General features: G+C 69.9%; 56 protein-coding genes, 1 tRNA gene and 1 pseudogene (2 of these 58 running past the window's edge). 39 read left to right on the top strand and 19 right to left on the bottom strand.

Features of this window, described 5'->3' with window-relative positions:
- The 6 genes from HDA39_RS43340 to HDA39_RS21875 form a co-directional block, all read left to right on the top strand.
- Positions 1-493, top strand: partial view of a transglycosylase family protein gene (locus tag HDA39_RS43340; protein WP_184797872.1) — the final stretch only. The gene continues 623 nt to the left of window position 1, outside the view; only the last 493 of its 1,116 coding nucleotides appear in the window; the start codon falls outside the window, past its left edge; its stop codon occupies positions 491-493.
- Between the two features lie 34 nt (positions 494-527).
- Complete coding sequence (gene rsmA, locus HDA39_RS21895) at positions 528-1,415, top strand: 16S rRNA (adenine(1518)-N(6)/adenine(1519)-N(6))-dimethyltransferase RsmA (RefSeq protein WP_184797870.1); 888 nt, start codon at positions 528-530, stop codon at positions 1,413-1,415.
- Between the two features lie 269 nt (positions 1,416-1,684).
- On the top strand, positions 1,685-2,620 hold the full coding sequence (locus tag HDA39_RS21890; protein ID WP_184797868.1) for a 4-(cytidine 5'-diphospho)-2-C-methyl-D-erythritol kinase: 936 nt from the start codon (positions 1,685-1,687) through the stop codon (positions 2,618-2,620).
- A gap of 33 nt (positions 2,621-2,653) precedes the next feature.
- Positions 2,654-2,803, top strand: a complete 150-nt coding sequence (locus tag HDA39_RS21885; protein WP_184797866.1) for a hypothetical protein — start codon at positions 2,654-2,656, stop codon at positions 2,801-2,803.
- Positions 2,804-2,838: 35 nt separating this feature from the next.
- Complete coding sequence (locus HDA39_RS21880) at positions 2,839-3,477, top strand: nucleotidyltransferase family protein (RefSeq protein WP_184797864.1); 639 nt, start codon at positions 2,839-2,841, stop codon at positions 3,475-3,477.
- 169 nt (positions 3,478-3,646) lie between these two features.
- The gene (locus HDA39_RS21875) at positions 3,647-5,077 is read left to right on the top strand and encodes an alkaline phosphatase PhoX (protein WP_184797862.1); all 1,431 of its coding nucleotides are present in this window, start codon (positions 3,647-3,649) and stop codon (positions 5,075-5,077) included.
- Here HDA39_RS21875 and HDA39_RS21870 read toward each other — a convergent pair.
- The 3 genes from HDA39_RS21870 to HDA39_RS21860 form a co-directional block, all read right to left on the bottom strand.
- Positions 5,065-5,445 (bottom strand): avidin-fold protein, encoded by a 381-nt coding sequence (locus HDA39_RS21870; RefSeq protein ID WP_184797860.1) that lies wholly within the window; start codon positions 5,443-5,445, stop codon positions 5,065-5,067. The genes HDA39_RS21875 and HDA39_RS21870 overlap by 13 nt on opposite strands.
- A complete protein-coding gene (locus tag HDA39_RS21865; protein ID WP_184797858.1) occupies positions 5,442-6,815 on the bottom strand; it encodes a class I tRNA ligase family protein in 1,374 nt (457 codons plus the stop codon). The genes HDA39_RS21870 and HDA39_RS21865 overlap by 4 nt, the downstream gene beginning before the upstream one ends.
- Positions 6,816-6,984: 169 nt before the next feature.
- Positions 6,985-8,307 carry a hypothetical protein gene (locus HDA39_RS21860; RefSeq protein ID WP_184797856.1) on the bottom strand — a complete coding sequence of 441 codons (1,323 nt, stop codon included), beginning with the start codon at positions 8,305-8,307 and terminating at the stop codon, positions 6,985-6,987.
- Positions 8,308-8,567: 260 nt separating this feature from the next.
- On the opposite strand from HDA39_RS21860, the gene HDA39_RS21855 reads away from it, so the two are divergent.
- Both HDA39_RS21855 and HDA39_RS21850 read left to right on the top strand, forming a co-directional pair.
- Positions 8,568-10,538, top strand: coding sequence for a translation factor GTPase family protein (locus HDA39_RS21855; RefSeq protein ID WP_337925844.1), 1,971 nt, complete (start codon positions 8,568-8,570; stop codon positions 10,536-10,538).
- A gap of 130 nt (positions 10,539-10,668) precedes the next feature.
- Positions 10,669-12,489: an ABC-F family ATP-binding cassette domain-containing protein gene (locus HDA39_RS21850; RefSeq protein ID WP_184797854.1), complete on the top strand. Its 1,821-nt coding sequence runs from the start codon at positions 10,669-10,671 to the stop codon at positions 12,487-12,489.
- Positions 12,490-12,951: 462 nt separating this feature from the next.
- Here HDA39_RS21850 and HDA39_RS21845 read toward each other — a convergent pair whose 3' ends face one another.
- Positions 12,952-13,449, bottom strand: a complete 498-nt coding sequence (locus tag HDA39_RS21845; protein WP_184797852.1) for a MarR family winged helix-turn-helix transcriptional regulator — start codon at positions 13,447-13,449, stop codon at positions 12,952-12,954.
- Positions 13,450-13,543: 94 nt separating this feature from the next.
- On the opposite strand from HDA39_RS21845, the gene HDA39_RS21840 reads away from it, so the two are divergent.
- Together HDA39_RS21840 and HDA39_RS21835 are read left to right on the top strand one after the other, a co-directional pair.
- Positions 13,544-14,407, top strand: coding sequence for a methyltransferase domain-containing protein (locus HDA39_RS21840; protein WP_184797850.1), 864 nt, complete (start codon positions 13,544-13,546; stop codon positions 14,405-14,407).
- Positions 14,408-14,755: a VOC family protein gene (locus HDA39_RS21835; protein WP_184797848.1), complete on the top strand. Its 348-nt coding sequence runs from the start codon at positions 14,408-14,410 to the stop codon at positions 14,753-14,755.
- A 104-nt stretch (positions 14,756-14,859) separates the two neighbouring features.
- On the opposite strand, the gene HDA39_RS21830 is transcribed toward HDA39_RS21835, so the two are convergent.
- Together HDA39_RS21830 and HDA39_RS21825 are read right to left on the bottom strand one after the other, a co-directional pair.
- The gene (locus HDA39_RS21830) at positions 14,860-17,316 is read right to left on the bottom strand and encodes an FtsX-like permease family protein (protein WP_184797846.1); all 2,457 of its coding nucleotides are present in this window, start codon (positions 17,314-17,316) and stop codon (positions 14,860-14,862) included.
- Between the two features lie 2 nt (positions 17,317-17,318).
- Positions 17,319-18,098, bottom strand: a complete 780-nt coding sequence (locus HDA39_RS21825; protein ID WP_184797844.1) for an ABC transporter ATP-binding protein — start codon at positions 18,096-18,098, stop codon at positions 17,319-17,321.
- Between the two features lie 226 nt (positions 18,099-18,324).
- Between HDA39_RS21825 and HDA39_RS21820 the strand changes: the two genes are divergently transcribed.
- The 11 genes from HDA39_RS21820 (at position 18,325) to HDA39_RS21770 (ending at position 25,151) form a co-directional block, all read left to right on the top strand.
- Entirely contained in the window at positions 18,325-18,768 is a 444-nt protein-coding gene (locus tag HDA39_RS21820; protein ID WP_184797842.1) for a nuclear transport factor 2 family protein, read from the top strand.
- Between the two features lie 14 nt (positions 18,769-18,782).
- Entirely contained in the window at positions 18,783-19,394 is a 612-nt protein-coding gene (locus HDA39_RS21815) for a TetR/AcrR family transcriptional regulator (protein WP_184797840.1), read from the top strand.
- Between the two features lie 77 nt (positions 19,395-19,471).
- A complete protein-coding gene (locus HDA39_RS21810) occupies positions 19,472-19,795 on the top strand; it encodes a hypothetical protein (RefSeq protein ID WP_184797838.1) in 324 nt (107 codons plus the stop codon).
- Positions 19,796-19,848: 53 nt separating this feature from the next.
- Positions 19,849-20,196 (top strand): VOC family protein, encoded by a 348-nt coding sequence (locus HDA39_RS21805; RefSeq protein WP_184797836.1) that lies wholly within the window; start codon positions 19,849-19,851, stop codon positions 20,194-20,196.
- A 40-nt stretch (positions 20,197-20,236) separates the two neighbouring features.
- Positions 20,237-20,704, top strand: coding sequence for an NUDIX domain-containing protein (locus HDA39_RS21800; RefSeq protein ID WP_184797834.1), 468 nt, complete (start codon positions 20,237-20,239; stop codon positions 20,702-20,704).
- A 15-nt stretch (positions 20,705-20,719) separates the two neighbouring features.
- The gene (locus HDA39_RS21795; RefSeq protein WP_202893982.1) at positions 20,720-21,043 is read left to right on the top strand and encodes a nucleoside triphosphate pyrophosphohydrolase family protein; all 324 of its coding nucleotides are present in this window, start codon (positions 20,720-20,722) and stop codon (positions 21,041-21,043) included.
- 230 nt (positions 21,044-21,273) lie between these two features.
- Positions 21,274-22,290 (top strand): LacI family DNA-binding transcriptional regulator, encoded by a 1,017-nt coding sequence (locus tag HDA39_RS21790; RefSeq protein WP_184797830.1) that lies wholly within the window; start codon positions 21,274-21,276, stop codon positions 22,288-22,290.
- Entirely contained in the window at positions 22,277-23,518 is a 1,242-nt protein-coding gene (locus HDA39_RS21785) for an MFS transporter (protein ID WP_184797828.1), read from the top strand. Before HDA39_RS21790 ends, HDA39_RS21785 begins: the two co-directional genes overlap by 14 nt.
- Before the next feature lie 57 nt (positions 23,519-23,575).
- A complete protein-coding gene (locus HDA39_RS21780) occupies positions 23,576-23,935 on the top strand; it encodes a hypothetical protein (RefSeq protein ID WP_184797826.1) in 360 nt (119 codons plus the stop codon).
- Between the two features lie 373 nt (positions 23,936-24,308).
- Positions 24,309-24,635: a hypothetical protein gene (locus HDA39_RS21775; RefSeq protein WP_184797825.1), complete on the top strand. Its 327-nt coding sequence runs from the start codon at positions 24,309-24,311 to the stop codon at positions 24,633-24,635.
- A gap of 150 nt (positions 24,636-24,785) precedes the next feature.
- Positions 24,786-25,151 (top strand): VOC family protein, encoded by a 366-nt coding sequence (locus HDA39_RS21770; protein WP_184797823.1) that lies wholly within the window; start codon positions 24,786-24,788, stop codon positions 25,149-25,151.
- A gap of 486 nt (positions 25,152-25,637) precedes the next feature.
- Here HDA39_RS21770 and HDA39_RS21765 read toward each other — a convergent pair.
- Positions 25,638-25,709: transfer RNA gene (locus tag HDA39_RS21765), tRNA-Gln, on the bottom strand.
- Between the two features lie 123 nt (positions 25,710-25,832).
- Between HDA39_RS21765 and HDA39_RS21760 the strand changes: the two genes are divergently transcribed.
- The 7 genes from HDA39_RS21760 (at position 25,833) to HDA39_RS21730 (ending at position 34,079) form a co-directional block, all read left to right on the top strand.
- Positions 25,833-26,876: an acyl-CoA desaturase gene (locus tag HDA39_RS21760; RefSeq protein WP_184797821.1), complete on the top strand. Its 1,044-nt coding sequence runs from the start codon at positions 25,833-25,835 to the stop codon at positions 26,874-26,876.
- A 207-nt stretch (positions 26,877-27,083) separates the two neighbouring features.
- Positions 27,084-27,686, top strand: a complete 603-nt coding sequence (locus HDA39_RS21755) for a TetR/AcrR family transcriptional regulator (RefSeq protein ID WP_202893088.1) — start codon at positions 27,084-27,086, stop codon at positions 27,684-27,686.
- Positions 27,687-27,865: 179 nt separating this feature from the next.
- Entirely contained in the window at positions 27,866-29,044 is a 1,179-nt protein-coding gene (locus HDA39_RS21750) for a sensor histidine kinase (RefSeq protein ID WP_184797816.1), read from the top strand.
- A 27-nt stretch (positions 29,045-29,071) separates the two neighbouring features.
- Entirely contained in the window at positions 29,072-29,749 is a 678-nt protein-coding gene (locus tag HDA39_RS21745) for a response regulator transcription factor (RefSeq protein ID WP_337925843.1), read from the top strand.
- 369 nt (positions 29,750-30,118) lie between these two features.
- Positions 30,119-31,426, top strand: a complete 1,308-nt coding sequence (locus HDA39_RS21740) for a hypothetical protein (protein ID WP_184797814.1) — start codon at positions 30,119-30,121, stop codon at positions 31,424-31,426.
- Between the two features lie 85 nt (positions 31,427-31,511).
- On the top strand, positions 31,512-33,083 hold the full coding sequence (gene glmU, locus HDA39_RS21735; protein ID WP_184797812.1) for a bifunctional UDP-N-acetylglucosamine diphosphorylase/glucosamine-1-phosphate N-acetyltransferase GlmU: 1,572 nt from the start codon (positions 31,512-31,514) through the stop codon (positions 33,081-33,083).
- A gap of 15 nt (positions 33,084-33,098) precedes the next feature.
- The gene (locus tag HDA39_RS21730; protein ID WP_184797810.1) at positions 33,099-34,079 is read left to right on the top strand and encodes a ribose-phosphate diphosphokinase; all 981 of its coding nucleotides are present in this window, start codon (positions 33,099-33,101) and stop codon (positions 34,077-34,079) included.
- A 66-nt stretch (positions 34,080-34,145) separates the two neighbouring features.
- Here the strand turns inward: HDA39_RS21730 and HDA39_RS21725 are convergent, their stop codons facing one another.
- A complete protein-coding gene (locus tag HDA39_RS21725) occupies positions 34,146-34,820 on the bottom strand; it encodes a hypothetical protein (protein WP_184797808.1) in 675 nt (224 codons plus the stop codon).
- Positions 34,821-34,962: 142 nt separating this feature from the next.
- Here HDA39_RS21725 and HDA39_RS21720 point away from each other — a divergent pair, with 142 nt between their 5' ends.
- The 5 genes and pseudogenes from HDA39_RS21720 to HDA39_RS21705 all read left to right on the top strand — a co-directional run bounded on the left by HDA39_RS21720 (position 34,963) and on the right by HDA39_RS21705 (position 38,326).
- Positions 34,963-36,639: a histidine kinase gene (locus HDA39_RS21720; RefSeq protein WP_184797806.1), complete on the top strand. Its 1,677-nt coding sequence runs from the start codon at positions 34,963-34,965 to the stop codon at positions 36,637-36,639.
- Positions 36,612-36,908: a sensor histidine kinase gene (locus HDA39_RS21715; protein ID WP_184797804.1), complete on the top strand. Its 297-nt coding sequence runs from the start codon at positions 36,612-36,614 to the stop codon at positions 36,906-36,908. The genes HDA39_RS21720 and HDA39_RS21715 overlap by 28 nt, the downstream gene beginning before the upstream one ends.
- Positions 36,896-37,051: pseudogene (locus HDA39_RS44230) on the top strand (helix-turn-helix domain-containing protein); the annotation flags it as partial. The gene HDA39_RS21715 and the pseudogene HDA39_RS44230, both read left to right, overlap by 13 nt.
- A gap of 61 nt (positions 37,052-37,112) precedes the next feature.
- Positions 37,113-37,538 carry a LuxR C-terminal-related transcriptional regulator gene (locus HDA39_RS21710; protein WP_460658488.1) on the top strand — a complete coding sequence of 142 codons (426 nt, stop codon included), beginning with the start codon at positions 37,113-37,115 and terminating at the stop codon, positions 37,536-37,538.
- Positions 37,539-37,561: 23 nt separating this feature from the next.
- Positions 37,562-38,326, top strand: coding sequence for a DUF1932 domain-containing protein (locus tag HDA39_RS21705; protein ID WP_184797801.1), 765 nt, complete (start codon positions 37,562-37,564; stop codon positions 38,324-38,326).
- On the opposite strand, the gene HDA39_RS21700 is transcribed toward HDA39_RS21705, so the two are convergent.
- The 9 genes from HDA39_RS21700 to HDA39_RS21660 all read right to left on the bottom strand — a co-directional run bounded on the left by HDA39_RS21700 (position 38,311) and on the right by HDA39_RS21660 (position 48,024).
- On the bottom strand, positions 38,311-38,940 hold the full coding sequence (locus tag HDA39_RS21700; RefSeq protein ID WP_184797799.1) for a hypothetical protein: 630 nt from the start codon (positions 38,938-38,940) through the stop codon (positions 38,311-38,313). The two genes, HDA39_RS21705 and HDA39_RS21700, sit on opposite strands and share 16 nt — an antisense overlap.
- A 10-nt stretch (positions 38,941-38,950) precedes the next feature.
- The gene (locus HDA39_RS21695; RefSeq protein WP_184797797.1) at positions 38,951-39,817 is read right to left on the bottom strand and encodes a cobalamin-binding protein; all 867 of its coding nucleotides are present in this window, start codon (positions 39,815-39,817) and stop codon (positions 38,951-38,953) included.
- A gap of 63 nt (positions 39,818-39,880) precedes the next feature.
- Positions 39,881-40,549 carry a choice-of-anchor M domain-containing protein gene (locus HDA39_RS21690; RefSeq protein WP_337925842.1) on the bottom strand — a complete coding sequence of 223 codons (669 nt, stop codon included), beginning with the start codon at positions 40,547-40,549 and terminating at the stop codon, positions 39,881-39,883.
- Complete coding sequence (locus HDA39_RS21685; protein ID WP_184797795.1) at positions 40,546-41,193, bottom strand: choice-of-anchor M domain-containing protein; 648 nt, start codon at positions 41,191-41,193, stop codon at positions 40,546-40,548. The genes HDA39_RS21690 and HDA39_RS21685 overlap by 4 nt, the downstream gene beginning before the upstream one ends.
- 10 nt (positions 41,194-41,203) lie before the next feature.
- On the bottom strand, positions 41,204-42,070 hold the full coding sequence (locus HDA39_RS21680; RefSeq protein ID WP_184797793.1) for an anchored repeat-type ABC transporter permease subunit: 867 nt from the start codon (positions 42,068-42,070) through the stop codon (positions 41,204-41,206).
- The gene (locus tag HDA39_RS21675; protein WP_184797791.1) at positions 42,067-42,822 is read right to left on the bottom strand and encodes an anchored repeat-type ABC transporter ATP-binding subunit; all 756 of its coding nucleotides are present in this window, start codon (positions 42,820-42,822) and stop codon (positions 42,067-42,069) included. The genes HDA39_RS21680 and HDA39_RS21675 overlap by 4 nt, the downstream gene beginning before the upstream one ends.
- Positions 42,819-43,817: a TIGR03773 family transporter-associated surface protein gene (locus HDA39_RS21670; protein ID WP_337925841.1), complete on the bottom strand. Its 999-nt coding sequence runs from the start codon at positions 43,815-43,817 to the stop codon at positions 42,819-42,821. The genes HDA39_RS21675 and HDA39_RS21670 overlap by 4 nt, the downstream gene beginning before the upstream one ends.
- Positions 43,796-45,325 (bottom strand): anchored repeat ABC transporter, substrate-binding protein, encoded by a 1,530-nt coding sequence (locus tag HDA39_RS21665; RefSeq protein ID WP_337925840.1) that lies wholly within the window; start codon positions 45,323-45,325, stop codon positions 43,796-43,798. The genes HDA39_RS21670 and HDA39_RS21665 overlap by 22 nt, the downstream gene beginning before the upstream one ends.
- A 134-nt stretch (positions 45,326-45,459) precedes the next feature.
- Positions 45,460-48,024 (bottom strand): TIGR03773 family transporter-associated surface protein, encoded by a 2,565-nt coding sequence (locus HDA39_RS21660; protein ID WP_337925839.1) that lies wholly within the window; start codon positions 48,022-48,024, stop codon positions 45,460-45,462.
- A 346-nt stretch (positions 48,025-48,370) separates the two neighbouring features.
- Between HDA39_RS21660 and HDA39_RS21655 the strand changes: the two genes are divergently transcribed.
- Genes HDA39_RS21655 through HDA39_RS21635 form a run of 5 tightly spaced genes read left to right on the top strand, consistent with a single transcriptional unit; the run spans position 48,371 to position 54,923 of the window.
- Positions 48,371-49,018, top strand: a complete 648-nt coding sequence (locus HDA39_RS21655; RefSeq protein ID WP_184797786.1) for a 50S ribosomal protein L25/general stress protein Ctc — start codon at positions 48,371-48,373, stop codon at positions 49,016-49,018.
- Positions 49,019-49,061: 43 nt separating this feature from the next.
- On the top strand, positions 49,062-49,637 hold the full coding sequence (pth, locus tag HDA39_RS21650; protein ID WP_184797784.1) for an aminoacyl-tRNA hydrolase: 576 nt from the start codon (positions 49,062-49,064) through the stop codon (positions 49,635-49,637).
- Positions 49,634-53,272, top strand: coding sequence for a transcription-repair coupling factor (mfd, locus tag HDA39_RS21645; protein ID WP_184797782.1), 3,639 nt, complete (start codon positions 49,634-49,636; stop codon positions 53,270-53,272). Before pth ends, mfd begins: the two co-directional genes overlap by 4 nt.
- A gap of 40 nt (positions 53,273-53,312) precedes the next feature.
- A complete protein-coding gene (locus HDA39_RS21640; protein WP_184797780.1) occupies positions 53,313-53,948 on the top strand; it encodes a SurA N-terminal domain-containing protein in 636 nt (211 codons plus the stop codon).
- Positions 53,949-53,951: 3 nt separating this feature from the next.
- A complete protein-coding gene (locus HDA39_RS21635; protein ID WP_184797778.1) occupies positions 53,952-54,923 on the top strand; it encodes a nucleoside triphosphate pyrophosphohydrolase in 972 nt (323 codons plus the stop codon).
- Here HDA39_RS21635 and HDA39_RS21630 read toward each other — a convergent pair whose 3' ends face one another.
- Together HDA39_RS21630 and HDA39_RS21625 are read right to left on the bottom strand one after the other, a co-directional pair.
- Positions 54,924-55,214 carry a transcriptional regulator gene (locus HDA39_RS21630; RefSeq protein ID WP_184797776.1) on the bottom strand — a complete coding sequence of 97 codons (291 nt, stop codon included), beginning with the start codon at positions 55,212-55,214 and terminating at the stop codon, positions 54,924-54,926. It abuts the gene before it with no gap.
- The gene (locus HDA39_RS21625) at positions 55,211-55,675 is read right to left on the bottom strand and encodes a hypothetical protein (RefSeq protein WP_184797774.1); all 465 of its coding nucleotides are present in this window, start codon (positions 55,673-55,675) and stop codon (positions 55,211-55,213) included. Before HDA39_RS21625 ends, HDA39_RS21630 begins: the two co-directional genes overlap by 4 nt.
- A 94-nt stretch (positions 55,676-55,769) precedes the next feature.
- On the opposite strand from HDA39_RS21625, the gene HDA39_RS21620 reads away from it, so the two are divergent.
- Positions 55,770-55,942, top strand: partial view of an RNA 2'-phosphotransferase gene (locus HDA39_RS21620; RefSeq protein ID WP_184797772.1) — the start only. Its footprint extends 352 nt past the window's final position; the window shows 173 of its 525 coding nt (coding positions 1-173); the start codon lies at positions 55,770-55,772; its stop codon lies off the right edge, out of view.

Here is a 55,942-nt window from a genome sequence, read left to right as displayed (position 1 = left end):
CGAGGCGATCGCCTTCACCAAGAAGGAGACCAAGTCGGCCGAGCTGACCGAGGGCGAGAAGAAGACGACCAAGCCCGGCAAGGCCGGCAGCAAGACGGTCGACTACCTGCTCACCTTCGTCGACGGCAAGCTGGTCACCACCAAGACGCTGACCACCAAGACCGTCTCCGAGCCGGTCGAGGAGCTCGTCACGATCGGGACGAAGCCGAAGGCCGACGAGGAGACCTCCGAGGACGAGCCGGCCACCGGGAACACCGGTGCCTGGGACCGGATCGCCGAGTGCGAGTCCGGCGGCAACTGGAAGACCAACACCGGGAACGGGTACTCCGGCGGCCTCCAGTTCAGCCGGCAGACCTGGGTCGCGTACGGCGGCGACAAGTACGCCCCCGAGGCGTACCAGGCGAGCAAGGCGCAGCAGATCGCGATCGCGGAGAAGGTCCGCGCGGCGCGCGGCGGCTACGGCGACTGGCCGGTCTGCGGCAAGCGCGCGTGATGCAGCCGAGCAAGGGCCTGACACACTGACCGGTGTGACCAGCGCTGATTCGTCCACGTCCGCCGGACCGAGGCTTCTCGGTCCGGCGGACGTGCGTTCGCTGGCCGCGTCGCTCGGCATCCGCCCGACCAAGCAGCGCGGCCAGAACTTCGTCATCGACCCGAACACCGTGCGCCGGATCGTGCGCGCCGCCGACCTGGACGAGGCCGGCGAGACCGTGCTCGAGGTCGGGCCGGGCCTGGGATCGCTGACGCTGGCGCTGCTGGCCGCCGGGCACGGGGTGGTCGCGGTCGAGATCGACCCGGTGCTCGCCGGCGCCCTGCCGGCGACGATCGCGACGTACGCGCCGGGGCAGGCCTCGCGGTTCTCGGTCGTCGAGGCCGATGCGATGCAGGTTGCCGCGGACGACCTCGGTACGCCGTCGGCCTGTGTGGCGAACCTGCCGTACAACGTCGCCGTACCGGTCCTGCTGCACCTGCTCGCGATCGCGCCGTCGCTGCGGCACGGGCTGGTGATGGTCCAGTCCGAGGTCGCCGACCGCCTGGCCGCGCCTCCTGGGTCCCGCACGTACGGCGTACCGTCCGCCAAGGCTGCTTGGTACGCCGACGTACGCCGGGCCGGTCCGATCGGGCGGAACGTCTTCTGGCCGGCCCCGAACGTCGACTCCGGACTGGTTGCCTTCACCAGACGGGAGCCCCCGGCAACTAGTGCCTCGCGCGAGCAGGTCTTCGCGGTGATCGAGGCGGCGTTCTCGCAACGCCGGAAGACGATCCGTTCGGCGCTGGCGCGCTGGACCCCGGAGCGCGAGCTGCTGGACGAGGTGTTCGCCGCGGCAGACGTCGACTCGGGGCTGCGCGGGGAGATGCTGGGGATCGGCGAGTTCGCTGCCTTGGCCGACGCGAAGGCGCGCCTCACCACCTGACGCCCGCCGGGCGGCGTTGTGCGCCCCGCGCTGCAGGGCGAGCACCAGGCCGCCGCCGGCGCCGACGATTGCCCTCCCGCAGTGCGGCGGCCCGCCCAACTGGCGCCCAGCGCCAGAACGGACGTCGGCACGGGCGCAGCCCGTAGCCGCCGGGGGTGGCCAGGCTCCCGCTCCCCACGTTCGGTTGGCGTCGGCGCCTGAGGCTCCGGGGACGGTGGCGTGGCGACGTGTTGTTTGCGACTGCGGAGGAGCAGCACATGTCCTAGGGTGTGGCCGTGCCACCATCAGCCCAGGTCACGGTGCGGTCGCCGGCGAAGATCAACCTCGGTCTCTCCGTCGGTCCGCCGCGCCCCGACGGGTTCCACCCGCTGGCGACGGTCTACCAGGCCGTCGCGCTGTACGACGACGTGACCGCGACCCTGCGCGACGACGCCGAGATCACCGTCGAGGTGGTCGGCGACTTCGCCGTCGACGTACCGACCGACGACTCGAACCTCGCCGTGCGTGCCGCGCGCCTGCTGCAGGCCGAGTACGACGTCGAGGACGGCGTCGACCTGAGCATCCGCAAGACGATCCCGGTCGCGGGCGGGATGGCCGGCGGATCCACGGACGCCGCCGCGACCCTCGTCGCCTGCAACCGCTTGTGGGGCCTCCAGCTCGCCCAGTCGGAGCTGCAGCACCTCGCCGCAGACCTCGGCAGCGACGTCCCCTTCTGCCTGGTCGGCCACACCGCCCTCGGCCAAGGCCGCGGCGAACAGGTCACCGAGGTGATGTCCCGCGGCACCTTCCACTGGGTCTTCGCCATCGCCGACGGCGGCCTGTCCACCCCCGAGGTGTACGCCGAACTCGACCGCCTCCGCCCCCTCCGCCGCGTCGAGCCCCCCGAGGTCCGCCCCGAACTCCTCTCCGCCCTCCTCTCCGGCCGCCCCGCCGCCCTGGCAGTTGCCGTAAGCAATGATCTCCAAGCGGCCGCCCTGTCGCTCCGCCCAGAGCTCGCCGCCACCCTCCAATTCGGCCTCGACCAGGGCGCCCTCGCCGCCATGATCTCCGGCTCCGGCCCGACGTGCCTCTTCCTCGCCGCCGACAGCCGCCGAGCCGTAGACCTCGCCGTAGAACTAGCCGAATCCGGCCTCTGCCGCATGGTCCGCCAAGCCGAAGGCCCAGTCCCCGGCGCCCGAATCCTCCCGGCCCCGGTCAACAGGTAGAGAGAAGAACAGAGAACTAGCTGAGGTAGCGGTATGGAGTTTCGGGCTGTTCGGGAGGTGCGGGTGATGCTGCCTTCGGCTGTGGAATCACTGCGCGGCGTGACGATCGCCGGCGAGCAGGTCGATCAACTGGCGGCGGCTCTCGTCGCAGACCTCGGGATCACGGTCGACGGCCGCTACTGATCGTTTGTCGGTGGTCGCGGCTAACGTCGGCGGGCATGAGGCCTCCGTGGATTGCCGCCTTGGGGTTCGTTGCTGAGCGGCTGAACGGCCATCGGATCGAGTGGATGCTGGTCGGCAGCGCGGCGACGGCGCTTCGTGGGGTGGGGATCGTGCCGGGGGACATCGACATCGCTGTTCGTGAGGCTGTCGACGTGGAGGGGGCCGCGGCGGTTTTGCCGATGCCGGACGGGCCGCTGGGCGAGGGTGGCGACCCAGCAGATTGGGTCAGTACGGCGCCTGAGCCGGTGCTTCGGTTCGGGCATGCGATGGAGCGGTGGACTTTCGGCAAGTGGATGGTCGGCGGAGTCAAGGTCGAGCTGGCCCATATCGACGCGCCCGAGGTTGCGGGCCTGATGATGGAGACTCGCGCGCCGCTGGTGTGGCTCGAGCGGGAGACTGTGGACTGCCTCGGACGGGCCGTCCCGACGGTGCCGATCGAGGTGCAGCTCGCGACGATGGTCGCGCGGCGGCAGGACGCGCGCCTTCGGGCGACCATCGCCGCGCTCGATCCCGCGGCGGTCAACGTGACGCTGCTGCGGCGCGCGATGTCGGACCGGCGGGTGGAAGCGCCTGATCTGGTGGTTCCTGAGTCGGTACGGCGGCTTCTCGACGGCGGCGTCGCCGGGACCGGCTGACGCCGCGACAACGGGTTCCGGAGTGGGAGTGGTCACGGGGCGTGAATCGCATCATCGCTCCGCCGGCGGGCCAGTTGTTCAGGTGGTGTTTGCCTGGTGGCTGATCTGCCTCGTAAAGATCAGGCGTTCAGGCGTTTGGGGGCGCCGTCATGCGCTAGGGAGGGTCGCCATGTCTCTTGATCGTCGGGCTGTACTGCGTGGGGCTGCTGTGGGTGGGGTCGGGTTTGCGGCGGTGGGGGCTGTGCCTTCGCTGGCCGAGGCTTCGCCGGGGGAGCGGCGTGGGGGATTTCCTCAGCACAAGCCGTTTCCGCCGTTGATGGACGACCCGAAGGGTGTCCTGGCGTTGCCGCCGGGGTTCAGGTACACGGTGGTGACGCGGGCCGGGGAGACCAGGCTCAAGAGCGGCCAGCCGACGCCGGGGCTGCACGACGGGACCGCGGCGTTCGACGACGGGCGCGACTACCTGCTGATCCAGAACCACGAGATCGGCGGGAACGACCCGCTCGGCGTACCGCCGGTGAAGGGCACCGTGTACGACGCGGGCGTCGGCTCGGCCGGCGGCTGCACGGTGATCTCGGTCGACCGCAACGGCAAGAACCGTGGTGAGTGGGTCGGCATCTCCGGCACGCTGACGAACTGCGCGGGCGGTCCGACGCCGTGGGGCACCTGGATGACGTGCGAGGAGACCGAGAGCAAGGCCAACGGGACGACCCGCCTGAAGGACCACGGGTACGTGTTCGAGGTCTGGGGCGACGGCGAGACCGCGCACCCGGTTCCGCTCAAGGCGCTCGGCCGGTACGCGCACGAGGCGCTCGCGATCGACGAGGACCGGCAGCACATCTACCTGTCCGAGGACGCGTCCGGCCCGAACGGGCTGTTCTACCGGTGGAGCGCCCCGCGCGGCTACCGGCTCAGCTCCAGGAGCTGGAAGGACCTGGCCGACGTCAACTTCGGCACACTCGAGGCGATGGCGATCCTCGGGGACGACGGCAAGCCGATCCCGGACGTCGCGTACCTGACCTCGGCGCAGTTGCTGCGCCCGTTCCGGGTCGCCTGGGTGAAGGTGCCCGACCGGGACGCCGTCTCGGTGTCGGTCCGCAAGCAGTTGACCGACGCGCAGGTCACCCGCGGCAAGAAGTTCGAGGGCGTCTGGGGCACCCACGACGGCGTGTACGTCGTGAACTCCTACGCCGCGGCCGGTACGACGGACCTGCCGACCGACGCCGTCCCGCACGACGGGATGATCTGGTTCTACAACTACCGGGCCATGACGATCCAGCTCGTCACGTACTTCCCGAGCAACGACGCCGCCGACCTCGGCCCGGAAGCCCGCTACGTCGACTACAACTTCGACAGCCCGGACAACGTGACCGTCACCCCGTGGGGTTCGCTGGTGCTCGCCGAGGACGGCAACGCCAGCAGCCACGTGCTGAGCTCGACACCCGGCGGTCCGACGTACGCGATCGCCCGCAACATGCTGAACGACTCCGAGTTCACCGGCCCGACGTTCTCCGACGACGGCAAGGTGCTCTTCGTCAACATCCAGACGCCGGGCCTCACGCTCGCGATCACCGGCCCCTGGCGCGACTACCTCGGCTGAGGCTGAGCAAGCTCGATGGTGAGAGGGGAGGCCGGCGCCAGTGAGGCGTCGACCTCCTCGATCACCGAGATCCCGGTCGATCCGTCGAGCCGGTGCCAGTGCTCGGTGAGAGTGAGCACGCCTTCAGGAGTCCGGCCGGGCACGCTCGTCAGGCTGCCCGCGGTCACCGAGCCGTCGGTGGCCAGCTGGCAGTACGTCGCGGTGATGGTCCCCGTCTCGTCGCACGTCCCGACCAGCCGGCCGAAGTGCAACCGCCCGCCACCGAACTCGGCCCAGATCAGGTTCCCGCGCTGCCGGTAGAGCCCGGTCGGCGATCCCGGCGGGTTGTTCAGCGGGCGGAACACGCGCCCGTCGTAGCCGACGTTCATCGGCCGGTCAGGATCGAGAGCAGCGCCTCGACGCCCGGCGCGCTCGCGGCCATGCCGGTCAGCACAGACCGTACGGCGAGCGCCGGGTCGAACCGCCGCGGCCCCAGCGCCGCCATCCCTCGCGTGACGTCCGCGGCCGCCAAGGACGCCGGCAGCGTCGCGTCGGAAGCATCCGGTCCGGCGCCACGCGCCTTGTCCAGCAGCGGCCGCACGTACGCCTCGAACTCCCGGTACGCCGACAGCGTGAAGTCGCTCGCGAACCGGTCCGGCCGGTCCCACGCCAGGTAGAGCCGGACGATGTCCACGTCCTCGTCGGTGAGGAAGTCGTTCGCCCAGATCGCGTGGTTGCGGCTGGTCGAGAACTTCTCCCCGTCGAGGGTGTAGAACTCGTTGACCTGCGCCCCGCCGATCGCGTCCGCGGGCACTCCGGCCGCCAGGTACACGGCCGGCCAGAACAGCGCGAAGTAGAACCCGTTGTCGATCCCGTTGAAGTGCCACAGCGACGCGACCTCGGACCAGGCCTCGGCTGTCGCCTCCAGCCCGAGCGCGCCCGGCCGCAGCGACTGCGCGACGCCGTACACGGTGCTGAGCCCGACCTCGGCGTACACCTCGAGCCGTAGGCCCTCGTGCGGCCCGGTGCCGCGCAGACCCCAGTTCGTCGGGTAAGCGATCGGTACGTCGGGCAGCGGGGTCTCCAGGTAGTGCGAGACGATCTGACGCGCGCGGTCGGGCAGTTCGGCGCGCAGCCAGATCTCGACCAGCTCGTCGCGGTAGTCCTCCATCGGGAGCACCGGCACGGTGGCGAGGAACGGGCGGGGCTCACCACCGCACCGGTTGCACTTGGGGTCGACCAGGTTCTCGGCCGACGTGTAGCCGCCGCAGCCCTCGCACCCACCGCCGGCGGCATCGGCTCCGCACCACGCACACTCGCCGACGACGTACGACTGGTGCAGCGTGCGGTCGCAGTCCGCGCAGGCCAGCAGCGTCAACTCCCGCAGGGGAAACCGCCCGGCCTCGGTCAGGTCGGCGGCGAGCGTGGTGACACCGTGCTGGTACGACGAACTCTGCGGGTTCAGGAACACGTCGTACTGGATCCGGGCCGCGTCCAGCGCGGCCACGATCTCGTTGCGGTACGACGCCGCGAGCTTCTCGACGTCGACGCCCTCGTTCTCGGCGCGGGTCAGCACCCAGTTCTGGTGCACGTCGAAGCCGGCGGTCGTGACGACGCGTTCGCCACGGGCGCGGGCGGCGCGGGCGGCGATGTCGGCGGCCAGGTACGGACCGGACAGGTGCCCGACGTGCAGCGGGCCGTTCGCGGTCGCGGGCGGGACGATGACAACGGTGGCGCCGGTTCTCGTCGAGGTGCTCATACGACTCCTCCAGGGAAGGCCGATGGACCGGATCGGCCCGGTGACTGTTGCCACCGGGCCGGTCGCAGTCCGCGACGTTACTCCCGTGCTCGCGCCCACGGCGAGACGGAAAACCCTTGAGAACAAGGGTTTCCGGGGTCGAATTCTGAAACGGTCGTTTGCTTGAGACTCAGCGCTGGTGGAAGCAGCAGGTGGCGGTCGCGCCGGTGGCCATGTTGACAACGCCGCCGTCCAGCTCCTGCGAACCGCGGATCAGGAACCCGCCGAGACCGTCCGCGACCAGGAACGCTCCCCAGGTCAGCAGCCACTCCTCGCTGCCGTCGTCGGTCGGGAACACCTCCGGGACCGGCCGGATCCTGCGCTGCAGCACCCACGGGTTGTCCATCGCCTCGCGGACCTTGGCCGTCCAGGTGTCCTCGTCGGTCAGCCAGCCGAGCAGTACGCCGTCGCCGCCGTGCAGGGCGGTCGGTTTGAGCACCAGCTCCTCGCGGTTCGCGAGCGCGTACTCCTCGAGATCGACCGACGTGCCGTCGACCGTGACCGGGCCGCTGCGGACCATCCGCGTCCACGGCAGGATCCGGTCGAGTACGGCGAGTTCGTCGGCCGGGTAGCGGTCGCGGTAGGCCTCGTCGGACAGCAGCGCGAGCGCGCCCTTGCTGCCGTACAGCTCGGCGTCGAGCGGGGTGAAGATCGACACGTGCCCGCGCTCGGCGGCCTGCAGTACGGGCTCGAGCAGCTCCACCGCGCCGGGCTTGAGGACGTCCTCGATCATGAACAGCCGGAACACCACGTCGATCGCGCGGTCGCCCAGCCAGATCCGGTCGTCGCGGTACTCGAGCGCGTCGACAGGGCAAGGAATCGCGTCGATGCCGAGCGGCTCCAGCATCTGCGCGCTCTTGTGCAGCTGGCGTTCCAGGTCGGGGTAGCTGTCGGGGAAGTCGGCGATCGCCATCACCGGACGGACGCCGGTCGGGACCTTCGCCTCGGTGATGATCGTGCGCGCGACCTCGGTCATCGTTTCGGCGTACGACAGATCGTTGGCGGCGACGAACTCGGCGATGAACGGGTGCTCCAGCATCGCCGCGTTCAGGACCGGGTTGTCGACGCCGCCGACGGTGCTGCCGAGGTTGATCTCCAGCAGGTGGAATCCGTCGGCGTCGCGGTACAGGTCCGCACGGCCCATCCGGCTCGGCGCGGCACCACGGCCGCGGCAGATCGCCTGGACCTGGGTCTCGGCCATGCCGACGGTCCGGGCGAACTCGGCGAGATCGCCGCCGAAGACCCGTTCGGGCAGCCTGGTCAGGGCCGAGTGCAGCAGGTCGAGATCCGCGACCAGCTGCCGGTACGGCGCCGCTTCCAGGAAGGTGGGCCGGCTCAGGCACCGACCGAGGTAGGTGGTGGCGTCGAGCTCGGGGGCGGCGGCCGCGAGAACCGCGCTCGCCTTCGGGCCACGATCGGTGGCCGCGCGGAGATAGTCGTCCGTCAAAGACATCGGGAACTCCTCGTGTCCACGACGCCCGAGAACCCTTGTTCCGCGAAGTGTTTCAAACAAGACCTGGGCGACCGTGTGGGCGGCAGGGTACTTGTCGCGACAGGCACTTTGAAAGGGGTTGGAAAACCACCTGCGAGCTGCTGCGGTCGCGGCGTACGCTCGTCAAACGTTTGTCTTGCCGCTGTGAAGGAGTTCTCTGATGCGCCGACTGTCGATCCGCCCCGTCTCCACCCCACGGATCGAGACCCGCATGAGGACCTTTGAGCACACTGACGATGGGAATCCTGGCGCATGTTGACGCCGGCAAGACCAGCCTGACCGAACGGCTGCTGCACACGGCCGGCGTGATCGATCGCGTCGGCAGCGTCGACGCGGGCAGCACCCGGACCGACACGATGGACCTCGAACGCCGCCGCGGCATCACCATCCGCTCGGCGGTGGTGTCGTTCGAGCTCAGCGGGGTGACGGTCAACCTGATCGACACCCCCGGCCACTCCGACTTCATCGCCGAGGTCGAGCGCGCACTGTCCGTGCTGGACGGCGCCGTCCTGGTGCTGTCGGCTGTCGAGGGCGTCCAGGTGCAGACGCGCCTGCTGATGCGCACCTTGCAGAGACTGCGGATCCCGACCCTGCTGTTCGTGAACAAGATCGACCGGATGGGTGCCCGGTACGACGATTTGCTGGCCGATATCCGGCGGTTGCTGACACCTGCTGTCATCCCGCTCGGGGCGGTCGCCGACCTCGGGGGTCGAAGCGCTGCATTCGAGCTGTTCCCGCCGGGTTCTCCGCAGGTCGACGAACTACTTGCCGAGCGCAACGACAAGTACCTGGCGCGGTATCTGGCGGACGAGCTGACTGCTGGTGATCAGTTGGCTGAGCTGGCCGATCAGGTCCGGTCGGCTGTGGTGCACCCGGTCTACTTCGGCTCGGCGATCACCGGGGACGGTGTACCGGAGCTGATCGAGGGAATTACCGAGCTGTTGCCTCGGGCAACTGGATTGCCTGAGGATCCGTTGCAGGCTTCGGTGTTCAAGGTCGAACGTGGTCCGGCGGGGGAGAAGATCGCCTCGGCGCGAGTGTTCGCGGGGATGCTGCGGGCGCGTGAGTCGATCACGGTCCATCGCGGCGGGCAAGCGGCTGCCTCGGCGCCTGCGGCAGCTTCGGCGGCCGCCGAAGGCGGCTCGCCTTCGAGGGCGACGTACTCCTCCAAACCCTCCTCTCTTCTCCTGTTCTCCCAGGGGGAGACCCAGCGGGTGGATGCTGTCGAGGCCGGGCGGATCGTTGCCCTGCGGGGGCTCAAGGAGATCCAGATCGGCGACCAGCTCGGCTCGCCGAGTGGGCGGGGTGGGCAGCTGTTCGCGCCGCCGACGCTGGAGACGGTCGTCCGCGCAGGCGACCGGATCAAGCTCTTCCAGGCGCTCCAGCAGCTCGCCGAGCAGGATCCGCTGATCCGGGTCCGCAAGGACGAGGAGATCTCGGTCAGCCTGTACGGCGAGGTGCAGAAGGAGGTGATCGCCAGCCTGCTCGCCGACGAGTACGGCCTGGACGTCACCTTCGACCGGACCCGCCCGATCCACCAGGAACGCCCGATCGGCGTCGGCGACGCCGTACGGGAGATGGGCGCGCCCGGCAACCCGTGGGTCGCGACCGTCGGCTTCCGCGTCTCGCCCGGAACCGGAATCGACTACCGCCTCGAGGTCGAGCTCGGCGGCCTGCCGCGAGCGTTCCACACCGCGATCGAGGAGACGGTACGACGGACGCTGCTGCAAGGACTGTACGGCTGGGAGGTCGACGACGTACGGATCGACCTGATCCGCACCGGCTACGACTCGGTGGCGACCGGAGGTGGCGACTTCCGATACCTCGTCCCCCTCGTCCTGATGGAAGCGCTCGCCCAGGCCGGCACCTCAGTCGTCGAACCGGTGAACCGCTTCGAGCTCGACCTTCCCCCCGACGCCGTCTCACCGATCCTCGGCCGCCTCGCCGAGTCCCACGCGACCGTCGAAACCAGCCAGATCGACACCGACCACGCCCAGCTCACCGGCCTGATCCCAGCCGGCCGTGTCCACACCTTCGAGTCCCAACTCCCCGGCCTCACCCACGGCGAAGGCATCCTGCTCACCACCTTCGACTCCTTCCGCCCGGTCCCCGGCACACCACCCACCCGCCCCCGAACAGACGGCAACCCACTCAGCCTGAAGGAGTACCTCGTACACCTGAACCAGCAGTAGCAGTACGCCCGCTGCCCCTCGCCACAAACGGGGCAGCGGGCGGCGGAGCCCGCGAGCCCGGGTGCTCGGCGTACCGATCCTGTACGTGGCCGCTGGGGTGGCGTACAGGATCCCGTAGGCTGGTCCGGTTATGGCTGCCACCCCTGCACCGAACTTGGTCAACCTCGAAGGCGTCTCCAAAGGCTTCGGAACCCGCATTCTGCTCGACAAGGTGAGTCTCGGCGTCGGCCGTGGTGACCGGGTCGGCGTGGTCGGGCGCAACGGGGACGGCAAGTCGACGCTGCTGCAGCTCCTCGCCCGTGAGCAGGAGCCCGACGACGGCCGCGTGACCCAGAACCGCGATCTCCGGCTCGGGTACCTCGGTCAGAGCGACGATCTCGACCCTTCGCTCACGGTCAGCAAGGCCGTGCTCGGCGACGTCGAGACCTACACCTGGGCGGCCGACCCGCGGGCGCGGTCCGTGATGGAGCACCTGCTCGGCGAGATCGACCACGAGGCGCTGATCGGCACGCTGAGTGGTGGTGAGCGCCGCCGGACCTCCCTGGCGCGGCTGCTGCTGACCGACGTCGACCTGCTGATCCTCGACGAGCCGACGAACCACCTGGACATCGAGGCGGTCAACTGGCTCGCCGCGCACGTGGTGGACCGGGCCGGCGCGCTGATCGTCGTGACCCACGACCGGTGGTTCCTGGACGCGGTCTGCACCGAGACGTGGGAGGTGCAGAACGGCCGCGTTTCGTCGTACGAGGGCGGTTACGCGGCGTACGTCCTGGCCAAGGCCGAGCGGTCCCGCGCCGAGCAGGTGATGGAAGGCAAGCGGCAGAACCTGCTGAAGAAGGAGCTGGCCTGGTTGCGTCGCGGCGCCCCGGCGCGGACCTCGAAGCCGAAGTTCCGCATCGACGCCGCGAACGCCCTGATCGAGAACGAGCCGGCGCCGCGGGACAAGCTCGCGCTGTCGCTGCTGGCGACGTCGCGGCTGGGCAAGGACGTCTTCGACGCCGAGAACGTGAGCCTCGCGTTCGGCGACCGGGTGATGCTCGACCATGTGACGTTCCGGCTCGGCCCGGCGGACCGGATCGGGCTGCTCGGTCCGAACGGCGCCGGCAAGACGACGTTCCTGAAGGTGCTGACGGGCCAGCTCGCGCCGGACTCGGGGCTGGTCAAGCAGGGCAAGACGGTCCGGATCGCGAACCTCTCGCAGACGCTGGACGAGGTCGACGGCCAGTCGACCGTGCTCAAGCACATCACGGACATCCGCCGTACGGCGGCGCTCGCCGGGCACAGCGGTGAGCTGACGTCGTCGCAGCTGCTGGAACGCTTCGGCTTCACCGGCGACAAGCTGACGACGCGGATCAACGATCTGTCCGGTGGAGAGCGGCGCCGGCTGCAGCTCCTGCGCATCCTGCTGGACGAGCCGAACGTGCTGATCCTCGACGAGCCGACCAACGACCTGGACGTCGAGACGCTCACCGTCCTGGAGGACTTCCTCGACAGCTGGCCCGGGGTCGTCGTGGTCGTCACCCACGACCGGTACTTCCTCGAACGCGTCAGCGACATGGTCTATACGATCATGGGCGACGGCCGGGTCCGGCACCTGCCGCGTGGCGTCGAGCAGTACCTGGACGAGCTCGAGTCCGGCGGCGCCGGTCGCCGTGTTGCTCCCAGCACTTCGTCCCCACAGCCGGAAGCCAGTACGCCGGCCGCCGCCGCGGCGCCCGCCGCCCCGGTCGACGCGGCCGCGGCCCGCGCGGCGAAGAAGGACCTCAACCGCATTGAACGCCAGCTCTCCAAGCTCGCCGACACGGAGAAGAAGCTCCACGACCAGCTGGCCACCCACGCCAGCGACTACGGCCGTCTCGCCGAGCTGGACACCGACCTCCGCAAGCTCAAGGACGAGCGCGAAGAGCTGGAGCTGGCCTGGCTGGAAGCCGCCGAACGCGCGGAGAGCTAGCGCCTCCGTGCGTTCGGCGGATGCGGGCCAACGGCAACTTTCGCCAGAGATTGCCGTATTTTGACGTTCTATTCGAATAATGTATACATGATCAAATGCTTTTGAACGGGTGAATCGCGGCGTATCTCCCATCCCCTGTGATTGGGAGGTACGCCGCGATCACTGGGAGAGCGGGTCCCGTTGTGGTCAACGTTGTCCGGGCCCCGAGCCCCGGACACCACCGACCTCTTTCGGCGAACCACCTCTTGCCGCCGAAAGACACCTTGTTCGCAACGATGCGTAGCCGAAAACGTACCGACAGTGAGGACCTTAGTGCGCATGGTGACTCAGTGTCGACAGTCGTCTGCTACAGCAGCTTCACGATCCGGTTGCAACTAGCAACGATCGGTGCGGGTATTAAGTGACGCGCTGTCTTTTCGGATTATTCCGGCGCAATTCGGCGCGGTTTCCGAGGGTGCGCGGTCAGTGCGTTTCCTGGTCGAACGGGCCGACCAGTTCGCGCAGGAGGCGGGCGAGTTTGGCCTGGTCCCGGTCGGTGACCGTGGCCAGCAGGGCGCGCTCGTGCGCGAGCAGGTCGGCGAGCGCCGCGTCGACGGCGTCGCGGCCGGCGGTGGTCAGTTGGACCAGGACGCCGCGGCGGTCGGCAGGGTCGGGCTGGCGTTCGACCAGGCCGCGCGCGGCCAGCCGGTCGACCCGGTTCGTCATCGTGCCCGAGGTGACCAGAGTTTCCTTCAGCAGGCGCCCGGGGGAGAGCTGGTACGGCGAACCGGCGCGGCGGAGCGCGGCCAGCACGTCGAACTCCCAGGACTCCAGCCCGTGGGTCGCGAACGCGTGACTGCGCGCGCGATCCAGGTGCCGCGCCAGGCGGGTGACCCGGGACAGCACCTCCATCGGCGCGACGTCGAGATCGGGCCGCTCCCGGCGCCAGGCCTCGATCAGCCGGTCGACCTCGTCATTCATGGTTCGAGAGTATCCGTCAAGACTCTTGACATCAAGACAAGTGGTGTGGGTAAAGTATCTCGACATCAAGAGACTGTCGATCAAGGAGGCAAGGATGCGCACCTCGCCGGTGTGGAACCCCCAGCAGTACGGCAAGTACGCCGGCGAGCGCGGCCGCCCCTTCGCCGACCTGATCGCCAGAATCGGCGACCTCCCCGCCCCCGACCAAGTCGGCACGCGCACCCAGGCCACCGGGACCGATCAAGTCGCCACGCGCGACGAGGCCGTTGTACTCGACCTAGGCTGCGGCCCCGGGAACCTCACCGTCGGACTGCTCGATCGGTGGCCGTCGGCAACTGTCCACGGGGTCGACAGCTCGGCGGAGATGATCGCCGAGGCGGACAAGCTCCGGGAGGATCCCGCCGTCGCGGCCCGGCTCACCTTCGAGGTCGGCGATCTCCTCGACTGGTCGGCGCCGGCCGAGTCCGCCGACGTGATCGTCACCAACGCGACCCTGCAGTGGATCCCCGAGCAGCTCGACCTGCTGCCGGGATTCGTCCGCGCGCTCAAACCCGGCGGCTGGCTCGCGATCCAGATCCCCGGCAACGGCGACGCCCCCTCGCACGCGATCCTGCGCGAACTGGCCGCGCGCCCGCCGTACGCCGAGTACGCCGCCGACAAGTCCCTGCGCCCTGACGTCCCGGGTCCGGCCGACTACGTCGACGCGCTCAGCGGACTCGGCTGCAGCGTTGACGCGTGGGAGACGACGTACAACCATCTCCTCCCCGGCGACAACGCCGTCCTCGAATGGGTGAAGGGCACCGGCGCGCGACCCGTCCTCCAGTCACTGCCCGACGATCTCCGCGAGGAGTTCGAAGCCGAGTACGGCGCCCGCTTGGCCGAGGCCTACCCGCGCCGCGACTACGGCACGCTGTTGCCCTTCCGGCGCATCTTCGCCGTCGCCCGGAAGGAGAGCTGAATGCGGCTCGACCACGTCCAGGTGTCCTGCCCGCCCGGCGGCGAGGACGTCGCCCGCGCGTTCTACCGCGACGCGCTCGGCCTGACCGAGATCCCCAAGCCACCGTTGCTCGCGGCACGGGGCGGGTGCTGGTTCAAGGAAGGCTCGGCCGAGATCCACGTCGGCGTCGAGCAGGACTTCCGCCCGGCGCGGAAGGCGCACCCGGCCTTCGCGGTCGACGATCTCGACGCCCTCGCGGCGAAGCTCGAAGGCCTCGGCTACCCGATCACCTGGGACAACGAGACGATCCCGGGCCGCCGGCGCTTCCACACCACCGACGGCCACGGGAACCGCATCGAAATCGTCTGACCCCGCTAGCGTCCGAACTCCCCGTATGCGTCCGAAGAACCGAGCGCTATAGGCCTCGGTCCTTCGGACGCATCCCGCTTCTTCGGACGCTACGGCGTCTCGTGCTACTCCGTCGCGAGGGCGCCGGCGGGGGCGACCTTCGCGGCGCGGCGGGCCGGGAGGACCGAGGCGAGCAGTCCCGCGACCGCCGCGACCAGGGCGATCGTGACCAGCAGCGTCACCGGTACGGCGTACTGGACCTTGCCGTCGGTCTGCGAACTCATCAGCGCCGCCGTACCGGTCCAGCCGTAGACCAGGCCGAGGACGATCCCGAGCCCGGCCGCGACCAGTGCCATCAGCAACGATTCGATCGCGAGCATCCCGCGCAGCTGGCGCCGGGTCAGACCCATTGCCCTGAGCAACGCGTTCTCCCGGGTGCGCTCCAGCACCGACAGGCTGAGGGTGTTGCCGACACCAACCAGTGCGATCAGCACCGACACTCCGAGCAGGCCGACGGCAACGATCAGCAGGACGTCGAAGATCTTCGTGTAGCTGCTGCGTTCGGCCAGACCACCCTCGACGTTCAGGACCTTGATCGTCGGCAGCGACTGCTGCACAGCGTCGATCACCTCGGGCCCGTCCGCCTTCGGGTCCGAAGCGAGCCAGAACCCGGAGACCGCTGCGGCGGGCGCGAGCCTCTGCAGGTCGGCCTGGGTGATGGTGATCGGGTCGAGACCGACCGCCTGCTGCGCCTTCAGCGTGACCTTCTGGCCGGCGGCAACGAGCGTGACGTCCGCGCCTTCGGTCAGCTCGAGCATGTTCATCGTCTGCCGGTCGAGCAACGCCACACCTGGCCGCAACTGGCCGACCAGCTCCGGGTTGTGGATGACCGAGCCGGCCCGCGCCTGGTCGATGCCCGTGATGGTCAGCGTCTGCTCACCCGTCTTCACGTCGACGGTCCGGACAGGGACGACCTGGGTGATGCCCTTGATGTCCCGCAGTTGCTGCTCGGCGCCGGCCGGCAGCTTCTCCTCGTACGTCCGGACGGTCAGGTCGACCGGGTACTCGCCGTCCATCGTCACGTCGAACGTCTTGCGGACCGACGCGATCCCGACGCAGGTCAGGCTGATCAGGGTGACGCCGATCAGCAGCGCGGACGTCGTGGCCGCCGTGCGGCGTGGGTTGCGGACCGCGTTGGCGACCGCGATCCGGGCCGGTACGCCGCCCTTGCGGGCCGGAAGCGCGCCGAGCAGCCGGACCAGTGCCGGGACCAGCAGCGAACCGAGCGCGAGGACGCCGACGAAGGAGATCACGCCGCCGGCCACCCCGATGACGACCTGCGCGGTGGCAGCGCTGGCCGCCAGCAACAGTCCGCCACCGACCAGCAGCAGGAAGCCGAAGATGATCCGTACGACGCCACGCTTCGACGCCGCCGCGGGCGCATCGGCCGGCCGCAGGGCGGCCAGAGGCGCGACCTTCGTCGCTCGGCGGGCCGGGACGATCGCGGCCAGAACGGTCGCGACGGTACCGAGCAGCAGCGGCGCGAAGATCGACACCAGGTCGAGGTGCAGGCTGATCGGCGGCAGTTCCAGGTCGAACTCGCGCGAGAGGGCCAGGCCGAGCGCGGACAACGCGACCCCGACGACCACACCGATCGCGGAGGCGACCAGGCCGACCACCGACGCCTCGGCGAGAACCGAGGAGAACACCTGCCGGCGGGACGCGCCGACGCAGCGCAGCAGCGCCATCTCGCGGGTCCGCTGGGCGATCACGATCGTGAAGGTGTTCGCGATCACCAGGCAGGCGACGAACAGGGCGATCACGGCGAACATGCCGAACACGCCGCCGAGCACGTCGATACCGTTGGTGAAGCTCTTCACCTCGTGGTCGATCCAGGCCGCGCCGGTGTAGACCTGCAGACCGGGAACGACCTTGGAGACCGCCGCGGCCAGGGCTTCCTGGTCCGTGCCGGGCTGCGCGTTGATCTTGACCTGGTTCACGTAGCCCTGCGGCTCGAAGATCTTCACCGACTGCGCGGTCGCGACGGCGGAGCCCGACCCGAAACTGGTGGAGTCGTCGAGGATGCCGACGACGGTCACGGTCCAGCGCTTCTCGTCGTACGAGCTGAGTTGGAGTTTGTTGCCGATGGCCACCTTGTTCTTCTCGGCGGTCCGCGCGGGCAGCGCGATCTCGAGCGTGCTGTCGGGCAGCCGGCCCTGACTGGCCGTCGGCCCGGCGATCTTCGAGGTGTCGTAGAGCGCCTTGACGCTGAGGTAGCTCGGGCGGACCTGTCCGACCCACTGGATCTGCAGGTACGCGCCCGTGTCGACGATGACGGAGGCCGCTTCCGGGACCTTCTTGATCGCGGCCACGTCCTTGGCCTCGATCGAGCGCTGGTCGCTCTCGACGACGGCGTCCGCGCCGGCGTTCGACTTGCCGATGGTCTCGTCGATCCCGTGCGACGCCGAGGCGTGCACGGTCAGGGCCAGGGTGCCGAACCCGACCCCCAGCACGATCGCCAGACAGGCGGCGACCAGGCGGCCCAGGTGGGCGCGCAGCGAGGAGAGGATGGAGCGTCGCACGGTCAGGCCCCCAGCTGCCGCAGGGCGCCGAGCACGGTCTCCGGCGTCGGCTCGAGCAGTTCGCCCGCGAGCTTGCCGTCGGCGAGCAGGACCACGCGATCGGCGTACGACGCCGCGAGCGGGTCGTGGGTGACCATCACGACGGTCTGCCCGAACTCTCGGACGCTGCGCCGCAGGAAGCCGAGCACCTCGGCGCCGGAGCGCGAGTCCAGGTTGCCGGTCGGCTCGTCGGCGAAGACGACCTCCGGTCGGCCGACCAGGGCTCGCGCGACGGCGACGCGCTGCTGCTGCCCGCCGGACAGCTCCGACGGGCGGTGCGTGAGGCGGTCCTGCAGGCCGAGTACGTCGACCAGCGTGCCGAGCCACTGCTGGTCGGGCTTACGGTTCCCGAGCTCGAGCGGCAGCAGGATGTTGTCCTTGGCCGAAAGCATCGGGAGCAGGTTGAACGACTGGAACACGAACCCGATCCGGTCCCGGCGGATCCGGGTCAGCTCGGCGTCCGGCAGCGTGGTCAGCTCGGTCTCGCCGAGCAGCACCTGCCCGGACGTCGGGGTGTCGAGGCCCGCGAGGCAGTGCATCAGGGTCGACTTGCCGGACCCCGACGGACCCATGATCGCAGTGAACCGCCCGACGCCGAAGTCGACGGACACCCCGTCGAGCGCCGCCACCGCGGTGTCGCCGTGCCCGTAGATCTTCCGCAGCTCGTGGGCCCGGATCGCGGTCCTGGCAGCAGCGTCCTGCGGCAAACGGCCGAGCGGGAGCTCGCCGGTCTGGATGGTCATCGGTGTCCTCCGGGGGCTGGTCGGCGGGGGTGTTCCCGCCACCCTCCAGAAGTTAGTGATCCACGCTCCCGTTCTCGTCGGACCACGGCATGGAGTCGGCGTACGACCTGGGTCGTACGCCGCGAGTATTTGCCTTCCACAACAGTTTTCTGGGCCCTTGGCTTTTGCGACGATGCGTCGTATAGTTTACGACACTTAGTCGTAAACAATGGAGAAGGGCTTTCTCGTGGACACATCGAACGATCGCGCCGAGCTCGTCGAACTGCTCGGCCGGTACGCCGACATCGCGGACCTGAAGGAGTTCACTCGCCTTCCCGGGCTCGTCTTCACCGACCCGGTGACGCTCGACTTCGGGTCCGTCGCCGACATCCCGCCGATGACGGTGCCGCTCGGCGACTACGTCGAGACCCTGCGCGCGGCCTTCGCGCCGTACGTCGCGACCCATCACGCCATCACCGGCCCGGTCGTCGAGATCGACGGCGACCGGGCGACGATCCACGCGCACGTCCGGGCCGAGCACTGGCTGCCTGCCGGTGACGGCCCCAACTACTGGCTGGTGGTCGGCTTCTACGACAACGAAGCCGTCCGTACGGCGGACGGCTGGCGGCTCAGCAGCGTCAAGCTCACGTCGGCGTACCAGGAGAATCCGCAGCTGTCGGGCGCCCGGTAAGGGAGGATGCCTGCATGCCGCGGATCCGGGGAGCCAGCATCGAGCAGCACCACGAGCTGGTGTGGGCCGACCTCGCCGAGGCGATGCGGCAGCTGCTGCTCGAACGCGACTACGAGTCGATCACCATGGGCCACATCGCGGCCCGGGCCGGGCTCGCGCGCAACACGCTGTACAACTACGCCACCGACAAGGGCGCGCTGGTCCTCGCACTGACGCAGCGGGCGAGCCGGCCCACGGTCGAGCGGGTTTCCGCGATCGTTGCCCGGACCTCGGAACCCGCCGTCGAACGGTTGCGCGAGATCATCGAGGTGGTCCTGGAGTCCTCCACGGACCAGGCCCTGCAGCTGATGTTCCGGCCCGGCTCCGGGCTCCCGGTCGCCGAGGTGCCGAAGGGACCGGACAACCCGTTCCACGCGATCGTGGCCGGCGTGGAGAACGTCGTCCGGGACGGCGTCGCGCGTGGTGAGTTCCGCGACGTCGGCGACGTACAGCTCGTGGTGGAGCTGTTGTCCGGCGCCATGCGCGCCGGCGCCGAACGCATCGGCCGGGACCCGTCGACCTTCACCGCCACGGTCGCCGCGGCGCGGGAGCTCATCCTCACCTCCCTCGCGCCTTCGCGGGGGTGATTCGGGCGACGATCTCTTGCGGGGAGCGTCGTGCCAGAACCTAGGTAGCACCCCGCGGCCTGTGCCACACTCGCGCTGTGAAGAAGGCCCTCTCGCTGTGGTCGGAGAACTCGTTCCTGTCGATCGCGAGCCGCGACTCGGTCCTGTCGATCGGCTCGGCAGGCTCGGTCCTGAGCATCGGCTCGATCGGCTCCGCACTGTCGATCGGCTCGGTCGGCTCGACCCTGTCCGCGTTCTCCGCGGGGTCGGTGCTCTCGGTCGGCTCAGCCCTCTCGGCCCGCTCGCGGTGGTCGGTTCTGAGCAGCGAGGGCGACCGCGCTGTCCTGCACAAGCCGCGAACCTTCATGGCCGGCGGAGTCGCGCTGGCCGTGCTCCTGACGGCGCTCAGCCATCGTCGTTAGCCGGCGTTCGACGGAACTGATTTTCTGTCGGAGGCCTGTGACAGGCTCCGGAGATGGTTGGGACAAGACTCGAGCACGCTCGCGCGAACGTGGCCGACCTCGCGGCGGCCGTCGAGTGGTACACGACGGTGCTCGGCTTCGAGGTCGCGTCGTACTGGCCGCCCGCGGCCCCGAACTACGCCCACTTCGTCACCGCCTCCGGCGCAACCTTCGCGGTGATGGAGGCCGAGGGCCGCGGCGCGCGCTTCAACTTCACCGTCGACGACCCCGACGCCTTGTGGGCCGAGCTCAAGGACAGGGCCCGGGTGATCGAGCCGCTCTTCGACACGGCGTACGGCACGCGCAAGTTCACCATCGCGGACCCCGACGGGAACGAACTCGGCTTCGTCCGCAACGGCTGAGCTGCCTAGATTGTCGGAGGCTTCTGGCAGGCTCCTCGGCATGGTGATTCCCAGGGCAGCGGCTGTTGTCGTCGACGGTCGTCGAGCACTGCTGATCAAGCGCTACCTTCGGCACCAGACCCGCAGCGCTTGCGTCATGTGCGACGCCGCCGGCTGGGACGGTCCCGAGTGTCCTGGCCATCAGTACGCCGTACTGCCCGGCGGTCACGTCGAGGACGGTGAGGCCGCCGAGACGGCTGCGCTGCGGGAGCTGACCGAAGAGACCACGCTGACAGCGCAGGTCGACCGCCTGCTGTGGACCGGCGAGCACAACGGCCGACCCGCGTCGTACTTCCTGATGACCGCCGTCACTGGTACGCCGCTGCTGTCCGGCCCGGAGGCGGAAGCACATCGGCCGAACAACACCTTCGAGCTCGTCTGGGCCGAGCCGGAGGACTTCGACGACCTCGGCCTGTACCCCGCCGACCTCAGGCCGCCGCTGGCTGAGCTGCTGTCCCCACCGGCCTAGGGTGACGCCGTGGAGATGAACGAGTACCAGCAGGCCGCGCTCCGGACGGCCGCGCCCAAGGACAAGTTGAACGAGGTCTTCCACCTGCTGCTCGGGCTGGTGGGGGAGACCGGCGAGATCGCCGAGAAGGCGAAGAAGATCGTGCGGGACCAGGGCAGCGACTTCGCGCACTGGGACGTCGAGGACCTGACGAAGGAACTCGGGGACACCCTCTGGTACGTCGCGGTGATCGCCGACCACTTCGACATCCCGCTGGACGACGTCGCGCGGCTCAACATCGCGAAGCTCGCGGATCGGCAGCAGCGGGCGGTGCTCGGCGGCAGCGGGGACAACCGCTAGACGGGTCGGTCGGCGCACGCACTCGTCAAGCAACCCCGCACCCGCCAACCCACCAACGCACCCGCCAACCCGCCAACCCACCACCCGCACCCGGCCAAGCAGCATCCCGTCGGAGTAGACCGACCCCCGCCGCAGTAGATCGAGTGCCGGAAGCCCACCGACCTCCCGCTGAGAGCGCTCTCAGGTCTACCGTTCGATGCACCTCGCGCCGGATGGAGAGTGCATCGCCGATGAAACCCACGATCGAGGATGTCGCGCAGTTGGCAGGCGTCTCACGGGCGACCGCGTCCCGGGTGATCAACAACGTGCCCGGCGCGTCCGGCCCGTCGCGCGAACGGGTCCACGCGGCGGTGGCCGAGCTGGGATACGAGCCCAACGAGACCGCCCGGGCCCTCGCCACCGGACGTCAGCGCGCGATCGACGTCATCGTCGTCACCACCGATCCCGGCACCGGCTGGCTCGGCACCCACCCGTACGTCAGCCGCGTCCTCGCGGGGGTGATGCCCGTGCTCCAAGGCGTCAACGCCCAGCTGCGACTGCACGCCGTACGCCGGGAAGCCGCCGCCGACGAGCTCGACGACATCGCGTCGAGCACCACGCTCGGTGCGATCTTCGCCGACATCACCCCGGACCTGGCAGCGCACTTCTACCGCCGCTGTCGCCGCACAGTGTCGATGGTGCGAACAGATTCATCTGTGCCCGGCCTCGAGGCCGACAACGTCGGCGGCGCGTACGACGCGGTCGACCGCCTGCACCAACTGGGCCACCGCCGCATCGCCGCCATCCACGGACCGGCGCTCAACCCCTGCGCGATCGACCGCCGGGCCGGGTACCTCCGAGCGACCCAACGGCTCGGCCTGCCCGACCTGAGCGCGCACGGCGGCTTCCGCCGCGAGGGCGGCCACGACGCCGCGCAACAGTTGCTGGAGCAGCATCCGGACATCGACGCCTTCTTCGTAGCGTGCGATCTGATGGCGGCCGGCGCCGTACAGGCCATCACCGCGAGCGGCCGACGGGTTCCGGACGACGTGAGCATCATCGGCTTCGACGACAGCATCGCCGCGGTCTGCAGCAACCCGCCGCTGACCACGATGCGGCTGCCCGTCGAGGAGATGGCCGCGACCGCGGCACGCCTGCTCCTGGCGGGAGGGCCCGTTCGTAGCCATCGGCAACAGTTCCCGGTCGAGCTCGTCGTACGGGAAAGCACTCGGGACGTGGGCGCGGGGAGTGCCGATGGGAGTCGCTGACCCGGTGCGGACCTCGGACCCAGCCGCGGCCCGTACGTCGGCACTGCGGCTGGTGCTCGGCTCGCCGTTGTACCGCGGCGCGACCGTCGCCTTGTTTCTGTCCGGCCTCGGCTTCTCGGCCGCCGCACCGCAGATCGCGTCCTTCCTCGTCAACGATCTTGGTGCCTCGCTCACAGCTGCTGGACTCTTCTACCTGACCAGCCTGACCGCGCCGGTGCTCGGCTACCTGGTCGGGAGACGGTCGGACCGTACCGGCGCGCGGCTGGGTCTGTTCCGGGTCTGCGTCGTTGCTGGGTTCGCGGGCTGGCTGGGCATCGCGTTCTCCAGCCGGCTGTGGACGCCGTACGTGATCAGCGCGATCGTGCTCGGATTCGCCGGCGCCGCAACCTCGCAGCTGTTCGCCGCGATTCACGACGAGCTGAAGGCGTCTCCGAATCCGGGCAACGACGGCGTGGTCGCCATCGTCCGGATGGCCCTCACCGGCGGTTGGGTCGTCGGCCCCGTCGCCGGGTCGTTCCTGGCGGCCCACACCTCGTTGCGGACGATGCTTCTCGCAACGGCGATCTGCACGCTCGGCCAGGTCGTCCCGCTCGGGCTTCTCCGGCCGCCTCCGTCGTCGACCGGGCAGCTGCTCGAACCGCACGCCCGCGGGCCCGGCGTACGAGCGATGCTGCCGCTGCTCGCGTTCACCGGGCTCTATGTGCTCGTCTACGCGGGGGAGCCGATCAAGTACGCGTACCTGCCGATCTACATGAACGAGCAGTTGCACCTCCCCGCTGGAATCAGCGGCGCGATCATCGGAATCCAGCCTCTGGTCGAGATCCTCCTGATGCCTTTGGCCGTGGTGGTCGCACGCCGGGTCGGAATGATGCGACTGATGGTGGTCGGCGCCGCGTTCGGCGTGGCCGCCAACGTCTGCTTCGCCACGACCGGCACCGTCGCGGGCCTGTTCGCAGGTCAGATCCTGATGGGCGGCGTCTGGGGAGTCTTCGCCGCCCTCGGAATCATCGTCGCCCAACGCCTCCTCCCGTCGGCCGTGGCCACCGCCTCCGCCATCTTCCTCAGCTCAACAGCCCTCGCCTCCGCTGTGGGCGGCGCGGCCGGAGGCCTCGGAGTCACCACGCTCGGCCTGCCCCACGTTTTCCTCATCCCCGCCACACTTGGCCTCGCGGCGGTCGTCGGCCTGACCTTCTTGACCCGCGCTGAGACGAGGGAGCCAGCGCGCTAACCGACCTTCACCACAAACCACGAGCGCCCGCACAGCTGTTGAGCCGATGATGGTGCGATGCCCGAAACCCACTCCCGCCCCGTCCCCGGCGGCCGCGCCGTCTACCTGACCGAACGCCTCTGGAAGCTCGCCGAAGGTCTGCCCGTCGAGTCGGTGCCGATCGACGACATCCGCGAGTTCGACGAGAACTGCTGGTTCGGCGACGGCCCGGTCACCTGCCGCATGGTCGCCCGCCACGCCGGCCGCATCGAGAAGGCCGACCTCCGGTACCCGGTGATCCTCTCGTCCGACGGCCGCCTGATGGACGGCGGCCACCGAATCTCCCGAGCCTGGCTCGACGGCGCGACAACCATCAACGCCGTACGGTTCCTCGTCGATCCGGAGCCGGACTACATCAATGAGGACTCCACCGACTGATTCGCGCCGGCGTCGCGCCGTACTGGTTCAGCTGACACAGTGATCTGGTGCTGAACGTGCCTACGAGGCTGGTGGGCTGCAGTGAAGACCACGATTCCCTTGGCGTCCACGTCCTCCGTACGCCGTTTCGGGACGTGCCTCGCCCGGCCTCTTCCTCGTCGCCGGCTTCAGCGTGGCGGACGTTGGGGAACTGGAGAGCGCTGTGACCGTCGAAGACCTTGCCGACCTGACCCCGGACGAACGACGGGACATCAGCTATCGCGGCCACCCGGCTGGGCGACGTGCTGTTCAACTGGTTCGACTAGGCGGCGCGGACTGCCTCTGACCGCCGCCGCACGCTCGCCGCTACGCTCGGGCCAGATCGGAGGCCCGGATGAACTTCGAGCTGGTGCTGTTGGTCGTGATCACTGTCGGCCTGACATCGCGCGCCCTCTGGGCCTCCGCCGTCCTCCGTCGCCACGTGGGGTGGCTGGTGGCGGCGTCGTGGACGGGTGGCCTCCTCGCCGGCCTCGTTCTGGAGGTCGACTGGTTGGCGGCTGTCTGTGTGCTCGTGTTCATTGTCGGCGAGATGATCTACCAGCTCGGTGGCGATGGACCGTCCGGCGCACCCCCGGCTCGGTGGTTGCGACCCCTGATCCGCCGTTTGCCGGCCGGGCCACCAGGCCGCCACGGACGAAAGTCACACGACGAGAGCACTTGAGCCCGACCAGGGCTGATCGGTCTGAACGCCGCGCAGCCCGCTCCACCGAAGCTGGTGCTCGCCGATCCTCCGTGCCCGAGGTAGCCCGCCCGTCCATACTCGTACCCATCGATCCGACGTTCGGCAAGATCGACCCTGAAGGAGCAGATCATGCCGGGTTCGACGGGCGGGGCTCTTGTCCACATCAACCCGATCCTGAACGTCTCCGATCTGCAGGCCAGCATCAAGTTCTACACAGAAGTCCTCGACTTCGAACTCCTGGGCACCTTCGGATATCCGGCCGACTTCGGCATCATCCGCTGGGACCAGCACGAGATCTATCTGTGCGTGAACGGCCAGGGACAGCCCGGGACGTGGCTCGCACTGTTCGTCAGCGAGCCCGCGGCGTTGTGCGACCGACTCGTCGCCAACGATGCCGAGGTCCTGATGCCCTACGCGGGGGACGGTGGCGAGTTCCGTGTCGCAGACCCGGACGGGCATGTGCTCCGGGTGTTCCCGAGCTCCACGGAGGAGTAGGCGGACTGAGCCTGGCCCTGCGGTCAGGAAAGCGGAGGTCGAAGACGTCATCCAGTTCACGGATGGAGATGAGTTCGTCGCCTTTCGCGCTGCGTGCGAGTTGCCCTGTCGCCTCCCAACCGTGGTCCCCGACCGAGATCGCCACAAGGACATCGAACGCAGCCAGGCAGGTCGAACTGTTCGCCCACCATTCGAGCCGGGCGGCGGTAGTACCTGAGTCCACGCGCCGATCTTGGCATGGCTGCTCGGCGCCCACCCAGCGCGTCAGCGCACACTCGCGTACTCCGCGCGCAAGCGCGGCAATCTCAGCGCGCCAGCGCGCCAGCGCGCACTAGCGCGCACTCGAAGCGCGGCAGCGCGCACCGAAGCGGGCGCAAGCACGCGCACTCAAACCCAGGGCGGGCGGGAGCGGCGCGGAGCACGCGACGAAGGAGCGGGCCTAGCGCCGCGTGGGATGAAAACCTCCACCCCACAAACAAGGACTTGCTCCCCCGCCAGGTTTCGATCCTGGTCTTCGAGATTCAAAGTCTCGCGGGCTGCCGATTACCCCACGGGGGACCGCTGGTGCGTGCGGACAGTTTGCCATGGGTGGGGCGCACGACACGCGCAGGGGTTCCTTACCTACGGGTCCGTAGGTTACGGTTGCGTAGGTAAGCCGTCCTCCACCTGAGGGAACACGACATGACTCCACCCGCCGTGGCCGCACCGGAGGCGCCGACCCGCGCCGCGCAGGCCGACGAGCTCGACGTCGACACCGGGACCCTCGGGGGTGAGCAGAAGCACGTCTGGGAACAGGTCGCGCTCGCGCTGTTCATCGGGATCCCGTTCCTGGCGGTGCTGGCCGCCGTACCGATCGCGTGGGGCGGGTTCCTGGGGTGGCGGGACATCGTCATCGCGGTGGTGTTCTACACGGTCGCGGGGCACGGCATCTCGATCGGGTTCCACCGGCTGTTCACGCACAAGTCGTTCAAGCCGAACCGGCCGATGAAGTACGCCCTGGCGATCGCCGGTTCGCTGGCGATCGAGGGGCCGGTGATTCGCTGGGTGGCCGACCACCGCAAGCACCACAAGTTCTCCGACCGCGACGGCGACCCGCACAGCCCGTGGAAGTACGGCAACACCCTCGGCGCGCTGACCAAGGGCTTCCTGCACGCGCACATCGGCTGGCTGTTCGACACCGAGCAGACGCCGCAGCGGCAGTACGCGCCGGATCTGCTGAAGGACAAGGACATCGTCAAGGTGTCGCGGATGTTCCCGTTCCTCGTGCTCGTGTCGCTGCTGCTGCCGGCCGTCATCGGCGGGCTGTGGTCGTGGTCGATCGAGGGCGCGCTGACCGCGTTCTTCTGGGGCAGCCTGGTCCGGATCGCGCTGCTGCACCACGTGACCTGGTCGATCAACTCGATCTGCCACACGATCGGCGACCGGCCGTTCAAGAGCCGGGACAAGTCGGGCAACGTCTGGTGGCTGGCGATCCTGAGCCAGGGCGAGTCGTGGCACAACCTGCACCACTCCGACCCGACCTGCGCGCGGCACGGCGTACTGAAGGGTCAGCTCGACACCTCGGCGCGCTGCATCTGGTTCTTCGAGCAGCGCGGCTGGGTCAGCGACGTGCGCTGGCCGGTGCCGGAGCGGCTCGAGGCGCGCCGGGTGAGCGCGGAGGAGCAGGCGGCCGAAAAGGCGGCCGAGAAGGCGGCGCGCAGTCGCCGCACCAAGGTCGCGGCCTGAGCTGGTCCGCACCCGCCGTACGGCCGGCGTCCAGTACGCCGGCCGCAGGACCACCAGCCCGTACGACGGCCGCGCGACCGCGCGGCGCCCGGTCACAATCCGGTCCGCGCCCGGGAATCTCCCGGCGCGCGGCACCGGCGTACGGCATGATGCAGACGTGATCTCGACGTGACGGAACCCAAACCGCGACGATCCACCAGGGTCCGGATGACGAGTGCGGAACGTCGCGAGCAACTCATCGTCATCGCCCGTGCGCTGTTCGCCCAGAAGGGCTACGAAGGCACCTCGGTCGAGGAGATCGCGGCGCGCGCCGAGGTTTCGAAGCCGGTCGTGTACGAGCACTTCGGCGGCAAGGAAGGCCTGTACGCCGTGGTGGTGGACCGCGAGGTCCGCAGCCTGCTCGACACCGTGACCGCGTCACTGACGGCGGGCCGCGCGCACGAGCTGGTGGAGCAGGCGGCGCTGGCGCTGCTGGACTACATCGAGAGCTCGTCGGACGGTTTCCGGATCCTGGTCCGGGACTCGCCGGTCGGGTCGTCGAGCGGGTCGTTCATCTCGATCCTGAGCGACGTCGGGACCAGAGTCGAGCACATCCTGGCCGAGGAGTTCAAGCGGCGCGGGCTGGATCCGAAGAACGCGCCGATGTACGCGCAGATGCTGGTCGGCATGGTCGCGCTAACCGGCCAGTGGTGGCTCGACGCGCGCCGCCCGAAGAAGCAGGACGTCGCCGCGCACCTGGTCAATCTGGCGTGGAACGGGCTGTCCGGCCTGGAGGCCAAGCCGACGCTGTCTACGCGCCCGCACAAGTAGGGCGGACGCCCACCACTCACTAACCACCGCCCGATGCACCGTCCGGTGCTCGGTTAAGCGTGAACGTGGGAGCGTCGGCGAGGTTAGTGGGTGGTGGGCGTCCGTGCTACGCCGGTAGGACGCACAGATCCGCCCGTGGCACGACGTTTTGCGCGTGAGTCCGCCGTACGCTGGCCGGCATGACGGGGTTTCTCATGGCTCGGCGGGTCTCGCCGCAGTCCAAGGCGTTCGACCTGCTGCTGGCGGGTGGGCTGACGCTGTTCTTCGGGTTTCTGTCGCTGGCGCAGGCCCAGTTCGCCGGTGTGGTCGGTGTGGCGTTGCTGGTGCCGTTGATCTGGCGGCGTAGCTATCCCGAGCTGGTGTTCTTCGGCGTCTCGGCGATCGCCGTGCTGCAGTGGCTGGCCGGGATCGAGCTGCAGGCCGGCAACATCGGGCTCTTGGTCGCGCTCTACACGATCTCCGTGTACGGCGAAGTGCGCTTCAGCCGGATCGCGCTCGGCATCGGCGGCCTCGGCGTCCTGATGGCGACGGCTCGCTACTGGGCGAACTCCGACTGGCGCCAGCAGATCACGATGATGGTCGCGTTCGGCTCGGTCGTGTTCGGGGTCTGGGCCTTCGGCGAACGTCGCCGGACGCGGGGCCTGTACGTCGCCCAGCTGGAGGAACGCGCCGTCCAGGCCGAGCGGGACCGCGACCGCGAGGCGACGCTCGCGGTGACCAACGAGCGGACCCGGATCGCCCGCGAGATCCACGACGTGGTCGCGCACGGGCTGTCGATCATGATCGTCCAGGCCGACGGAGGCCTGTACGCCGCCGACGCGTCGCCGGAGCAGGCGAAGAAGGCGCTGGCCACGATCGGCGACACCGGGCGCGCGTCGCTGACCGAGATGCGCAAGATGCTCGGCCTGCTCAAGCAGGACGAGCAGAACGAGCTCGACCCGAACCAGCCGCGGCCGCAGCCCGGCGTCTCGTCGTTGCCCGAACTGGTCGAGAACGTGCGCGAGGCCGGATTGACCGTCGACTACGAGGTGACCGGGACGCCGCGGGATCTGCCCGCGCTGCTCGGCCTGACGGCGTACCGGATCGTGCAGGAAGGGCTGACCAACACGCTGAAACACGCCGGGCCGGGGGCGCGGACGTCCGTCACTCTGGACTTCGGGCGCGAGATGCTGACCGTGGTGGTCACCGACGACGGCCGCGGCGGCGGGGTCGCGCCGAGCAGCGACGCGGGGCACGGGCTGGTCGGGATGCGGCAACGCGCCTCGATCTCCGGCGGTACGGTGAACGCCGGGCCCAAGGCGGGCGGTGGGTACGAGGTGGTCGCGAAGCTTCCGTACGCCGGACCGGCTGACCAGTAAGCGATTCCGAGCTGGAGGAACAGCAGCGTGAGCGAGACCGACGACGGCGTGATCCGGGTCTTCCTGGTGGACGATCAGGAGCTGGTCCGGGCCGGATTCACCATGCTGGTGGACTCGCAGCCCGACATGCGGGTGGTGGGGCAGGCCGGCGACGGGGGTGAGGCGCTGGAGAAGTTGCGGGTCACCGCTTCTGACGTCGTACTGATGGATGTGCGGATGCCGCGGCTGGACGGGGTGGAGGCGACGCGGCAGGTGCAGTCGTTGCCTGCGGCACCTAGGGTGATCGTGCTGACGACGTTCGATCTGGACGAGTATGCGTTTGCGGCGATCAAGGCGGGGGCGGCAGGGTTTTTGTTGAAGAACACGCCGCCGGCTGATTTGTTGTCGGCGATTCGTCAGGTGCACTCGGGGGATGCGGTGGTGTCGCCGAGTACTACGCGGCGGTTGCTGGAGCACTTCGCGGGGGCGCTGCCGGATGAGGATCGCGAGGTGCCTGATCTTGCTGAGCTGACTGCTCGCGAGCGCGAGGTGCTGGTGGAGGTCGCGCGGGGGTTGTCGAACCAGGAGATCGCCAAGCTGTTCACGTTGTCGGAGGCGACGGTGAAGACGCACATCGGGCGGATCCTGGCGAAGACGGGGTTGCGGGATCGGGTGGCGCTGGTGGTGCTCGGGTACGAGACCGGGTTGGTGAAGGCGCACGGGTGATCTGTACGGCGCTGAGGTGGGCGGGGATGCGGCCGGGGAGGTCGGCTGTGGCTTAGGTGGCGGCGGCCGGAAAGAGTTGTTGAGGGGGCAGCATCGTCTAGGTGCCCCCGCCACGCCCCCGGGTCACCCCGGGTCACGCCCACCCCGGTCACCCCCCGGGGCTACGCCCACTCGGGGCACGCTCCCTTGTCGCACCCCGCCGGGTCGCGCCCCCGGGTCACGCCTCCGGGGAGTCCCCCCGGGCCACGCCCCTGGTCACGCCCTCCCCGGGCGTGCCCCCGGTCCCCCCCCGAAGGGGTGAACTTGGTGGCTGGCCTTGGGTTGGGCGACCATGGGGGCGCGCGGGGTTGAGGCTGGGAGAGGGTTGGGATGCCGGGGTTGTGGGCGGCGGTGCGGCGGTGGGTCGTGGCCGAGGGGCCTGCGGTGTGGCCGGTGGTGGTGGCGATGGTGGTGGTCGGGGGCGGGCTGTGGGCGGGTGTGCCTTCGGCGGGGCGTGGGGTTTCGCTGACGGCTGAGGCGATGGGTGGGGCGACGCTGCAGCAGGTGCGGCCGAGTGCGAGCGGTGACGTCGACCCGCGGCTGGGGGCCGCGGTGGATGCGGTCCTGGCTCGGCGCGGGATCGCGGTGAAGCAGAAGAACCTGGCGCTGTTCCTCAGGGACGTCGCGCCGGAGTTGCGGGCCGAGCAGCGGCAGGTGTTCGAGAACATGCGGGCGCTGGGGATGTCGGCGACCTATCGCCGCGCCGAGGTCTGGACCAACTACGAGGCCGTACGCCGGTACGGCCTGGCGACCGGCACCTTCCGGGTCAGCATGCGGTACCAGATCTCCGGCAGCCGCCTCGCCGAGGCGGCGACGGACGTCGGGTACACCTACACCGTTCGCGACGGCCGCCTGTTCCTCGTGGACGACAACGACCTGGACCGGGCGATCGGGTCCGGCAGGCAGCCGTGGGACTACGGGCCGATCGACGTGGTGAAGCGGCGCAACGTGCTGGTCGTGGTCGACCGGGGCCGGCTCGCGTACGCCGAACGCCAGGCCGACGAGACGGTGCTGATGGCTCGCAAGGTCCGCGCCCTGTGGAAGGGCTACCTGCAGATCGTCCCGATGGTCGTCGCGATGCGCGAGCCGGGCGTACTGACCGATCTCCCCGCGACGCTGCCCGGCGACGAGCCGGCCAGGGTCCAGCCGATCCCGAGCCCCGCGGAGGACGGCCGCCCGGTCGGCGGCTGGATCGTCGTACGGCCTGAGGCGCAGGAGCGGTTCGACTCGGCCCAGCTGAGCCACGCGCTGATGCACCTGCTCCCGGTCCGGCTCGGCGAGGAGGCTCCGCGCTGGCTCGCCGAGGGCATGGCCCAGTACGCCGAGAGCCTGCAGCTGACCGCGACCGGTCGCGGCAAGCAGGTCGCGGCGGCCCGCGACGACATCCGGCGCCAGGCCCTCGGCGACCTGTCCCGGCTCCCGGCCGACGACGAGTACGACGCTACGGACAGTGACGGAATCAGCTGGCTGGCGGTCGAGCAGCTGGTCAAGCTGGTCGGCCTCCGGGCGGTCACCGACTTCTACCAGCAGGTCGCCCGCCGGGGCTACAACCGGCCGGCCCAGGAGCGGTTGATGGTCGAGTACACCGGCTACACCGAGCAGAAGCTTGTGGATGCGCTGCGAACCCTCGCACAGTGAGGAAGTACGCTTGCGCGGGCGCTCGGTTCCGGGCGTCACGCACGAACTCGCCCAGAACTCGTAGGGAACCCGAGGAGAAGACCGCGTGACTTCCCACCGTCCTGCGACGGTCATCGTGATGGCCGCCGGTCAGGGGACCCGGATGAAATCCGCGACCCCCAAGGTCCTGCACGAGCTCGGCGGGCGCAGCCTCGTCGGGCACGCGGTCGTCACCGCGCGTGCACTCGCGCCCGAGCATCTCGTCGTCGTGGTCGGCACCGGCCGTGAGCAGGTCGAGGCGCACCTGACCGAGGTCGACGCCGGCGTCCGGACCGCCGTCCAGGAGCAGCAGCTCGGGACCGGCGACGCCGTCCGGGCCGGCCTGACCGCCGTACCGGCCGACTTCGACGGGACGGTCGTGGTCATCTCCGGCGACGTCCCGCTGCTGGCTGCCGAGACGCTCCTGGAGCTGATCAGCGAGCACGACAAGCAGGGCAACGCTGTGACGGTGCTCACCGCGCGCGTGCCCGACCCGACCGGGTACGGCCGGATCCTGCCGGGTCCCGACGGCACGGTCGCGGGCATCGTCGAGCACAAGGACGCCACCCCCGAGCAGCGCCAGATCGACGAGATCAACGCCGGGATCTACGCCTTCGACGCGGCCACGCTGCGCGACGGGCTGAGCCGGCTGACCACGGACAACGCGCAGGGCGAGCTGTACCTGACCGATGTCCTGGCCATCGCTCGCGGCGACGGCAAGCGGGTCGGTGCCTGGGTGATCGAGGACGCGATGCAGACCGAGGGCGTGAACGACCGCGTCCAGCTGGCCACGCTGCGCGCCGAGCTGAACCGGCGCACCCTCGACACCCTGATGCGCTCCGGCGTCACGATCGTCGACCCGAGTACGACGTGGGTCGACGGGACCGTCGAGCTGGACCAGGACGTCACCCTGCTGCCGAACACGCAGCTCCACGGCGCGACCACGGTGGCCAGCGGGGCCGTGATCGGCCCGGACACCACACTGACCGACGTACAGGTCGGTGAGGGCGCCTCGATCATCCGGACGCACGGGTCCGGCGCGCGGATCGGCGCGGGCGCCTCGGTCGGTCCGTTCGCGTACCTGCGGCCCGGGACGTCGCTCGGCGTGAAGGGCAAGATCGGCACCTTCGTCGAGACCAAGAACACGACGATCGCCGACGGCGCGAAGGTCCCGCACCTGTCGTACGCCGGGGACGCGACGATCGGTGAGGGCGCGAACATCGGCGCCGGCACGATCTTCGCCAACTACGACGGTGTGCACAAGCACCGCACCACCGTCGGGCGCTACTCCTTCCTCGGCAGCAACTCGGTGCTGGTCGCGCCGGTCGACATCGCCGACGGCGCGTACATCGCGGCCGGGTCCGCGATCGACCAGCCGGTCGGCCCCGGCGAGATCGCGGTCGCCCGCGGGCGGCAGCGCAACATCAAGGGCTGGGTCGCGCGCAGGCGGGCCGGGACGAAGACGGCGAAGGCAGCCGAGGACGCGCTGGCCGGTACGCCGTCCGCGGAGTCCCCGGCGACCGCGCCGGCGGCCGGTGGATCCGGCGAGCAGACGGCGGCTCCGGGAGATCCGGGAGCGCGCAGCGCCGAGGTGCGGTCGGCCGACGGTGCCTCAGGCGACACTGGCGAGAAGGCGTAACGGGAGGCAGTGGCGATGAGCGGGATGAAGCGAACCACCGAGAAGAACCTGATGGTCTTCTCCGGCCGGGCCCATCCCGGTCTGGCCGAAGAGGTGTCCGAGCAGCTCGGCTCCGGCCTGGTGCCGACCTCGGCGTACGACTTCGCCAACGGCGAGATCTACGTCCGGTTCGAGGAGTCGGTCCGGGGCAGCGACGCGTTCGTGATCCAGAGCCACACCTCGCCGATCAACGAGTGGATCATGGAGCAGCTGATCATGGTCGACGCGCTGAAGCGGGCGTCGGCCAAGCGGATCACCGTGGTGCTGCCGTTCTACGGCTACGCCCGGCAGGACAAGAAGCACCGCGGCCGGGAGCCGATCTCGGCCCGGCTGATGGCCGACCTGTTCAAGACCGCCGGCGCGAACCGGCTGATCTGCGTCGACCTGCACACCTCGCAGATCCAGGGCTTCTTCGACGGACCGGTCGACCACCTGATGGCGCTGCCGATCCTGTCCGACTACGTACGGGACAAGTACGGCGACCAGCAGCTCGCCGTGGTCTCGCCGGACGCCGGCCGGATCAAGGTCGCCGAGCAGTGGTCGGCCCGGCTGAACAACGCGCCGCTGGCCTTCATCCACAAGACCCGCGACATCGACCGGCCGAACGAGACCGTCGCCAACCGGGTCGTCGGTGAGGTGGCCGGCCGGGTCTGCATCCTGGTCGACGACATGATCGACACCGCGGGCACGATCACCAAGGCCGCCGACGCCCTGTACGCCGACGGCGCTGCCGGCGTGGTGATCGCGGCCACCCACGCGATCCTGTCCGGTCCGGCGGTGGACCGGCTGAAGAACTGCCAGGCCAGCGAGGTGATCGTCACCAACACGCTGCCGATCTCGGAGGACCGCAAGTTCGACAAGCTCACCGAGCTGTCGATCGCCCCGCTGATCAGCCGCGCGATCCGCGAGGTGTTCGAGGACGGATCGGTGACCAGCCTGTTCGAGGGCAGGGCCTGATCTGGTCGAGCCGTCCGCCGCGGTCCCAGTGCGCCGGCCAGAACAGGAACGGCCACGGGGCCCACATCATCGGACGGCCCGCCAGGCGTAGTACGCGATGCCGATGGCCGCGGCGGTCATCGGTAGCGCGGTGACCAGGCCGATCACGCCGTTGCCGGGGACCAGGAACGTGAGCGCGATCGTCGCGGCGCCTAGCGGGACCCAGCGCGGTACGGCGTGCGAGCGCCACAGCCCGACCGTCTGGACGAGCGTGCCGACCGCGACCAGCAGCGCGCCGGCGATCATCGGCCCGAACAGGTGCAGCGAGTCCTCGGCCATCCGGTCGATGACCGAGGCGCCGGCTGTCGGGTCGACCCCTGGCGCCGTCGCGAAGTAGTACGCCGCGGCCCAGCCGGCGCCGCCCACGGCGTACAGGGCTGTGCCGATCCACATCAGTACGCCGCCGGTCGTGGCCCAGGCGGCGCCGCGACGTCGTACCAGCAGGCTGGTGGCGAACGCCTGGGCCGGGACGTTGAGCACCAACGCGGCGCTGAGGAACACGAGCAGTCCCCACCAGCGGTCGCGCAGCGGCTGGATGTCGGCGTACGTGTAGGTCTCGCCGCCGCCGGACGGCTCCGGCCACAGCAGACCGCCCGGTACGGCGGTCAGCGAGGTCACGGTCAGCGCGAGCGAGACGATTCCGACGCGGCGCCGGGTGATCGGGTCGCTGCCGAGCTGGGTTCTGATCGTCGAGGTGGACATCGTGGGCCTCCCGGAGCCACGGGGAAATCTGACTCCTTCAGCGAAGCCGCCAGGGCTGGGTCGACGGATCGGGGCTGGCACGGGAACGGATCTCCGTGCTGACTCGGAGCCGCACCCGGCTTCCGCGACTTACAGTGACGTCATGCGGTGGCCGTGGGGGCTCGCAGTCGGCACCTCCCTGCTCGTGGCGACGATGCTGGTGGGCGGTGGCTGGCTGCTGCTCGCGGCTGATCTGTCCGGTGGGGCCTTCGCCGGGCTGGCCGCGGTTGCGGGCGGGCTTGCGGTGCTCGGGTTGCTGGTGGCTCGGCGGGAGCCTCGGAACGTGGTCGGGGCGATGCTCACGCTGGTCGGTGCGCTGGTCGCGTACCTAGCCGGTCGGGAGGTGTACTACGACGCGGCCGCGGTGGGTGTCGTCCCGCTGGACCGGCGGGTGGTCGCGTGGCTGGAGGAGAGCGGCTGGTGGTTGTTCGTCGTGGTCGCGCTGCTGTTGCTCTACTTCCCGGAGGGCCGGCTGGTCAGCCCGCGTTGGCGGGTCGTGCCGTTGGGGTTGGTGCTGCTCGGTGCCGCGCAGCAGGTGTTCGGGGCGTTCGCGACCGCGCCGTTCTTGGCGCCTTTGGAGGGGTGGGCGCGGCCGTACGCTCCGTTGCCGCTGGGGCTTCGGGTGCTCAGCGAAGTCGTGTTCGGCGTCTTCCTGGGGTTGGTGCTGGTCGCGGCGGCGTCCGTGGTGGTGCGGTTCCGGCGGTCGACCGGGCGGCCGCGGGCGCAGGTGAAGTGGCTGGCGATCGCGGGGGTGGTCGCGGTCTGCTACCCGTTCGTCTGCCTGGCGGAGATCGTGGTGACGGGCGAGTCGGGGACGGTCGCGACCGTGACCGGCGTACTGGCGTTGGTCAGCTTGCCGACGGCCGTTGCCGTGGCGGTGTTGCAGCACGACCTGTACGACGTGGATCGGGCGGTGGCCGATGCGGTCACGTACGCGATCGTGCTGGTGGCGTTGCTGGCGACGTACGCGGTGTCGGCTCTTGCTCTCGGGCTGGTGGTCGGGCGCGGGTCGGCGGTGGCCGCAGCGACGGCGACAGCCGTGTGTGCGTTGGTGCTGGCGCCGCTGCGGTCGTGGTTGCGGCGGGTTGTCGACCGGCGGTTGTACCCGCCGCGGCGGGCTGCGTTGGCGGCGATCGACGAGTTGCAGCATCGGATCCACGCTGGTGAGGGGAGTCCTGAGGAGCTGGAAGCCGTGCTGCGGCAGGCTTTGCGGGATCCGGAGTTGCGGGTGGGGTATCTGGTGCCTGGGGCGGCGGGGTTTGTTGATGCGGCGGGGGAGCCGGTGGGTGGTGAGGTGGTGCCGGTGATGCTGGGTGGGGTGCAGATCGGGGTTCTTGCGGGGAACGGTTCCGCCGTACTGCGGGTGGTTGCGGATGCGGCGGCGAGTTTGGTGGAGGTCACGCGGTTGCGGGCGGAGCTCGCGGGGGCTTTGCGGGAGGTTGAGGCCAGTCGGGCTCGGCTTGTCCAGGCTGGGGATGCGGAGCGGCGTCGGCTTGAGCGGGATCTGCATGACGGGGCTCAGCAGCGGTTGGTCTCGCTGGGGATGAGTTTGCGGTTGGCCCAGCGGCATCTGGCCGATGGGACGGTCGACGTGGACGGTGTGCTCGACCAGGGGTTGCCGAGCTGGCTACGGCGGTGGCGGAGCTGCGGCAGATCGCGCACGGGTTGCGGCCGACGAGCTTGGACGACGGGTTGCCGGCCGCGCTGGCGGCGATCACGCGGAACCTGCCGATTCCGGTGCGCTTGCAGGTGGTGGGGGATGAGCTGCCGGAGCAGCTGATCACGACGGCGTACTTCGTGGCGGCCGAGGCGGTGGTGAACGCGGCGAAGTACGCGCAGGCGACGAGAATCGGCGTCCAGGTGACGCGGTCGCCGGAGGCCGTCCGCATCCGCGTCGAGGACGACGGCTGCGGCGGAGCACAAGCCCGCCCTGGCTCAGGCCTGACCGGCCTGACCGACCGAGTGGTGGCGCTTGGCGGTTCGCTCACGATGCACAGCCCAGCCGGCGCCGGCACAGCGATAGAGGTGGTCCTGCCGTGCGGATTGTGATTGGGGAGGACTCCGCGTTGTTTCGGGCGGGGTTGGCTCGGTTGCTGGGGGATGCGGGGCACGAGATCGTGGGGCTGGCGGGGGATGCGGTGTCGTTGGTGACGGTGGTGGGGGAGACGGCGCCGGAGTTGGTGATTGTCGATGTGCGGATGCCGCCGGAGTTGACCGATGACGGTGCTCGGGCTGCGAAGAGGTTGCGGGGGGTTGTATCCGGAGCTGGCGATCGTGTTGCTGTCGCAGCATGTGGAGACGCGGCACTCGACCGAGTTGGTGAGCGGCGGGCGGTTCGGGTATCTGCTGAAGGACCGGGTGCTGGCGGTCGACGAGTTTCTCGACGCGCTCGAGCGGGTGGCGGCGGGTGGATCGGCGCTGGACCCGGAGGTGGTGGAGAGCCTGATCGGGCGGTCGCGGGCCGAGGATCGGCTGGCGGCGTTGACGGCGCGTGAGCGGGAGGTGCTCGCGCTGATGGCCGAGGGGTGCACGAACGTGGGGATCAGCCGGCGGCTCTGGCTGACCGAGCGGACCGTGGAGACCCACATCGGCAGCATCCTCGGCAAGCTCGGGCTCCTGGTCAACGACGAGCAGCACCGCCGGGTGCTCGCCGTACTCGCCTATCTTGGGGATCACTAGCCACTCGAGAGAGGACGCCGCAGATGCGGGTCGCTGTTTTCCATCCGGGAGCCATGGGGTCGCAGCTCGCCGCGCAGTTGGTGGCGGCGGGGCACGAGGTGCACTGGGTGCCGGAAGGACGCAGTACGGCGTCGGTCGCGCGCGCCGAGGCGGCGGGGCTGATCGGTTCGTCGTACGACGAAGCGGTGGGTGGGGCCGAGGTGGTGCTGTGCTCGTGCGCGCCGCAGGGCGCGGTGGCGATCGCCGAGGAGGTGGGTCGGTCGGGCTTCGCGGGGATCTACGTCGAGGCGAACCCGCTGTCGCCGAACTCCCTGCAGCGGACGCGCGAAGCATTGCCCAAGGCAACCTTCGTGGACGGCGGAGTGATCGGCCCGCCGCCGACCGGCGGTCCGAGTCCGACGCACTTGATGCTCTCGGGCGCAGCGGCCGAGCAGGCGGCGGGTTTGTGGGCCGGTACGTCGGTGACGCCGATGGTGGTCGGGGCCGAGCCCGGGGCGGCGAGTGCGGCCAAGTCGTCGTACGCGCTGTACAACAAGGGGAAAGCGGCGTTGGCCGTGCTGGCGTTCCAGCTGGCGGCCGAGCACGGCGTGACCGAGGCGCTGACGGCGCAGCACACGCGGGCCGATGGCGGATCGCTGAAGGATCCGGGATTGCCGGAGCAGCTGCGGGCGGTGGCTTGGCGGTGGGGCCCGGAGTTCGACGAACTGGCGGAGACGATGGACGCGGCCGGTCTGGAAGGCGACGCGGCGCGGGCGTTGCGCGAGGTGTGGACTCAGCTGAGCCGGTAGTCGGCCAGGACGAACGGCGGGATCTGCTGCGCGACGGCCGTCAGGTCGTCGAGGGCCGCCGTCACGGTGTCGACGGTCCACCAGTGGAGACCCCAGGTGACGAGGTACGGGCCGTCGATCCACCACTGCAGGTGAGGGTGCTGGAGCATCCACTCCATGAGCTGCGGGTGGACGACGGCGGAGGCGTAGCGCTGGTTGGGCGACTCGACGGCGAAGGTCTCGTTGAAGGTGCCGGACTCGAGTTGCTGGTCGGGGACGCGGAGGGTGCGGGCGATCGGGTCGTCGGTGGTGACGGCGATCGACGGGAGGACGACGGGGAGCTGTACGGCGACCACGTGCAGCTTGGTCGCCGTACTGGTTCTGGTGGTCGCGTGGGAGTGGTCGAAGGCGCGGAACGCGTAGCCGGCGTACTGGCCCGTGATCAGGCGGGTGTTGGTGCCGGAAGTGAGGATGCGGTTCGCGACGCCTTCGAGGGCTGGGTCCATCGGTGCTGGGGTCCAGCCGTTGTGCTGGGCGGCCTGGGTGCGTGCGGTGAAGAAGCGCTGACGCTTGGTCCTCGCCCAGACGGCGAGCGCGGCCAGGGCGGCGGCAAGAACCAGCAGGGTGATCAGCACGCAGACGAAACTAACGGATCTGCCGGGCCACCTGGGGGTCGACCGCTGTACTGCGAAGGATCCCGGCGAGTGCCTCCACGCCGTCCACCAGGCGAGGACCGGGACGCGCGAAGTAGCCGTTCGCGTCGACGGCCCAGACCGGTACGTCGGGCAGCAGTCCTTGGTCGATCAGGTCCTTGCCCAGGCGCGCCGAGTCGTCGAGCCCGAATCCACACGGCGCGACCACCACAACCTCAGGCCGAGCCGCGGCAACAGCCGGCCAGGTCGTCCGCCCGGATCGCAGCCCAGCGGACCCCAGCACGCTGACACCGCCGGCCACTTCCACCATCTCCGGAATCCAGTGCCCAGGAGCGAACGGCGGATCGGTCCACTCCAGAACCAGCATTTTCTGTTCTGTCCGAGGTTGTTTCTCCACCCCAGACAATCTGTGTCTGAGGTTTTCGATCAGCGGCTCGGACGGGCGGCCGATGGCTTGGGCGATCTGTGCGATGGATTCCAGGACCTCGGTGAGGTCGTGGGGGTCGGTGGTGACGACCTTGGCCTGGCAGCCCAGGTAGGACAGCGCTTCTTCCACGTCGTCGACGTCGATGGCGCAGACGGCGCAGAGGTCCTGGGTGATGACCAGGTCGGGGTCGATCGTGCGGAGGGCGTCTCGGTCGAGCTTGTAGAGGTCTTCGCCGGCTGCCGCCCGCTCGCGGACGGCGGCGTCGATCTCGGCCGGTGTGAGGCCGGCCGGAAGGTTGGTGGTGGAGACGATTCGCCGCTCGCGGGCGGCCGCGGGGTAGTCGCACTCGAAGGTGACGCCGTGGACCTCGTCCCCTGCGCCCAGTGCGAAGCAGATCTCGGTCGCCGACGGGAGCAGCGAGACGATTCTCATGGTTCGACCCTAAGGCCTGCTTCCGTCTCCCACTCTGCAGCGCGGGAGACGGAAGCAGGAGCATCAGGGCTGGACGGTGAAGGTGTAGGTCTTCTGACCGGTCGTGACGGAGGCTCCGGCGGCGGTCGTGGCGGTGCCCTCGAAGACGAGGGTGTAGGTGCCGGCGGCTTCGAAGGCCCAGTTGGCGTGGGCGTGGGTGTTGACGGGGAACGACCGGTTGTCGGGCAGGCCGTTGCCGCTGTCGTACCAAACCGTCGGCGTGCCGAAGGAGTTGGTCGTGAACACGCTGACATCGGCAGGCCCGGAGGCCGAGACCAGCCGGACGGTGACCGAGTTGTTCTGCAGCGCGCCTGAAGGTACGCCCTCGGTGCTGAACCCGGGCCAGACCAGGTTGCTGTTCTGAGTCTGCGGCAGGATCCAGACCGGCGCGCCGGCCGTGCCCAGGAACGAGTACGCCGAGTTCGACGGCACGGTCGTCTTGCTCGCCGAGACCGCGTTGAGCACCACGTCGGCCGGGTTGCGGTCGACGGCCGGGCTGACGGTGCTGTCCCGGAGATCCAGCGTCAGCGCCGAACCGGTCCAATCGACGTCGACCGCGTCAACGTGTCCCTGCGAAATGGTCACTGCCGCGTGGGCGGGGGCGATGGAGACCAGCGACACCACCGCGGCCGCGGCCGCGCCAGTCACCAGCCGAGCCTTGAGGGAGCGCTTCCTGGTCAGCGTGCTGGTCACTGGGCCACCACCTTGAAGACGTAGGTGGTGATCGGCGAGCTGACGTTCTGCCCCGTCGCGGCGAGCTTGCCGCTGGCCCGGACCTTGACCTTGTACGTCCCGGGCGCCTCGAACGCCCAGTTGGCGTGCAGGTGATCCCCGGCGGTGGTGTTGATCCGGTCCGGGAGGCCGTTCCCGCTGTCGACCAGGACGGTCGGCGCGCCGAAGGCATCGGTGGTGTAGATGCTGACGGCGGCCGGTCCGCTCACGCCGACGACGTCGAGCTTGACCGAGTCGGAGGCGAAGACTCCGGCCTCGATCTCCTCGACGCCGATGCCCGGCCACAGCAGCTCCGGATCCTGCACCTGCGGCAGCACCCAGACCGCCGCACCCGGCGTACCGAGGAAGCCGAAAGCCGGGTCGGCCGGGACCGTGGTCTCCGAGCCGGGCTTGGCGACCAGCTGGACGTCGGCAGGGGAGTACTCGACGTCGTTCTCCTCGTCGTGGACATGGAGGTCGAACGCGCCGTCCTCGAAGGCGATGCCGATCACGTCGACATGGCCCTGGTCGAGCACGATGCAGGGTGCGGCCTGGGCGGGGACCGCCAGGCCGGTGAACGCGAGGACTGCCACGGCGGGCAGTGCCACACGGTACGAAGTGCGCATGAACTTCCTTTCAGGGGTGGACGGAAACCACGGCCGTCGCGCTGTGGCGACGGTGGCTGAGCAGGCCGTGCCGGGGCGCGAACACCCAGCAGGCCACGAACACGGCGGTGGCCGTGAGCACGATCAACCCGCCGGCGGCGAGGTTGAACGCGTAGGACAGGTAGAGCCCGGCGAGGCCGGACCCGGCGCCGATCAGCGGCGCGATCAGCATCATCACGCCGATCCGGTCGGTCAGCAGCCGGGCACAGGCGGCCGGGGTGACCAGCAGGGCGAGCACGAGAATGTTGCCGACGGCCTGGATCGAGATGACGATCGCGACGGTGACCATCGCGTACAGGGCCATGTCGAGCCAGAAGATCGGCAGACCGGCCGCGCGCGCGGTCTCGCGGTCGAGGCCGACGGTGACGAGCTCCTTGTGGAGACCGCCGGTGATCAGCAGGAGGATCGCGCCGGCGACTCCGACGGTGACCACGTCGCCGCTGCTGATGCCGAGGACCGAGCCGAACAGGAACGACTCGAGCGAACCGCCGTACCCCGGTGCTGTGCTCATCACCACGATGCCTAGGCCGAAGGCAGCTGCGAAGAAGACGCCGATCACGGTGTCCTCCTTGAGGCGGCGGTTCTGGGAGAAGACGGCGACGGCGAGGGCCGTCACCAGGCCGGCGACGATGCCGCCGACGACCAGGCTGGTGTGCAGGGCGAACGCGATCGCGATGCCGGGGAAGACCGCGTGCGCCACCGCGTCGCCGATGAAGGCCATGCCGCGGAGGGCGACGTGGCTGCCGATCACGCCGCAGACCAGGCCGGACATCAGGACGACGAGGAACGCGCGCTGCATGAAGACGTGCTGCCAGGGCTCGGTGAAGAACTCGATCATCGGTCGACTCCGAGGCTGTGCAGGAGTTGGTCGGATCTCGTGACGCCGAACGCTTCGAGCCAGATGGCGGGGTCGCGGAGCTGGTCGGGTGGGCCTTCGGCGACGACCGTGCGGTTGAGCAGGCAGAGACGGTCGCAGGTGTCGGCCGCGGCGGGGAGGTCGTGGGTGGTCATGAGGATGGCCGTGCCCTCTTTGGTCAGCCGGCGGAAGAGGTGGGTGAGGGCTTCTTGGGTGGGGACGTCGAGGCCGGTGAACGGTTCGTCGAGGAGGAGCAGTTCTGGGCGTACGGCGAGGGCGCGGGCGACGAGGACGCGTTGGCGTTGGCCGCCGGAGAGTTCACCGATCGGGCGGCGGTGCAGGTCGGCCAGGTCCACTCGTTCCAAGGCTTGCTGGGTGGCTTCCTGGTCGGTCCGGGTGGGGCGGCGGAGCCAGCCGGTGAGGTGGGTGCGGCCGGTGGTCACCGCGGTGCGGACGTCGACGGGGAAGTCCCAGACGAAGTCGTGGCGCTGAGGGACGTAACCGATGGTGCCGCGGGCCTGGGCTGGGGTTCTGTTGTTGATGTCGATGGTGCCGGTGGAGGTGGGGAGGAGGTTGAGGACGGCGCGCAACAGCGTGGTCTTGCCGGCACCGTTCGGGCCGATCAGGCCGACCTGCTCGGACTTCGTGACCTGGAGGTCCACGTCGCGCAGGACGAGCCGGCCGCCGAGCTCGACCGAGACACCCTGCAGCGACAACACCTCGTCGCCGGTCATGCGGTGGTCCGGTGGCGACGGCGCAGGAGCAGGAAGGCCAAGCCGGCCAGGAAGATCGCGGCCGCTCCCGTGGCCAGTACGACGGGTAGCACCGAGGAACCGTTCGAAGAGCTGGAGTTCGCCGCGCGATCGTTGCTAGCAGCAATGTCATTGCCCTGGCCGCTCGAGTTCTCCTGGCCCGCGGTACCGGGAGCCTGGGGTGACGGAGCCTCGGCCACCTGGGCGAGGATCGTGGCTGGAGCCGCGTCCCCGGCGTACAGGCGAAGTGTCCGGCGATCGGTGACCTCACTGCCGTCCTTGAGCCGGGCGGTCATCGCGACGTCGAGCTGGTACAGCCCCGCGGTGTCGAAGGTCCAGTTGCCGTGCACATGCGTGCCGACGTCGATGCCGCTGGCCTGCGGGAGCGGTTTGCGGCTGTCGAAGACGGTGGTGGGCTGACCGAAGTCGGAGTTGAGGAACAACGTGAACGCGCCGGGCCCGCGGACTCCTTCCAGCGACCAGGTGACCTCACGGTCGACGCGCTGCTCGATCTCCGGGTCCTGCGTGTTCCAGCCCGGCCAGACCACGCCGTCGCGCTGGACCTGCGGGATCACCCAGACCTTCTGTTGCGGCTTCCCGAGGAACGAGTACGCCGGATCGGTGGGCACGGTGACCTGTGCGGCGGCCGGTGCCTGCAGGACGACCTGGTCGAGCGGCCGCCAGACAGCCGGGTCCACAGTGTCGTCGCGCAACTGGACGGTCCACCGGCCGTCGACGAACCTCGGACCGAGATCGACGTGGCCGGCCGAGATCACCCGGCCGTCGGCGGCCGCCGTACCGGATCCTGCGGGTGAGCTCTCCTGGGCCGAAGCCGGCGCGGTGACCAGGACGGAGCCGGCCAGGAGCGGTACGACGGTGAGCGCGGAGGCCAACGAGCGAAGGACCGGACCAGGACGCCGGTGGCCGCGAGTGGCTCCGTCGGCAGCGCGCCGGATCATCGGGTCCCACCCAGGCACCGCTTCAGCTCCTCGGCGTTGTGGCGCATCATCGCGACGTACGAGCGGGCGTTGTCGTCGAAGGAGTCGCCGTAGAGCAGGCAGACCGCGACGTTCTGGTCCTTGGCGACCTGGGTCAGCACCGAGGCGCGCTGGGCCAGGTTCGGCTCGACGAAGACCGCCGGGACCTCGAGGTTGCGGATCGTCTCGGACAGTTTGCGGACCTGGTCCACGCTGGGCTCCTGGGCGGGGTTGGGGACGACGAAGCCGGCCACGGTCATCCCGTAGGCGTCGGCGAGGTAGCCGAAGGCGTCGTGGGTGGTGATCAGCTGGCGCCGGTCGGCGGGGATCGAGGCGACCTCGGCGCGGACGTACTCGTCCAGCTCGTCGAGCTCTCGGAGGTAGGTCGCAGCGTTGTCGCGATAGGTCTGCTCGTTGCCGCGGTCGGCGGAGATCAGGGTGTCGCGGATCAGCTGCACGTAGGCCTTGGCGTTGGCCACGTCCTCCCACAGGTGCGGGTCGATCTCGCCGTGGACGTGCTTGCCGAGCACCGCTTGCGGCAGTTGATGGACCTGACCGCCGGGCTTCCCGAGAAAGCTGAACCTCGGATCGTCCGGCACGCTCACCAGCGCTTTGTTCGGTACGTCGATGACGACCTGGCCGGCGGGCACGTCGGCCTGGGCGTCGCCGACCTTCCGTACGTCGGAGAACGCCAGCAGCCGTCCGCTGTCCAGATCGACGGTCAGGTCGGTGTGACCGTCGTCCAGCACCGTGGCCGGGCCGCCGGCCGCCGGGGCCACGCCCCGCGACTCGACGCCGACGGCGAAGGTGAACGTGCCACTGCCGAGCTGCTGGACCGGTTTGCCGTCGCCGACCTCGAGGCCGGCCGCCAGCGTGAGGCGGTAGATCCCCGGCTTGGTGAACGCCCAGTTCAGGTGGGTGTGCGCGGCGGGTGGAAGGGTCGTCACGTCGTCCGGGCCGACACCGTCGGAGGAGTCAAAGTACCGGTCGGGCTGTCCCAGGGACTCGGTCAGATAGGCGATCAGCCGGCCGGGACCTTCGACCTCGGTCGCCCGCAACTGGACCGACGACGTTCGGGTCGCGCCGCGGGCCTTGCCGGTGCCGCGGACTCTCAGGCCCAGCCAGAGCACGTCCAGGCCGATGTTCTCCACCAAGGGGATGACGTGCGCGCCGTACGACTCGGCGGCCTCGGCGAGCGAGACGTTCGGGCTGCCCTCCGGGGCGTTCGCGTCGATGGTCTTGATCAGCGACTGGGGTTCCAGCAGCAGATGGTTGGTGAAGGTCACGTCCGCTCGTGCGACCCGCTTGGCGTCGGCCGGAGTCGGCTCGTAGGAGTGCGGGTCGCCGCCGGCCGGGACCAGGGACGAGGTGGTCACCAGGTCGCCGCCGACGTGCTGGACGAGATCGGCGAGGATCTCGGTGGTGGAGACGACGGTCAGCTTGTCACCGTCCGCCCCGGCCGCACCGGAGCAGCCGGCCAGCAACCCGAGGGCCGCAACTGAAGCCACGACGCGGCGGGCCGCCGGAGCCGGGAAGGCCCGGCCGGACCATCGAGAGGACGGCGAGACGTTCGTCGGTGCGGTCCGGCCCCACGGGGTGAGGCTCCTGGCGCTTCTCCAGGGTCGTGATCGAGGGTTCGTCATCAGGACCTGGCCTTTCGCGAGCGGCCGGCGACGAGCACGACCGTGCCGAGGACGAGCAGCAGCGCGCCGGCCACGATCCAGGTGATCCCCACCGAGCCGCCGGTCGTGGCGAGCTTGCAATCGGCGACCGCGGGAGCTGTCCCGCCCTTGCTCACCTGCCGATCGGTCGCGGTGGCGGTGCTCGCCTGCCGGTCACCGGCCGGGACAGGGCCCACGGCGGGGGCACCTCCGGCGGCGGAGGTGCCGACCTCGAAGGTCAGGTCGGCCGTGTCGGTCACCTTCGTACCGTTGGTGAGCGTCGCGCTGTGGGTGAAGGTGACCCGGTAGGTCCCGGGCGCCGTGAAGGCCCAGTTGCCGTGGGCATGGGTTCCGAGTGGGACCTTGGTGGTGTCGGGTAATCCGTTCGAGCTGTCGAAGACGACCTTGGGCTGACCGAACGAGTCGAACTCGAAGACCGAGACCTTGCCGGGCCCGGAGACCCGGTCGAGGCGCCAGTCGACGGCGCCGGTGACCTGGTTGGCGGCCAGCTCCTCGGTGTTCCAGCCCAGCCAGACGACGCCGTCCTTCTGTGTCTGGGGGATCTGCCACAGCTTGGCCCCGGCCTTCCCGAGGAAGCCGAACGCGCCGCCCGGGGCCGTCGTCTCCGCGGCCGTGCCGAGCCGCACCGTGACCTGGTTCGGTTCGCGCCACACCAGGCTGCCGGTGCGGGTGCCGTCCTTGACCCGTGAGGTCAGTCGCCCGTTCTCGATCCGGACGGCGTAGTCCGCGTGGCCCGTGGTCAACGCCACCTGGCTGCCCGTCGACCCCGAACCGCCAGGTCGGGTCGGCTGCTTGCCACCCGAACCGGCACCGGACGACGATGCCGCTCCCGCTGGTCCCGGGGTGGTGACACAGGGCCGTAGTTGCTGGCCGCTGCCGGAATTGTTGCCGGAGCCTCCGCTACCCGACCCGGCTGACCCGCCCGACTCGCCGGAGCCGCCGGACTGACCGGATCCATCGGTCGGCCGCGTGCCACCGTCCGTCGGGCCGGCGCCGGGATCGTTCGACGGCGGGAACGTGGGCGACTGCGACGCGCTCGGGGACGCTGTCGGGGTCGGGGCGCCCGGACACAAGGCAGCGAGGTCCTCGCCGACGACGACTGCCAGCGTGGCGGTGTCCTTGAGCGTCGTACCGGTCTTGGTCGTCGCGGCGTACGAGAAGGTCAGCCGATACAGGCCGCGCTGGGTGAAGGCCCAATTGCCGTGGGCGTGGGTCGGAGCGGCCAGGGACACGGTCTGCGGGAGTTTCCGGCTGCTGTCGTAGGAGATCAACGGAGCACCGAACTGGTCGAACTGGTAGACCGCGACCTTCCCCGGTCCTCGAACCGCGTCCAGGGACCACCGCACCGGGCCGGACAGCTTGCCGTAGTCCACGGACTCGGTGTTCCAGCCGGCCCACAGCAGATCGCCGGCCTGGGTCTGCGGGATCTGCCAGACGGTCGCGCTCGGTGCGCCGAGGAATCGGTACGCCGCGTTCGCGGGCACCTGCTCGTCGGCGGAGGACTTGACCTGGAAGGCCAGCGTCCCGGGATCGCGCCAGACCGCACCGCCCTCGGTGCCGTCCTTGATCTGGAATCGCAAGCGGTCGCCCACGGTGCGGGCGGCGACGTCGACGTGCCCGGCGGACAGGACGCGCCGGATGCACGACGGCGGAGTGGTCGGACCGGTCGTCGGCGGCGTGACAGTCGGGCTCGGAGACGGCGTCGGCGTCGGGCTCGGCGACGGCGACGGTGTAGGGCTCGGCGACGGCGACGGCGACGGTGTAGGGGTCGGAGTCGGGCTGGGGCTCGGCGTCGGACTCGGTGTCGGGCTGGGACTCGGAGTCGGCGTCGGCGGTGGTTCGACGTACTCGCCCACGACGAAGGTGTAGACGATCGGCCCCGACGTGACCGGCTGTCCGTCCGGAGTGGTCGCGCTCGCCTCGAAGGTCAACCGGTAGGTCCCGAGCGCGGTGAAGGCCCAGTTGGCGTGCACGTGCCGCCCGACCGGCTGGCGCACCGTCCGGTACGCCGGATCGGTGGAGCTGAACTGCCGGCGGACCGGCCCACTGCCCTCCCAGTTGAAGAACACCTCGACCGCCCCCGGCCCCTGCGCGCCGACCAGCGTGAGGTCGACCACGTCGTCCCGCAGCGTTCCGGGGGCGATGCTTTCGGTGCTCCAGCCCGGCCAGAGCAGTTCGGGATCCTGCGATTCCGGCGCGATCCACACGGTCTGCCCCGGTGCGCCGAGGAAGGCGAACTCGGGGAGGTCGGGCAGTTCGACCCGTGCCGAGCCGCGGTCCTCGAGGTTGAACACCACACCGGCCGGATCGGCCTCCCGGTAGTCCGGGGCGTTGCCGATCCGGGAGTTCAGCCGCAGCGCGGAACCGTCGTACGTCGTGTGCAGGACGTCGGTGTGCACGGCGCGCAGCACTTCGGGCGGGGCGTCGACGGCCCCGGCGGACCGGGGGATCAGCAGGATCAGGCAGGTCAGGAGGGCGAGTCCGGCAGCCGGAACCAGGCGGCGGAACAGGTGAGTGGCGGTCACGAGGCGGGACTCTAACTGAATCGACAATCATTTTCATTAGACCTGGACGGTTCCCCGCCGGAGCACGCCGAAAAGTCGTCACGGTCGACCGGGGCCCCGGATTTCTCGTCTGGGCGGGTGGTGGGTAGACTGTTTTGGTTGCCTCGGCGAGGGACGCCCCCCGACTGCGCTTGATGTCGAAGTGCTCGACTCGGTGAGAAGTGCTAGGCGGGCGCGGCTCCGTGATCGACGCGGTGGTTCGTTGCCTGACGCCTTTTCCGGAGTCAAGACGTGCCCGCTGAGGCTCTGCAACCGGTTCCACCACCAGTCAACTGATCACCGCAACAAGCTTGAGGGAGTTCATCTCGTGGCCGAGGTCAAGATCCAAGCCGAGTCGCGCACGGAGTTCGGCAAGGGTGCTGCCCGCCGAATCCGCCGGGACAGCAAGGTCCCCGCCGTTCTGTACGGCCATGGCACGGACCCGGTGCACATCACGCTGCCCGGTCACGACACCATGCTGGCCCTGAAGACCGCCAACGCCCTGCTGCTGATCGAGGTCGAGGGGCACGAGAGCCTGCTCGCCCTGCCGAAGCAGGTTCAGCGCGACCCGATCAAGGGCTTCATCGAGCACGTCGACCTGGTCATCGTGAAGCGCGGTGAGAAGGTTCAGGTCGACATCGCCGTGCACCTCGAGGGCGAGGCCGTCAGCGAGACCCTGGTCGTGCTGGAGAACGCCAGCATCCTGGTCGAGGCCGAGGCGACGCACATCCCGGACGGTGTCACCGTCTCGATCGAGGGCCTGGACGCCGGCGCCCAGATCCACGCCTCCGACCTGAAGCTGCCCGCGGGCACCACGCTGGCCGTCGAGCCGGACACGCTGATCGTCAACGTGACCGCCGCCGCGACCGCCGAGCAGCTGGACGCCGAGCTGGCCGAGGCCGAGGCCGAGGCGGGCATCGAGAAGGACGAGGCGGACGCCCCGGCCGAGGAGCCGGTCGCCGCTGCCGCGGAGTAGTACTTCGCCGTACAGGCATCAACAGGAGAGGGCCGGGAGATCCGTGGCGGACGACGTGTGGTTGGTCGTCGGGCTGGGGAATCCCGGCCCTTCCTATGCCAAGACGCGGCACAACGTCGGCCAGATGGTGGTCGACGAGCTGGCCGGCCGTGTCGGTGGCGGCTGGAAACAGCACAAGCAGGCCAAGGCCGAGGTGATCGAGACCCGGCTCAGCGGGTACCGGACGATCCTGGTCAAGCCGCGCTCGTTCATGAACGAGTCGGGCGGGCCGGTCTCCGGGCTGCTCAAGTTCTTCAAGGTCGAGCCGGTCCGCCTGGTCGCCGTGCACGACGAGCTGGACATCGACTTCGCCGCGCTGCGGCTCAAGTTCGGTGGCGGCGACAACGGGCACAACGGCCTGAAGTCGATCCGCAAGTCGGTTGGCACCGGTGACTACCATCGAGTGCGGTTCGGGGTCGGGCGTCCGCCCGGCCGGCAGAGCCCGGCGGACTTCGTGCTGAACGAGTTCTCCAGCACCGAGCGCAAGGACCTTCCGTTCGAGCTCGACCGCACCGCCGACGCCATCGAGTCACTGCTCGCTGACGGCCTCGAAGTCTCCCAAGGGAAGTACAACTCGTGAAACTGGCCGGTCTGGTCGACACCCTCGTCACCGATCCGGTGGTCGCCGACGCGATCGGTGACGCCCGCAAGGACATCCGGACCGGCGGTGTCGCCACGCTCGACCTGAGCGCGCCGGGCTCGATCCGCCCGGTGCTGCTGGCCGCGCTCGCGTCCGAGCGGCTCGGCGCCGATCGCCCGGTGCTGGCGGTCACCGCGACGTTCCGCGAGGCCGAGGAGCTCACCGAGGCCCTGCAGTGCCTGGTCGAGCCCGGCTCGGTCGCGTACTACCCGGCCTGGGAGACGCTGCCGCACGAGCGGCTGTCGCCCCGGTCCGACACCGTCGGGCGGCGTCTCGCCGTACTGCGGCGCCTGGTGCACCCGGACCCGTCCGACGAGACGACCGGGCCGATCAAGATCCTGGTCGCGCCGGTCCGTTCCGTGCTGCAGCCACAGGTCGCCGGCCTGGCCGACCTGCGCCCGGTCCAGCTGCACGTCGGCGACTCGATGGAGCTGGAGGACGTGGTCACCCGGCTCGCCGGTGCGGCGTACAGCCGGGTCGACCTGGTCGAGCGACGCGGTGAGTTCGCGGTCCGCGGCGGCATCATCGACGTCTTCCCGCCGACCGAGGAGCACCCGCTGCGGGTCGACTTCTTCGGTGACGACGTCGAGGAGATCCGGTACTTCGCGGTCGCCGACCAGCGGTCGCTGGAGATCGCCGAGCACGGCCTGTGGGCGCCGCCGTGCCGCGAGCTGCTGCTCACCGACGAGGTGCGCGCGCGGGCCGGCGTACTGGCCAAGGAGCACCCGGAGCTGGCCGAGCTGTTCGAGAAGCTCGCCGAGGGCCATTCGGTCGAGGGGATGGAGTCGCTCGCGCCCGTCCTGGTCGACGACATGGAGCTGCTGGTCGACCTGATGCCGGAAGGCACCCACGTCGTGGTCAGCGACCCCGAGCGGGTCCGTGCCCGCGCGCACGACCTGGTCGCGACCAGCCAGGAGTTCCTGGAAGCGTCCTGGGCGGCGGCCGCCGGGGGAGGCGAGGCGCCGATCGACCTGGGCGCCGCGGCGTACATGTCGCTGGCCGACGTACGGACGCAGGCGCTCGACCGTGGGCTGGCCTGGTGGAGCCTGTCGCCGTTCGCGGCCGCGCCGGCCGACGAGCCCGAGCTGCGCGACTCGATGGGTGGGCGGGTCTCGTTCGACATCGACACCGACAGCGGAGCGGTCCGCAGCCGGCAGATCGCCGCGCACGAGGTCGACGCGTACCGCGGTGAGACCGCGGCCGCGGTCGAGGACGTCCGCGGCTGGCTGCGCGACGGCTGGCGCGTCGTCTGCGTCACCGAGGGCCACGGCCCGGCCCAGCGGCTGGCCGAGGTGTTCTCCGAGGCGGAGCTGCCGGCCCGGACCGTCGACTCCATCGACGCTGTCCCCGAGCCGGGCGTCGTGCTGATCTCCCAGGGCGCGCTCGACCACGGCTTCATTGCCGAAGGCATCAAGTTCGCGGTGCTCACCGAGAACGACCTGGCCGGGCAGCGCTCGGCGGCCGAACGCCGTTCCCAGCAACGGATGCCGAGCCGCCGGAAGAAGACCGTCGACCCGCTGGAGCTGGCGCCCGGCGACTTCGTCGTGCACGAGCAGCACGGCGTCGGCCGGTACGTCGAGATGATGCAGCGCACGGTCGGCACCGGCACCCAGCGGACCACCCGCGAGTACGTCGTGATCGAGTTCGCGCCGAGCAAGCGCGGCCAGCCCGGCGACCGCCTGTTCGTGCCGACCGACCAGCTCGACCAGGTCACCCGGTACGTCGGCGGCGAGCAGCCCTCGCTGGACAAGATGGGCGGCGGCGACTGGGCCAAGCGCAAGGGCCGCGCCCGCAAGGCGGTCCGCCAGATCGCCGGCGAGCTGATCAAGCTGTACGCCGCGCGCCAGGCCACCAAGGGCCACGCGTTCGCCAAGGACACGCCGTGGCAGCGCGAGCTCGAGGACGCGTTCCCGTTCGTCGAGACGCCCGACCAGCTGGCCACCATCGACGACGTCAAGCACGACATGGAACGCGTCATGCCGATGGACCGGATCGTCTGCGGCGACGTCGGCTACGGCAAGACCGAGATCGCCGTCCGGGCCGCGTTCAAGGCGGTCCAGGACGGCAAGCAGGTCGCCGTCCTGGTGCCGACGACGCTGCTCGTCCAGCAGCACTACGCGACCTTCGCCGAGCGGTACGCCGCGTTCCCGGTGAACGTCGCGCCGCTGTCGCGGTTCCAGACCGACAAGGAGTCCAAGGCCACGATCGACGGGCTGGCCGACGGCTCGGTCGACGTGGTGATCGGGACGCACCGGCTTTTCAGCGGCGAGGTCGCGTTCAAGGACCTCGGCCTGGTCGTGGTCGACGAGGAGCAGCGCTTCGGCGTCGAGCACAAGGAGCAGCTCAAGCGCCTGCGGACGGCGGTCGACGTCCTGACGATGTCGGCGACGCCGATCCCGCGGACGCTGGAGATGTCGATCACCGGTATCCGCGAGATGTCCACGATCGCCACCCCGCCGGAGGAACGGCACCCGGTGCTGACCTTCGTCGGCGCGTACGAGGAAGGCCAGATCACCGCCGCGATCCGGCGCGAGCTGCTGCGCGAGGGCCAGGTCTTCGTCGTGCACAACCGGGTCAACACGATCGAGAAGGCCGCCGCGCGGATCCGTCAGCTGGTGCCCGAGGCCCGGGTGAGCGTCGCGCACGGCCAGATGAACGAGCACACCCTGGAGAACGTGATCCAGGGCTTCTGGGAGAAGCAGTCCGACGTGATCGTCTGTACGACGATCGTCGAGTCCGGCATCGACATCTCGAACGCGAACACGATGATCGTCGAACGCGCCGACCTGCTCGGCCTGTCCCAGCTGCACCAGCTCCGCGGCCGGGTCGGCCGGGGCCGCGAGCGGGCGTACGCGTACTTCTTCTTCCCGCCGGAGAAGCCGCTCACCGAGACCGCGCACGACCGGCTGGCCACCATCGCGCAGCACGCCGACCTCGGCGGCGGTATGGCGGTGGCGATGAAGGACCTGGAGATCCGCGGCGCCGGCAACCTGCTCGGCGGCGAGCAGTCCGGGCACATCGCCGACGTCGGCTTCGACCTGTACGTCCGGCTGGTCGGCGAGGCGGTCGCGGAGTACCGCGGCGACACCCAGGCCGACGAGCCCGAGGTGAAAATCGAGCTGCCGATCGACGCGCACCTCCCGCACGACTACGTGCCCTCGCAGCGGCTGCGGCTGGAGATGTACCAGCGGCTGGCCGCCGTACGGGACGAGGCCGGGATCGCGGAGCTGGTCGAGGAGCTGCACGACCGGTACGGCGACATCCCGCGGCCGGTGCTGAACCTGATCGAGGTCGCGAAGTTCCGCAACCACGCCCGGGTCGCGGGCCTGCACGACGTCACGCTGCAGGGCAATCTGATCCGGTTCGGGCCGGTCGAACTGCCCGATTCCAAGGTCATGCGACTGAACAGGCTGTACCCGAAGAGTCTGGTCAAGCCGCAACTGCGTACGATCCTGGTGCCGAGACCTGCCACCCGGCCGGTCGCCGGTGAGCCGCTGCGGGACCAGGAATTGCTGCAGTGGTGCGCCCGACTGATCGACGATGTGATCGCCGAGCCCGTGGGGGCGAAGGCCTGATGAGTTCGACACCGATGAGTTCCAGCTGGAGGAGAGTCCGTTGAGCAGAAAACTCGCGCACGTGGCGGGTGCCGCGCTGGCTTCGGTGCTGCTGCTGGGTGGTTGCGCCGAGGGGACCCACCCGGGCGCGGCGGCCGTGGTCGGCGGGACCGAGATCACCGTCGGCGACGTCGACGAGACCTCCCGCTCGGTCACCACCGCGCTCGGCCAGCCGTTCACCGCGTCGCTGGCGCTCAGCGAGCTGGTCAACAGCGCGCTGGTCCAGCAGGTCGCCGACCAGCGCGCGGTCACCGTCACCGACGCCGAGCTGGCGCCGGCCATGAAGGCCGTCGTCGGCGACCAGGCGGCGTACGACAAGTTCGTCGCCGACCCGGTGGCCGAGGAGTTCCTGCGTGGCGTCGCGAAGGCGGCGGTCGGCACGATCAAGCTCGGCGGCGGCACCGGGATCACCGACCCGAACGTGCAGCAGGCCCAGCAGGCCGGCCTGGTCGCGGTCAAGGACGCCGCGAAGACCATCGACGTCAGCGTCTCGCCGCGGTTCGGCAAGTGGACCGACGGCGCGATCGACGGCAAGGTGTCCGGCTCGCTGTCGGAGGAGTCCGCGCAGGCCAAGGCCAAGCGCGAGGCGGCCGAGCAGCAGCAGCAACAGCAGCAGCAGCCCCAGCCGCAGGGCTGACGGTTGATCAAGGTCGTCCTGACCAGCCCGCGGGTCGCGCCGGGTCTGCTGACCCGCGCGGCCTGGCAGGCGTTCGAGCAGGCGTCGGTGATCGGGGCGGCCGCGGGTGTCGAGAGCCCTTCCGTGCAGGCGGTGGTCGGCTCCGGGCTGGTCGTGACCTCGGTCGAAGGTGGCGCTGACGCCCAGTGGTCGTGGCTGGTCTCCGCCGCTGCTTCTGGCCAGGCTGTCGCCTGGCTGGTCGGCGAGGACGGGGAGCCGGCATTGCTGCGGCTGGTCGCGGACCAGCTCGCGCGCGAGCCGCGTCCGGCGTACGAGGTGGAGATCCTGCACGGCTCGTACGACGTACCAGGTGCCCGGCTGATCGACCTGGTCCAGGTGATGGACCGGCTGCGCCGCAACTGTCCGTGGGACCAGGAGCAGACGCACGAGTCGCTGGCCAAGTACCTGCTCGAGGAGACGTACGAGACGCTCGAGGCGATCGACACCGGGGACTCGGCGCATCTGCGGGAGGAACTGGGCGATCTGCTGCTGCAGGTCGCCTTCCACTCCCGGATCGCCGAGGAGACCGAGCAGGATCCCGACGGGGACGACGGGCCGTGGTCGATCGACGACGTCGCGGCCGGCATCGTCGAGAAGCTGATCCGCCGTCACCCGCACGTCTTCGGCTCGGTCGACGCGACGGACGTCGCCACGGTCGAGGCGAACTGGGAGACCATCAAGGCCGCCGAGAAGCAGCGGTCGTCGGTGCTGGAGGGCATTCCTACCGCTCTGCCTGCCCTCGCATTGGCCGACAAGGTGCTGTCGCGCGCTTCCAAGGTGCTGCCTGCTGTGGAGACTTCTGCGCTCGGTGAGGAGCAGGTCGGTGCCGCCTTGCTCGACCTCGTCCGCCAGGCGCGGGCCGCCGGGGTCGACCCCGAGCAGGCGCTGCGCAACGCCGTACGGGAGCTGGCTGACGACGTACGGGCCGCCGAGTAGCTACAGCGGCCCGTCCAGCAACGCCCGCAGCGCGTCGCGATGGGCGTTGTACGCCGTCTGCCCCGTGCGCGTCAGCTTGTACGTCGTCGTCGCGCCGCGGCCGCGGCCGTCCTTCGTCGCGCTGACGTACCCCGCGGCCTCCAGCGCGGACATGTGCTTGGACAGGTCCGAGTCGGAGACCTCCAGGAACTCCTTCAGGAACCGGAACGACGCCGTCGGCGCGTTCGCCAGCACAGCCATCGCCGCCAGCCGCTTCGGCGCGTGGATGACCGGGTCGAGCCCGCGAATCACGCCAGCCGCTCCTTGACCTTCGCCGCCGCCGCCACGGCGTACGCGCGTTCGTAGACGACGAGCCCGCCGGTGACGAGCACGAAGGCCGTGCCGGCCGCTGCCGGGACCCCGACCAGCCACCACACCAGGCCGACCGCGACGGCGATCACGGCCAGGCCGGCGAAGTACCGGCGCCAGATCCCCCCGATCTCCGCCGGCGGCCGGCCGCGCCCCGGCATCGGCATCGCGCCGTGCCGCCGCTGCATCCACGTGATGAACGCGGCCTCCAGCAGGAGCAACCCGACCAGCACCGACGTGAACAATGGCGCGTTCTCCCGCCACCAGACGAAGGTCCCGATCATCGCCGCCGCCCACAGGCCGATGACCACCGGATACCACCACGGCGTCTTCGGGTAGTCGACGTACGGGGCCGCCTCGGCCCGCTCGATCAGTCTCAGTTGCTCCTGCGCATCGCTTTCCATGTCGGCAACCTTACGGATCACTTTCCACTTTCGCAAGTAGAAAGCTTTCGATGGGCTGCTGATATCGGCTGGACGTCCTCGGGAGAATGCTGCTGTGACCGACGTCGTACGGACCAGCAAGAAGCTGTCCTGGCTGCTGCGCCACGGCGCGGGGGAGAAGGGCCTGGCGATGACGGCCGACGGCTGGGCCGCGGTCGACGACGTCCTGGTGTTGCTGGGGATTGACCGTTCGGCCCTGGATCGCGCAGTCGAGCGCAACGACAAGAA

The sequence above is a fragment of the Kribbella italica genome, from assembly GCF_014205135.1.
In the GTDB taxonomy this organism is placed as follows: Bacteria; Actinomycetota; Actinomycetes; order Propionibacteriales; family Kribbellaceae; genus Kribbella; species Kribbella italica.
This window is presented reverse-complemented; position numbering and strand designations above follow the sequence as displayed.

Excerpts from the sequence above, each read along its gene's own strand:
- HDA39_RS21885 (WP_184797866.1), top strand. The coding sequence starts at position 2,654 with ATGGAGTTTCGGGCTGTTCGGGAGGTGCGGGTGATGCTGCCTTCGGCT.
- HDA39_RS21880 (WP_184797864.1), top strand. The coding sequence starts at position 2,839 with ATGAGGCCTCCGTGGATTGCCGCCTTGGGGTTCGTTGCTGAGCGGCTG.
- HDA39_RS21875 (WP_184797862.1), top strand. The coding sequence starts at position 3,647 with ATGTCTCTTGATCGTCGGGCTGTACTGCGTGGGGCTGCTGTGGGTGGG.
- HDA39_RS21870 (WP_184797860.1), bottom strand. The coding sequence starts at position 5,445 with ATGAACGTCGGCTACGACGGGCGCGTGTTCCGCCCGCTGAACAACCCG.
- HDA39_RS21865 (WP_184797858.1), bottom strand. The coding sequence starts at position 6,815 with ATGAGCACCTCGACGAGAACCGGCGCCACCGTTGTCATCGTCCCGCCC.
- HDA39_RS21860 (WP_184797856.1), bottom strand. The coding sequence starts at position 8,307 with ATGTCTTTGACGGACGACTATCTCCGCGCGGCCACCGATCGTGGCCCG.
- HDA39_RS21850 (WP_184797854.1), top strand. The coding sequence starts at position 10,669 with ATGGCTGCCACCCCTGCACCGAACTTGGTCAACCTCGAAGGCGTCTCC.
- HDA39_RS21845 (WP_184797852.1), bottom strand. The coding sequence starts at position 13,449 with ATGAATGACGAGGTCGACCGGCTGATCGAGGCCTGGCGCCGGGAGCGG.
- HDA39_RS21840 (WP_184797850.1), top strand. The coding sequence starts at position 13,544 with ATGCGCACCTCGCCGGTGTGGAACCCCCAGCAGTACGGCAAGTACGCC.
- HDA39_RS21835 (WP_184797848.1), top strand. The coding sequence starts at position 14,408 with ATGCGGCTCGACCACGTCCAGGTGTCCTGCCCGCCCGGCGGCGAGGAC.
- HDA39_RS21825 (WP_184797844.1), bottom strand. The coding sequence starts at position 18,098 with ATGACCATCCAGACCGGCGAGCTCCCGCTCGGCCGTTTGCCGCAGGAC.
- HDA39_RS21815 (WP_184797840.1), top strand. The coding sequence starts at position 18,783 with ATGCCGCGGATCCGGGGAGCCAGCATCGAGCAGCACCACGAGCTGGTG.
- HDA39_RS21805 (WP_184797836.1), top strand. The coding sequence starts at position 19,849 with ATGGTTGGGACAAGACTCGAGCACGCTCGCGCGAACGTGGCCGACCTC.
- HDA39_RS21800 (WP_184797834.1), top strand. The coding sequence starts at position 20,237 with ATGGTGATTCCCAGGGCAGCGGCTGTTGTCGTCGACGGTCGTCGAGCA.
- HDA39_RS21795 (WP_202893982.1), top strand. The coding sequence starts at position 20,720 with ATGAACGAGTACCAGCAGGCCGCGCTCCGGACGGCCGCGCCCAAGGAC.
- HDA39_RS21790 (WP_184797830.1), top strand. The coding sequence starts at position 21,274 with ATGAAACCCACGATCGAGGATGTCGCGCAGTTGGCAGGCGTCTCACGG.
- HDA39_RS21785 (WP_184797828.1), top strand. The coding sequence starts at position 22,277 with ATGGGAGTCGCTGACCCGGTGCGGACCTCGGACCCAGCCGCGGCCCGT.
- HDA39_RS21780 (WP_184797826.1), top strand. The coding sequence starts at position 23,576 with ATGCCCGAAACCCACTCCCGCCCCGTCCCCGGCGGCCGCGCCGTCTAC.
- HDA39_RS21775 (WP_184797825.1), top strand. The coding sequence starts at position 24,309 with ATGAACTTCGAGCTGGTGCTGTTGGTCGTGATCACTGTCGGCCTGACA.
- HDA39_RS21770 (WP_184797823.1), top strand. The coding sequence starts at position 24,786 with ATGCCGGGTTCGACGGGCGGGGCTCTTGTCCACATCAACCCGATCCTG.
- HDA39_RS21760 (WP_184797821.1), top strand. The coding sequence starts at position 25,833 with ATGACTCCACCCGCCGTGGCCGCACCGGAGGCGCCGACCCGCGCCGCG.
- HDA39_RS21755 (WP_202893088.1), top strand. The coding sequence starts at position 27,084 with ATGACGAGTGCGGAACGTCGCGAGCAACTCATCGTCATCGCCCGTGCG.
- HDA39_RS21750 (WP_184797816.1), top strand. The coding sequence starts at position 27,866 with ATGACGGGGTTTCTCATGGCTCGGCGGGTCTCGCCGCAGTCCAAGGCG.
- HDA39_RS21740 (WP_184797814.1), top strand. The coding sequence starts at position 30,119 with ATGCCGGGGTTGTGGGCGGCGGTGCGGCGGTGGGTCGTGGCCGAGGGG.
- HDA39_RS21730 (WP_184797810.1), top strand. The coding sequence starts at position 33,099 with ATGAGCGGGATGAAGCGAACCACCGAGAAGAACCTGATGGTCTTCTCC.
- HDA39_RS21725 (WP_184797808.1), bottom strand. The coding sequence starts at position 34,820 with ATGTCCACCTCGACGATCAGAACCCAGCTCGGCAGCGACCCGATCACC.
- HDA39_RS21720 (WP_184797806.1), top strand. The coding sequence starts at position 34,963 with ATGCGGTGGCCGTGGGGGCTCGCAGTCGGCACCTCCCTGCTCGTGGCG.
- HDA39_RS21705 (WP_184797801.1), top strand. The coding sequence starts at position 37,562 with ATGCGGGTCGCTGTTTTCCATCCGGGAGCCATGGGGTCGCAGCTCGCC.
- HDA39_RS21695 (WP_184797797.1), bottom strand. The coding sequence starts at position 39,817 with ATGAGAATCGTCTCGCTGCTCCCGTCGGCGACCGAGATCTGCTTCGCA.
- HDA39_RS21685 (WP_184797795.1), bottom strand. The coding sequence starts at position 41,193 with ATGCGCACTTCGTACCGTGTGGCACTGCCCGCCGTGGCAGTCCTCGCG.
- HDA39_RS21680 (WP_184797793.1), bottom strand. The coding sequence starts at position 42,070 with ATGATCGAGTTCTTCACCGAGCCCTGGCAGCACGTCTTCATGCAGCGC.
- HDA39_RS21675 (WP_184797791.1), bottom strand. The coding sequence starts at position 42,822 with ATGACCGGCGACGAGGTGTTGTCGCTGCAGGGTGTCTCGGTCGAGCTC.
- HDA39_RS21625 (WP_184797774.1), bottom strand. The coding sequence starts at position 55,675 with ATGGAAAGCGATGCGCAGGAGCAACTGAGACTGATCGAGCGGGCCGAG.